At 33.4% G+C, this 43,751-nt stretch carries 32 protein-coding genes and 1 pseudogene; 25 read left to right on the top strand and 8 right to left on the bottom strand.

The window, feature by feature from the left end; translation table 11 throughout:
• Positions 1–188 precede the first annotated feature (188 nt).
• Both CD128_RS10040 and CD128_RS10035 read left to right on the top strand, forming a co-directional pair.
• Complete coding sequence (locus CD128_RS10040) at positions 189–1,379, top strand: ornithine--oxo-acid transaminase (protein ID WP_103329776.1); 1,191 nt, start codon at positions 189–191, stop codon at positions 1,377–1,379.
• A gap of 108 nt (positions 1,380–1,487) precedes the next feature.
• Positions 1,488–2,732 carry a Glu/Leu/Phe/Val family dehydrogenase gene (locus CD128_RS10035; protein ID WP_103329775.1) on the top strand — a complete coding sequence of 415 codons (1,245 nt, stop codon included), beginning with the start codon at positions 1,488–1,490 and terminating at the stop codon, positions 2,730–2,732.
• Between the two features lie 348 nt (positions 2,733–3,080).
• Here CD128_RS10035 and CD128_RS10030 read toward each other — a convergent pair whose 3' ends face one another.
• The 3 genes from CD128_RS10030 to CD128_RS10020 all read right to left on the bottom strand — a co-directional run bounded on the left by CD128_RS10030 (position 3,081) and on the right by CD128_RS10020 (position 6,856).
• Complete coding sequence (locus tag CD128_RS10030) at positions 3,081–4,028, bottom strand: glycerophosphodiester phosphodiesterase (RefSeq protein ID WP_462803924.1); 948 nt, start codon at positions 4,026–4,028, stop codon at positions 3,081–3,083.
• Positions 4,029–4,278: 250 nt separating this feature from the next.
• Positions 4,279–5,661, bottom strand: a complete 1,383-nt coding sequence (gene argH, locus CD128_RS10025) for an argininosuccinate lyase (protein ID WP_103329773.1) — start codon at positions 5,659–5,661, stop codon at positions 4,279–4,281.
• Positions 5,654–6,856, bottom strand: a complete 1,203-nt coding sequence (locus CD128_RS10020) for an argininosuccinate synthase (protein ID WP_103329772.1) — start codon at positions 6,854–6,856, stop codon at positions 5,654–5,656. Before CD128_RS10020 ends, argH begins: the two co-directional genes overlap by 8 nt.
• A 326-nt stretch (positions 6,857–7,182) precedes the next feature.
• On the opposite strand from CD128_RS10020, the gene CD128_RS10015 reads away from it, so the two are divergent.
• From CD128_RS10015 to CD128_RS09980, 8 genes are all read left to right on the top strand, one after another.
• The gene (locus CD128_RS10015) at positions 7,183–8,514 is read left to right on the top strand and encodes a glucose-6-phosphate isomerase (protein WP_103329771.1); all 1,332 of its coding nucleotides are present in this window, start codon (positions 7,183–7,185) and stop codon (positions 8,512–8,514) included.
• Between the two features lie 236 nt (positions 8,515–8,750).
• Positions 8,751–9,326, top strand: coding sequence for a TVP38/TMEM64 family protein (locus CD128_RS10010; RefSeq protein ID WP_231917300.1), 576 nt, complete (start codon positions 8,751–8,753; stop codon positions 9,324–9,326).
• 4 nt (positions 9,327–9,330) lie between these two features.
• The gene (lepB, locus tag CD128_RS10005; RefSeq protein WP_103329769.1) at positions 9,331–9,855 is read left to right on the top strand and encodes a signal peptidase I; all 525 of its coding nucleotides are present in this window, start codon (positions 9,331–9,333) and stop codon (positions 9,853–9,855) included.
• Positions 9,856–9,869: 14 nt separating this feature from the next.
• Positions 9,870–10,442 (top strand): signal peptidase I, encoded by a 573-nt coding sequence (gene lepB / locus CD128_RS10000; RefSeq protein WP_103329768.1) that lies wholly within the window; start codon positions 9,870–9,872, stop codon positions 10,440–10,442.
• A 128-nt stretch (positions 10,443–10,570) separates the two neighbouring features.
• On the top strand, positions 10,571–14,059 hold the full coding sequence (gene addB, locus CD128_RS09995; protein ID WP_103329767.1) for a helicase-exonuclease AddAB subunit AddB: 3,489 nt from the start codon (positions 10,571–10,573) through the stop codon (positions 14,057–14,059).
• Positions 14,052–17,729: a helicase-exonuclease AddAB subunit AddA gene (addA, locus tag CD128_RS09990; RefSeq protein ID WP_103329766.1), complete on the top strand. Its 3,678-nt coding sequence runs from the start codon at positions 14,052–14,054 to the stop codon at positions 17,727–17,729. The genes addB and addA overlap by 8 nt, the downstream gene beginning before the upstream one ends.
• Positions 17,730–17,915: 186 nt before the next feature.
• The gene (locus CD128_RS09985; RefSeq protein ID WP_103329765.1) at positions 17,916–18,827 is read left to right on the top strand and encodes a fumarylacetoacetate hydrolase family protein; all 912 of its coding nucleotides are present in this window, start codon (positions 17,916–17,918) and stop codon (positions 18,825–18,827) included.
• Between the two features lie 124 nt (positions 18,828–18,951).
• Positions 18,952–19,353 carry a YisL family protein gene (locus CD128_RS09980; RefSeq protein ID WP_103329764.1) on the top strand — a complete coding sequence of 134 codons (402 nt, stop codon included), beginning with the start codon at positions 18,952–18,954 and terminating at the stop codon, positions 19,351–19,353.
• Positions 19,354–19,434: 81 nt separating this feature from the next.
• Here CD128_RS09980 and CD128_RS09975 read toward each other — a convergent pair whose 3' ends face one another.
• Complete coding sequence (locus CD128_RS09975) at positions 19,435–20,760, bottom strand: CoA-disulfide reductase (RefSeq protein ID WP_103329763.1); 1,326 nt, start codon at positions 20,758–20,760, stop codon at positions 19,435–19,437.
• 86 nt (positions 20,761–20,846) lie between these two features.
• Positions 20,847–21,671, bottom strand: a complete 825-nt coding sequence (locus CD128_RS09970; protein ID WP_103329762.1) for a Cof-type HAD-IIB family hydrolase — start codon at positions 21,669–21,671, stop codon at positions 20,847–20,849.
• Positions 21,672–21,791: 120 nt separating this feature from the next.
• On the opposite strand from CD128_RS09970, the gene CD128_RS09965 reads away from it, so the two are divergent.
• From CD128_RS09965 to clpB, 3 genes are all read left to right on the top strand, one after another.
• A complete protein-coding gene (locus CD128_RS09965; protein ID WP_011276244.1) occupies positions 21,792–22,100 on the top strand; it encodes a metal-sulfur cluster assembly factor in 309 nt (102 codons plus the stop codon).
• Between the two features lie 494 nt (positions 22,101–22,594).
• Positions 22,595–24,421, top strand: coding sequence for an acyltransferase family protein (locus CD128_RS09960; RefSeq protein ID WP_103329761.1), 1,827 nt, complete (start codon positions 22,595–22,597; stop codon positions 24,419–24,421).
• Positions 24,422–24,748: 327 nt separating this feature from the next.
• Positions 24,749–27,358, top strand: a complete 2,610-nt coding sequence (gene clpB / locus CD128_RS09955) for an ATP-dependent chaperone ClpB (protein ID WP_103329760.1) — start codon at positions 24,749–24,751, stop codon at positions 27,356–27,358.
• A 224-nt stretch (positions 27,359–27,582) separates the two neighbouring features.
• On the opposite strand, the gene CD128_RS09950 is transcribed toward clpB, so the two are convergent.
• Complete coding sequence (locus CD128_RS09950; RefSeq protein WP_103329759.1) at positions 27,583–27,783, bottom strand: YjzD family protein; 201 nt, start codon at positions 27,781–27,783, stop codon at positions 27,583–27,585.
• A gap of 234 nt (positions 27,784–28,017) precedes the next feature.
• Here CD128_RS09950 and CD128_RS09945 point away from each other — a divergent pair, with 234 nt between their 5' ends.
• Positions 28,018–28,959: a beta-ketoacyl-ACP synthase III gene (locus CD128_RS09945; RefSeq protein ID WP_103329758.1), complete on the top strand. Its 942-nt coding sequence runs from the start codon at positions 28,018–28,020 to the stop codon at positions 28,957–28,959.
• Positions 28,960–28,972: 13 nt separating this feature from the next.
• A complete protein-coding gene (gene fabF / locus CD128_RS09940) occupies positions 28,973–30,217 on the top strand; it encodes a beta-ketoacyl-ACP synthase II (RefSeq protein ID WP_103329757.1) in 1,245 nt (414 codons plus the stop codon).
• 78 nt (positions 30,218–30,295) lie between these two features.
• Here fabF and CD128_RS09935 read toward each other — a convergent pair whose 3' ends face one another.
• Positions 30,296–30,673, bottom strand: a complete 378-nt coding sequence (locus tag CD128_RS09935; protein WP_103329756.1) for a DUF3899 domain-containing protein — start codon at positions 30,671–30,673, stop codon at positions 30,296–30,298.
• 247 nt (positions 30,674–30,920) lie between these two features.
• On the opposite strand from CD128_RS09935, the pseudogene opp3b reads away from it, so the two are divergent.
• From opp3b to opp4C, 10 genes and pseudogenes are all read left to right on the top strand, one after another.
• Positions 30,921–31,846: pseudogene (opp3b, locus tag CD128_RS09930) on the top strand (oligopeptide ABC transporter permease).
• Entirely contained in the window at positions 31,846–32,913 is a 1,068-nt protein-coding gene (gene opp3C / locus CD128_RS09925; protein ID WP_103329754.1) for an oligopeptide ABC transporter permease, read from the top strand. Before opp3b ends, opp3C begins: the two are co-directional and overlap by 1 nt.
• A gap of 17 nt (positions 32,914–32,930) precedes the next feature.
• On the top strand, positions 32,931–34,013 hold the full coding sequence (locus CD128_RS09920) for an ABC transporter ATP-binding protein (protein WP_103329753.1): 1,083 nt from the start codon (positions 32,931–32,933) through the stop codon (positions 34,011–34,013).
• Positions 34,003–34,950, top strand: coding sequence for an ABC transporter ATP-binding protein (locus tag CD128_RS09915; protein ID WP_103329752.1), 948 nt, complete (start codon positions 34,003–34,005; stop codon positions 34,948–34,950). Before CD128_RS09920 ends, CD128_RS09915 begins: the two co-directional genes overlap by 11 nt.
• 27 nt (positions 34,951–34,977) lie before the next feature.
• Positions 34,978–36,648 carry a peptide ABC transporter substrate-binding protein gene (locus CD128_RS09910; protein ID WP_103329751.1) on the top strand — a complete coding sequence of 557 codons (1,671 nt, stop codon included), beginning with the start codon at positions 34,978–34,980 and terminating at the stop codon, positions 36,646–36,648.
• A gap of 180 nt (positions 36,649–36,828) precedes the next feature.
• Positions 36,829–38,541, top strand: a complete 1,713-nt coding sequence (gene opp4A / locus CD128_RS09905) for an oligopeptide ABC transporter substrate-binding protein (protein WP_103329750.1) — start codon at positions 36,829–36,831, stop codon at positions 38,539–38,541.
• A 46-nt stretch (positions 38,542–38,587) separates the two neighbouring features.
• Positions 38,588–39,559 carry an ABC transporter ATP-binding protein gene (locus CD128_RS09900; RefSeq protein ID WP_103329749.1) on the top strand — a complete coding sequence of 324 codons (972 nt, stop codon included), beginning with the start codon at positions 38,588–38,590 and terminating at the stop codon, positions 39,557–39,559.
• Between the two features lie 13 nt (positions 39,560–39,572).
• The gene (locus tag CD128_RS09895; protein ID WP_103329748.1) at positions 39,573–40,547 is read left to right on the top strand and encodes an ABC transporter ATP-binding protein; all 975 of its coding nucleotides are present in this window, start codon (positions 39,573–39,575) and stop codon (positions 40,545–40,547) included.
• Positions 40,544–41,506, top strand: coding sequence for an oligopeptide ABC transporter permease (gene opp4B, locus CD128_RS09890; RefSeq protein ID WP_103329747.1), 963 nt, complete (start codon positions 40,544–40,546; stop codon positions 41,504–41,506). The genes CD128_RS09895 and opp4B overlap by 4 nt, the downstream gene beginning before the upstream one ends.
• 21 nt (positions 41,507–41,527) lie before the next feature.
• Positions 41,528–42,439 carry an oligopeptide ABC transporter permease gene (gene opp4C, locus CD128_RS09885; protein WP_103329746.1) on the top strand — a complete coding sequence of 304 codons (912 nt, stop codon included), beginning with the start codon at positions 41,528–41,530 and terminating at the stop codon, positions 42,437–42,439.
• Between the two features lie 61 nt (positions 42,440–42,500).
• Here opp4C and trpS read toward each other — a convergent pair whose 3' ends face one another.
• On the bottom strand, positions 42,501–43,490 hold the full coding sequence (gene trpS / locus CD128_RS09880; protein WP_103329745.1) for a tryptophan--tRNA ligase: 990 nt from the start codon (positions 43,488–43,490) through the stop codon (positions 42,501–42,503).
• Positions 43,491–43,751 lie beyond the last annotated feature (261 nt).

Below are 43,751 nucleotides of genomic sequence, written 5' to 3'. Positions count from 1 at the left end.
TTGTAAAAATACAATGTAATATGTCATTATATCTGTAAGGGCTTTCACAACATGTGTACTTCTTTAAAAAAGTAGACTAATTCTATTTTCATTTTTCAAAAAAGGAGAAGTATGCCTATGTATTAAACATGAAAGCCGCTCACGTATGGCCATTAGTTTTAATATAATTTAAGCAAAGGGGAGATATTATGACTAAGTCAGAACAAATCATTGAATTAACAAACCACTTTGGAGCACATAACTACGTGCCACTACCAATCGTCGTAGCAGAAGCAGAAGGCATTTGGGTTACTGATCCAGAAGGTAATAAATATATGGATATGTTATCAGCTTATTCAGCTGTTAACCAAGGACATCGTCATCCTAAAATTATCCAAGCATTAAAAGATCAAGCAGACAGAGTCACTTTAGTATCACGTGCGTTCCACAGTGATAATTTAGGTGCATGGTATGAAAAGATTTGTAAATTAGCTGGTAAAGACAAAGCATTACCAATGAATACAGGTGCAGAAGCGGTTGAAACAGCATTGAAAGCTGCACGTCGTTGGGCTTATGATGTGAAAGATATTGAACCAAATAAAGCTGAAATTATTGCCTTTAATGGTAACTTCCATGGTCGTACTATGGCGCCAGTATCATTATCTTCTGAAGCAGAATATCAACGTGGATATGGTCCACTATTAGATGGTTTCCGCAAAGTTGATTTCGGGGATGTTGATCAACTAAAAGAAGCAATTAATGATAACACAGCAGCTATCTTAGTAGAGCCTATTCAAGGGGAAGCGGGAATTAATATTCCACCTGAAGGTTATCTTAAAGAAATTAGAGATTTATGTGATGAACACAACATCTTATTTATCGCTGATGAAATTCAAGCTGGCTTAGGCCGTTCAGGTAAATTATTTGCAACAGATTGGGATAATGTTAAGCCTGATGTTTATATCTTAGGAAAAGCACTTGGCGGTGGCGTGTTACCAATTTCAGTTGTATTAGCTGACAAAGAAGTGTTAGATGTGTTCACACCAGGTTCACATGGTTCAACATTTGGTGGTAACCCATTAGCATGTGCCGTATCAATTGCTGCATTAGATGTTATTATCGACGAAGATTTACCTGGTCGTTCAAATGAATTAGGCGAATACTTCAAATCAGAATTACAAAAAATTGAACACCCAGCAATTAAAGAAGTTCGTGGACGTGGCCTCTTTATTGGTGTTGAATTGCATGAAAGCGCTAGACCTTTCTGTGAAGCATTAAAAGAAAAAGGTTTACTATGTAAAGAAACACATGATACAGTGATTCGATTTGCGCCACCATTAGTAATTTCTAAAGAAGAATTAGATGACGCATTAGACAGAATTAGAAGTGTTTTTGAATAAGTTCAAAAAGTTGTAACATTCATTTTGAAAACCCTTTAAAAAGCAATCACTTATGTTACAATAAGTATGAAAGCGAAATCATTTGTTAAAAAAGAGGCGAAAGTGAACATGACTGAGAATAATAATTTAGTGACTTCTACACAAAGTATTATTAAAGAAGCATTACACAAATTGGGATTTGACGATGGTATGTACGAACTAATCAAAGAACCATTACGATTCTTACAAGTTCGCATCCCAGTGCGTATGGATGATGGTACAGTTAAAACATTTACAGGTTACCGTGCGCAACATAACGATGCAGTAGGTCCTACAAAAGGTGGGGTACGTTTCCACCCAGACGTAGACGAAGATGATGTAAAAGCATTATCAATGTGGATGACTTTAAAATGCGGTATTGTTAATTTACCTTACGGCGGTGGTAAAGGCGGTATCGTTTGTGACCCACGTCAAATGAGTATTCATGAGGTTGAACGCTTATCACGTGGTTATGTACGTGCAATTTCTCAATTCGTAGGTCCAACAAAAGATATTCCAGCACCAGACGTATTTACTAACTCTCAAATTATGGCTTGGATGATGGATGAATACAGTGCATTAGATAAATTTAACTCTCCTGGTTTCATCACAGGTAAACCAATCGTATTAGGTGGTTCACAAGGTCGTGACCGTTCAACTGCATTAGGTGTTGTAATCGCAATTGAACAAGCTGCTAAACGTAGAGGAATTGATGTTAAAGATGCACGCGTAGTTATCCAAGGTTTCGGTAACGCAGGTAGTTTCTTAGCTAAGTTCTTATATGATATGGGAGCAAAAGTTGTAGGTATTTCTGATGCATACGGTGCATTACATGATCCAGAAGGTTTAGATATTGATTACTTATTAGATCGTCGTGATAGCTTTGGTACAGTTACAAACTTATTCGATAATACAATTTCTAATAAAGAATTATTTGAATTAGATTGTGATATCTTAGTACCAGCAGCGATTTCTAACCAAATTACTGAAAAAAATGCACACGATATTAAAGCAGATATCGTAGTTGAAGCAGCAAATGGTCCAACTACACCTGAAGCTACACGTATTTTAACTGAACGTGGCATTTTATTAGTACCAGACGTTCTAGCAAGTGCTGGTGGTGTAACAGTATCTTACTTCGAATGGGTACAAAATAACCAAGGTTACTATTGGACAGAAGAAGAAGTTAATGAAAAATTACGTGAAAAATTAGTAACTGCTTTCGATACAATTTATGAATTAGCTCAAAACAGAAAAATTGATATGAGATTAGCAGCTTACATCGTAGGTATTAAACGTACTGCAGAAGCAGCACGCTACCGTGGTTGGGCATAAGCTTATACAAAATAAACTTTCAAACGCTATAGCTTGTTATAAAATAGAAACAAGTTATAGCGTTGTTTAGTTGATGTTTGGATTTTTACTTTCGCAAGTGTTAATTTATTAATCGCTCATCATGTAAGAAATATTATTTTATATTTATGCTACTTTCTGATTCTCTTCATGTTTCATCTTTGAATAGATGAGTTATTTTATAACAAAAGTTTATGTAAAATTCTTGGAAAAGTAATGAGTTAAGACCATACTATCATTCTAAATAAAACACTAGTTATGTGACTACAGGTCAAATGTAGTGATAATAACTAGTGTTTTAATTTTATAATCTTCGAACTAAATTAAATTTTATTGTTGAGCTGAGACTGCTTTATATTGATCTGCATAGTTAGTGAATACACCGTCTACACCGTATTGATTAAGTCGTTTCATATCAGCAACCTCATTAACTGTGAAAGGATGGATAATGAAGCCTAAATCTTTTAGATGAGTTGTATTTTGCGCAGTTAAATCACTATATTCAGGACCAACACCGATTGCGTATGAACGGATGCGTTGTAAATCCGCTTCACTTTGTTGAGGTAATTCATTTTTATCTAATAATCGAATTAATGGAACGCTAGGTGCTAAATGATGCATTTTTTGTAAGCTTGCTTCTGAAAATGACTGTACTAACACATGGCCATTATTTAAAGCATCTGAAGTTAACATATTATGACGTTTTAAGGTATCGAGTAATTGCTCTTCCATTCCAGGATAGACATCTGGTGTCTTAGTTTCGATATAATAATTCGCATTAGTACCATAACGTGATAAAATTTCATCTAATGTTGGTACTTTAGCATTGCTATATTTAGCATTCGCATATTGAGGGTTTGCTTGATTAAACCAAGAACCAGCATCAAGTTGTTTTAACTCGGCTAAAGTATAGTCTTCAACTCGACCAGTTTCATTTGTAGTGCGGTCTACCGTTTCATCATGCATAGCTACTAAATGACCATCTTTAGTACGTTGTAAATCAATTTCGATATAAGATGCACCTAATTGGTTATGGCTTTTATCATAAGAATAAAATGTATGTTCTGGAGCATAGCCACTTGCGCCACGATGGGCAATTGTACTAAATCGTTCGCCTGTTAAGTTTGTAGTCCATTTAGGATTATCCGTGCGATAGTGCGTATTAACGGGAACTTGTTGAGTTTGATTATTTGGGTTTGCTTGAGAATTATTTGCAGATGTTGTTGAAGAGAGAGGGCCCGTACCTGCACCGCTTGCTTCAACTGGCGTATGTAAAATAGTGAGCCCTAAGCTAGCGACAGTTAAACTTGAGGTTATTGCTTTTTTTGTTGCTTTCAAAAAAATCCATCCTTTCAAATTTAAAGTACATCTCAAATTTAGCAAAGCCCTATTTTGAAAGGAAGTCTCTTAGCGAAAGCTTATCGTAACTCTTAAAATTTTAAAAATTACTCAATATAATTAACGTAAAATATAGAAAAATCCCCCTATACATACGTATTAGCGTATGGTAGGGGGAGGCTGATTTGAATTATTTCACTTTTAAAATATCTTCGGCTACTTTTAATTGCTGACGTACTGCATCTTGACCAGTAGACCCATAGCTTTTTCTACGATTGAGACAACGTTCTGGTTTTAAATAATCATAAACATCAGTATCGATAGCCTCATTTAATTCTTTATAACGCTCAAGTGATACGTCGAGTAAATATATACCTTGTTGAATACATTCGAAGACAATTTTTCCTACAATTTCATGTGCTTTTCTAAACGGTACTTGTTTTTCTACTAAATAGTCCGCAAGTTCTGTCGCATTAGAGAAATCTTGATGTACTGTTTCATTTAAACGATCAGTATTGACTGTTAATGTATTAAGCATGCCTTCAAAGATACGTAGCGATCCTTTTACTGTACGCACTGAATCGAATAAACCTTCTTTATCCTCTTGCAAGTCTTTGTTGTAAGCAAGTGGTAAGCCTTTTAATGTAATAAGCATACTCATTAAATGACCGGTAGTACGTCCAACTTTACCACGAATCAGTTCTGCCATATCTGGGTTCTTTTTCTGAGGCATAATAGATGACCCAGTAGAAAAAGCATCTGCCAGTGTAATAAATTTCGCTTCATCGGTAGACCAGAAAATAATTTCTTCCGCAAAACGTGATAAATGTACCATTGTTAATGAAATATTATGCAATGTTTCTACTATATAATCACGATCACTTACAGCATCTAAGCTATTTTCATAAATATATTCAAAGCCGAGCAACTTTTGAGTTTCATGTCTATCAATAGGGTGAGTAGTTCCACTTAAAGCGGCTGCTCCTAATGGTGAAATATCAATACGCTTCATACTATCAGTGAAACGTGAATCATCACGTTCAAGCATCCAGAAATAAGTCATAATATGATGTGCAAACGAAATAGGTTGGGCGCGTTGTAAGTGCGTATAACCGGGCATAATTGTATCTACATGTGATTGCGCAAGTGTTAAAATTGATGATTGGAATGAACGAATAAGCGCTTGGATTTCTTGAACTTCTTTTTTAACGTATAAGTGTAAGTCAGTAGCTACTTGGTCATTTCTACTACGACCCGTATGCAATCGTCCGCCAGCATCACCAATTCTTTGAATCAATTCATGTTCAATATTTAAATGTATATCTTCAAGTGACTTTTTAAATTCTAATTTATGGTGATGGAAGTCATGTTGAATATCTTTTAGGCCTTCGATGATAGCTTCTTTATCTTCATTAGAAATAATATGTTGATTCGCTAACATTGTTGCATGAGCAATACTACCTTGAATATCTTCATCTAATAATGCCTGGTCAAAGTCTATTGAAGCGTTAAATTCATCAACCCATTCTTCAGGTTGCTGTTGAAAACGTCCGCCCCACGCTTTATTACTCATTACTATAACCTCCATGTAAGTAAGCATTTACTTGAGTAGGTAAGCCATAAATATCAATAAATCCTACCGCTGCAGATTGATTAAAGGCATCTTCTTTTGTATAAGTTGCTAATTTTTCATCATATAAAGTGTAAGGCGATTTTCTTCCATTAACAATCGCATTACCTTTAAATAATTTCACTCTTACGTCACCTTCAACGTATTTTTGAGTACTATCGATAAATTGTTTTAAACTATCTGTTAAAGGTGAGAACCATAATCCGTTGTATGTTTGTTCTGCAAATTGTTTTTCAATAACAGGTTTGAAGTGAGCGACATCTTTAGTTAAGGTAAGTGTTTCAAGTGCTTTATGCGCTTTTATAATAACTTCAGCACCTGGTGTTTCGTATACTTCACGAGATTTAATACCTACTAAACGATTCTCAACATGGTCAATACGTCCGATACCATGTTTGCCGGCAATGTCATTTAATTTAAGAATTAATTGGTCTAAGTCATAATCTTGATGGTCGAGTTGAACTGGAATACCATTCTTAAATGATAAAATAATTTCTTCAGGTGTGTCAGGTGCATCTTCTAATTCAGCTGTTAAATCATAGGCATCTTTAGGAGGTGCTGCATAAGGGTCCTCTAAAATTCCACATTCATTTGCGCGACCCCACAAGTTTTGGTCGATTGAATAAGGAGAATCATGATTAATGCTAACTGGAATACCGTGCTTAATCGCATAATCGATTTCCTCTTCACGGCTCCATCCCCATTCTCTCACTGGTGCGAATGATTTAAGATTAGGATTTAACGCCTTAATTGCTACTTCAAAACGCACTTGGTCATTTCCTTTACCTGTACAACCATGGGCAATGCCGATTGATTGCGTTTTTTCAGCAATTTCAACTAATTTTTTAGCTATAAGGGGACGAGATAATGCAGAAACGAGTGGGTAACTATTTTCATACATTAAATTTCCTTTAATCGCATAACTCACAAAGTCATCACTAAATTCTTTTGTTGCATCAATAATGTGACATTCAATAGCCCCCATATCTAAAGCTTTTGAATGTACTAAATCTAAATCTTTACCTTCACCGACATCTAAACATACGGCTACTACATCATAGCCTTTATCTATTAGCCATTTGACTGCAACGCTTGTATCTAATCCGCCTGAATATGCTAGAACAATTTTATTTTTCATATACTCACCTCATAATTTTTCTGAAAATTAATATAACTTCATACTAACAGAAGTACAATGAAAATAAAACCATTTTTTTACATAATTATACATAAAAATGGATTAAGTATTGAACTTTAAGTATGTTTGAAGCTTTTAAATTAAAGACTTTTGAGGATTTTTTTAAAATAATAACAAATAAGAAATATTCATTTTATTTTTTAGCGAAAAGTGACTAAATATTGACTAATATGACAGATATTTGTGAATTGACAGTCTTGTTAATTGAATAGGGGAGTTAAAGTTAGTAGAATTAAATTAATAAGGAAATCAGGAGGCTTTTTTTAATGACTCATATTCAATTAGACTATGGTAAAACTTTAGAATTTTTCGGACAACATGAATTAGATCAACAAAAAGATATCGTGAAAACGATTCATAAAACTATCCATGAAGGAACTGGCGCTGGTAATGATTTTTTAGGTTGGGTAAATTTACCTGAAGATTATGATAAAAAAGAATTTTCAAGAATCGTAGAAGCTGCTAAACGTATTAAATCAAATTCAGATGTATTAGTAGTGATTGGTATTGGTGGTTCATATTTAGGTGCACGTGCGGCAATTGAAATGTTAACTCCAGCTTTCCGCAATAATACGGAATTTCCAGAAATTGTCTTTGTAGGTAATCACTTATCTTCAAGCTACACACAAGAATTAGTAGACTATTTAGCTGATAAAGATTTCTCAGTTAATGTTATTTCTAAATCTGGTACTACAACTGAACCGGCTGTAGCGTTTAGATTATTTAAAAAATTAGTCGAAGATAAATATGGTAAAGAAGAAGCGAAACAACGTATCTTCGCTACGACTGACAAAGCGAAAGGTGCATTAAAACAATTAGCAGACAATGAAGGATATGAAACATTTGTTGTGCCTGATGACGTAGGTGGCCGTTATTCTGTATTAACTGCAGTAGGTTTATTACCAATTGCAGCGGCTGGTATCAATATCGAATCAATTATGATTGGTGCTAACAAAGCACGTAAAGAATTATCATCTGATAATTTAGATGAAAATATTGCTTATCAATATGCTACAATTCGTAACATTCTTTATAGCAAAGGCTATACTACTGAAATGTTAATTAACTATGAGCCTTCTATGCAATATTTCAATGAATGGTGGAAACAATTATACGGTGAATCTGAAGGTAAAGATTTCAAAGGTATCTATCCATCAAGTGCAAATTACACTACTGACTTACATTCTTTAGGTCAATATGTACAAGAAGGTCGTCGTTTCTTATTCGAAACAGTTGTAAAAGTGAACCATCCTAAACACGACATTACTATTGAAGAAGATAGTGATGATTTAGATGGTTTAAACTACTTAGCTGGTAAAACAATTGATGAAGTGAATACTAAAGCATTTGAAGGTACTTTATTAGCACATACTGATGGAGGCGTTCCAAATGTAGTAGTTAATATTCCTCAATTAGATGAAGAAACATTTGGTTATGTCGTATACTTCTTCGAATTAGCTTGCGCTATGAGTGGTTATCAATTAGGCGTAAATCCATTTAACCAACCAGGTGTAGAAGCATATAAACAAAACATGTTTGCTCTACTTGGTAAACCTGGATATGAAGACAAGAAAAAAGAATTAGAAGATCGTTTATAGAAGTTAAATTCAACTACAATTTAATACACCTAATGTAGTTAAAGTCGATATGGTGCTATTTCCATATCGACTTTTTTCTGCCATGCTATTATATTTAAATCTAAGGGATGAGTTGAGGCTACTACCTGTGACTGATTTATTGTGATAAAGGTAGATTTCTAGCATAATATATGTAAAATATTTCGTGTATAATAGCGTTACAGAATGTAATTAATATTAAGGAAGGATTCGATGCGATAGTGTTCCATCAAATTGAGCAATGGTTTAATATACTACAAGAATTAGGTTATTTCGCAGGCTTCATCATACTCTATTTGAGAGCTATTGTACCTGTACTTCCGTTAACATTATACGTTATTATGAATGTTCATGCGTACGGTTTTCTAATAGGAACGGTGATTAGTTGGTTAGGTATTGTTTCAGGAACTTACACTGTTTTTTATATTTGCAGAAAATTTGTTAACGCTCATTTTATGCAAAAGATTAGAGCAAAAAAATCGGTAAAGAAATTAACACATTTCATTGATAGACAAGGTATTGTTCCTATTTTTATTTTAATGTGTTTTCCGTTTACGCCAAATACGCTTGTCAATTTCGTAGCAAGCTTATCACATATTAAAGCAAAATATTACTTTTTGATATTACTTTTTTCTAAATTAATATCTATCACTTTTTTAGCAGTGATGGGAAAAGAAGTTACAACATTTTTAACACATCCAATACGTGCAATTGCTCTAATTATAGTCACAGTGGCACTATGGTTTATTGGAAAAAGAGTGGAAAAACATTTTATGGGTGCTGACGAGGAGTGATGATGTGCGAAAGATATTGAAATGGATTGTGCCTTTAATATTTGCCTTCATATTTGTATTGTTTATTCAAACCTTTATTGTTAGAGGAGCAGTAGTAACCAATGATGAAATGGCACCGGTACTTAATAAAAATGATCGTCTCATCGTTAATAAAACGAAAGTGATATTTAATTTATTAGATGACGGTGATATCGTCATGTATCGTCAGAATCATCAACTTCATTTTAGTCGTATTATTGGAAAAGCGGGCGAATCAATCGAAGTAAGAGATGGCAAATTATATCGAGACGATAGACAAGTGAATAAAAATTATGCTAAAAATAGAGATATTAATAATTTAGCATTACGCGATTTGAATAATTTTAATGGAGATATCATTCCACCTAATTCGTATGTTGTATTAAACGATAACAGTGATAAAAAAACCGATTCAAGAACTTATGGCTTAATCAAGGACAAAGATATTGTTGGCGATGTAAGTTTGAAGTATTATCCATTTAAAGAATTTACCTATCGGTTTAACAAGTAGATGAGGTGTTATATTTGAAAAAAGAAATAATCGAATGGATTGTCGCTATAGCGGTAGGTCTATTACTTGTGTGGGTAATGGTCAACTTTGTCGCTAAATCATATACTATTAAAGGCGACTCAATGGATCCAACTCTAAAAGATGGTCAACACGTGATGGTGAATATTCTTGGATATAAAGTTGGAGATGTGAAAAAAGGGAATGTCATTGTATTCCATGCCAATAAAAAAGATGATTATGTAAAACGTGTAATTGGCGTCCCTGGAGATAACGTTATATATAAAGATGATAAGCTTTATGTCAATGGTAAAAAAGTGGACGAACCTTATTTAGATTATAATGAGAAACGTAAACAAGGCGAATATATTACAGGATCATTTGAAACAAAAGATTTAACAAATGCGAATCCAAATTCTAATGTTATTCCTAAAGATAAATACTTAGTACTTGGGGATAACCGAGAAGTAAGTAAAGATAGTCGTGCATTTGGTTTAATAGACAAAAATCAAATTGTTGGTAAAGTTTCATTTAGATTTTGGCCTTTAAACGACCTTAAATTTAATTTTAATCCAGAAAATAATAGGTAAATTTGGAGTGGGGTAGAATTCAACACAATGAATTCCATCCCACTTTTTTATATTTTATAAATGAAGTTATAAATTGTTTTAGGGAACGTATGTTCTATGTTAAAATAACATTAAAGGAGTGGGGATTAATGGAATTGAATGCTTATATTGGCAGAGCAGGTACTGGTAAATCACATCAAATGATTAATAATATTAAAAGTCAAATGAAACAAGATCCACTAGGTGATCCAATTATTTTAATCGCACCTACACAAAGTACGTTTCAATTAGAACAATCATTTGTTAACGATAAAGAACTAAATGGAAGTTTAAGAACAGAAGTTTTACACTTTGAACGATTGAGTTATAGAATTTTTCAAGAAGTTGGGGGCTTAACAGAGGAACGCTTAACTCAAGCTGGAACAGAGATGATGATTTATAACCTTGTTCAACAACATAAATCAGAGCTTAAACTATATACATCTCAAGTGAACTATTATGGTTTTAGTGAGAAATTGAGTGAACAAATCCAAGACTTTAAAAAATATTCAGTTACACCTGAACATTTGGATTTATTTCTACAAGAGAATGACCTTCAAACAAGAACACGTCACAAATTAGAAGATATTGCGCTCATATATCATTATTTTGAGGAACGTTTACAAGGTGAATTTATTACTTCTGAAGATAGTTTGAATCATTTTATTCAAATTATGCCTCAATCTGAGTGGCTTAAACGCGCAGAAATATATATAGATGGTTTCTATAACTTTTCAACACTTGAGTACCAAATTATTAAGGCACTCGTACAAAATGCTAAAAAAGTGACAGTTCTTCTTACAACTGATGGCAATGAAGATCCTTTTAGCTTATTTAGAAAGCCATCCGAAGTTCTAACGCATTTAAAAGAAATTGCCAATGATTTACATATTGAGTTAAACGAAATTTATTTCAAGAAACAATATCGCTTTAACAATCAAGATTTACTTCAACTTGAACAACAATTTGACGCGTTACAAATTAACCCAATTACTTATCAAGGTCATATCAATATTCTAGAGTCTTCTAGTATGCGTGAAGAGGTTAATGAAATAGCGCGACAAATTATTAAAGATACACGTGATAAACACTTCAGATATCAAGATATTGCTATTTTATATCGTGATGAAGCCTATGCATATTTATTTGATTCCGTATTACCTCAGTACGACATTCCATTTAATATTGATGTGAAGAAATCAATGACGCATCATCCAATTATGGAAATGGTGCGATCATTACTCGAAGTTATTCAAACCAATTGGAATATTAGTCCAATGATGCGTTTATTTAAGACAAATATTTTATCTAATCATTTTAAAAATAGTGATTATTTAATTGATTTACTAGAAAATTTTGTTGTTGAACGTGGCATCTATGGTAAACGTTGGTTAGATGAAAAGTTATTTAGCATTGATAATTTTACAAAAATGGGACGCAAAGAACATAAATTAACAGAAGAAGAGCGAGCAACATTTGAACAAGTGGTTCAACTAAAAAATGACATGATTAATAAAATAATGCGTTTTGAACAAGCAATGAATGATGCACATCATGTTAAAGGATTTGCGACCGCTTTCTATGAAACGATGGAGTCATTCGATATACCTAAATATTTGATGGCTCACCGTGACCAATTAGATGTAGATGGTTACCATGAAGCAGCTGAAGAGATCGACCAAATTTGGAATGGTTTAATTCAAATACTAGATGACTTAGTCATTGTCTTTGATGAGGAAGAAATGACATTAAAACGCTTTTTAGAAGTATTCGACATTGGTTTAGAACAGTTAGAATTTTTAATGATACCTCAAACATTGGACCAAGTGAGTATTGGTACGATGGATTTAGCTAAAGTTGATAATAAAAAACATATTTATATGGTAGGCATGAACGATGGTGCGATACCTCAACCAGTTTCTTCTTCTAGTTTAATTACAGATGAGGAAAAGAAAGTATTTGAGGAACAAACACGTGTGGAATTAAGTCCTACTTCTGACATTTTACAAATGGACGAAGCTTTTGTTTGTTATATTGCTATGACACGTGCTTGTGAACAGGTAACATTTTCATATAGTTTAATGGGTGTGCAAGGAGACGAAAAAGAAAAAAGTCCATTCTTGAACCAAATTCAAGCATTATATAATGGTCTTGAAGTAACTAACATCCATTATGAACATAACGCGCATCCATTAACGCTTATGGAACACCCTCACCAAACTAAAATTACATTATTTGAAGCGCTTAAAGCATGGTTAGAAGATGAGATGGTCGCAGAAGTATGGTTAGATGCGTACCAAGTTATGCGGGATAATGACGATTTAAACGACGGGCTAAATTATTTATTAACTGCATTAACGTATGATAATAAAACGGTACAATTAGATGAAAATTTAGCGACATCATTGTATGGTAAGGCTATTAATGCTAGTGTGTCTCGTTTCGAAGGGTATAATGATTGCCCGTTCCAACATTATGCCAATTATGGATTACGTCTAAATGAACGTACGAAGTATAAATTAGAAACGTTTGATTTAGGTAACATTTTCCATACCGCTTTAAAATATATTTCGGATAAAATTAATGGCGATTTTAAACATCTTGATAATCAAAGAATTCATGCGTTAACACTTGAAGCTTTAGAAAATGTATTACCAAACATCCAATTCAATTTAATGGATTCAAATGCATATTATCGTTATGTCTCTAAACGTATTGGCGTAATTGTAGAAAGTACATTAAAAGCGTTACGTTACCAAAATGAACATACTAAATTCAGACCACAACGTTTTGAAACAGGGTTCCGAAAAACACCACGAGATGAAGAAGAATTAATAGCTCAACCTCTAATTACGAAACAAGGTATTCCGGTGAATATTCGTGGTCAAATAGACCGTATTGATACGTATACGACAAACAACAAAAGTTTTATCAATATTATAGATTATAAGTCTTCTAATTATAGTGCTAACTTGAATTTGAAGAAAGTATACTATGGTAAGCAAATGCAGATGATGACTTATATGGATATCGCTTTACAAAATGCGCAACGTTTAGGTTTGAGTGAAGAAGTTAAGCCTGGTGGATTGTTGTACTTCCATGTTCATGATGAACGGCTTAAATTTAAACGTTGGGGAGAAATGGTTGATGATGCTCTAAAAGAAGAAGCATTAGATAAAGCGTTCCTTCAAGAATATAAATTACGAGGCTTAGTTAACAGTGATGCAGATGTTGTAGATGCTATGGATATTCGTTTAGATACGACACCTAAATCTGACATTGTACCGATTACACTGAAAAAAGACGGCGGTTTTAATGCCAAAGGAAGCAGTGTAGCAGATGAAACAACGATTCATAAATTCATCAAACATAACAAAGATAACTTTATTGAAACTGCTTCAAATATTATGGATGGGCATACTGAGGTGGCGCCATTAAAATTTGATAATCAATTACCATGTCAATTTTGTAGTTTTCAGTCCGTTTGTCACGTCGATAGTATTATTGATAGTAAACACTATCGTCACGTTGATGAATCTATTGATCCAATACAAGCGATCCAAGAAGTGGAGTTAGAAAGTGGGGATAACGATGAATAATATACCTGTTAAGCCACAAGATGCTCAGTGGACAGATGCCCAGTGGGAAAGTATATATGCTAGTGGGCAAGATATTTTAGTAGCAGCTGCTGCCGGTTCAGGTAAAACAGCAGTATTAGTTGAACGTATTATTCAAAAAATTCTTAGAGATAGCATAGATGTTGATAAATTACTTGTCGTTACTTTTACTAATTTAAGTGCGAGAGAGATGAAACATCGAGTTGAACAACGCATTCAACAAGCCTCTTTACAAGAACCTGATAATGAACATCTTAAAAATCAACGCATTAAGATTCATCAAGCCCAAATTTCAACACTGCATAGTTTTTGTTTAAAGATTATTCAACAACATTATGATGTGATTGATTTAGATCCAAACTTTAGAACGATTAGTGATGTTGAAAATGTTCTACTATTAGAACAATCTATTGATGAAGTGTTAGAAAAACATTATGAAGACCCAGATAGTGCATTTCTTACATTAGTTGAACAATTGTCTAGTGACCGTAATGATGACCAATTTAGAGATATATTAAAACGATTTTATAATTTTAGTATCGCAAATCCTTCGCCTTTTGCATGGCTAGATTCATTAACGGAGTTATATGACAATGAAGAATTGCAACAAGAGTATATTGCAGAACTTAATAGATTAGCGTTGATTTATATTAGAGCTGCCTATGACTCATTATTAGAAGCGGATAATAATTTTTCTATTAGCATTGGAACAGAAAAACATCTTGATGTAATGAAATTAGAAAAAGCAAAATGCGCCAAAATGATGGAAGGTAGCGTTGTTAATCGTGAGATGATTATCAACTATACACCAGAGAAGTTGCCTCAAATTTCTAAAAAACTTAAAACTGAAAATGAAGAGGAGGGTATTGACCCTCAAACTTTAGTAGACGCTAAAGGATTTTATGATGAGTATAAAAAAATACTCGATAAAGTTAAAAATGAATATTTAATGCGTTCTGTAGAAGAATTAAAAGCAGATATGAATAAGTTAGGGCCTCGTATTCATTATTTAATTCAAATAGTTAAAGATATTATTAGTGATTTTGCTGAGAAGAAACGAAGTCGTAATGTTTTAGACTTTGCTGATTATGAACACTTTGCATTGCAAATATTAACTGATGAACAAGGAAATCCGTCAAATGTTGCTAAAGACTACCGTCAACAATTTGAAGAAATTTTAATTGATGAATATCAGGATACAAACCAAGTGCAAGAAGCGATTATTTCAACTATTAAACGTGGCGACGAATCAAACGGTAATTTGTTTATGGTAGGGGACGTTAAACAATCTATTTATAAATTTAGACAGGCAGATCCTACATTATTTATGAATAAATATAATCGTTTTGACAAAGTTGGGAATCAAACAGGGTTACGTATCGATTTGTCCAAAAATTTCCGTTCGCGTAAAGAAGTCTTATCAACAACAAACTATTTATTTGACCATATGATGGATGAAGAAGTGGGCGAAATTAATTATGATGCTGATGCACGATTGTATTTTGGTGCTACAAAGTATTCAGATAAATCCATGCCACTGGAATTGCATGCGCTTATTCAATCTAGTAGCGAAGATAATGATTTAGAGAAATCTGAACAAGAAGCGCAGTATATTGTCAAACAAGTAGAAGATATCATTGAGAACAAACTTGTCTATGACATAAAAACGGAGTCATATCGTCAAGCTACATTTAAAGATATTGTTATTTTGGAGCGTGGATTAAGTAATGCTCGTAACCTGCAACAAGCGTTTAAAGATCACAATATTCCGTTTCACGTTAAAAGCAAAGAAGGTTATTTTGAACAAACAGAAGTGCGACTCGTTCTATCATTTTTAAGAACGGTGGACAATCCACTACAAGATATCTATTTAGTGGGCTTAATGCGTTCAGTCATTTATCAATTTACAGAAGATGAACTAGCACAAATTCGAGTTATAAGTCCTTACGATGATTATTTCTATCAATCTATCATGCATTATCTTCAAGACGATAATGCGCAACCAGCATTAAAAGAAAAATTACAACGCTTCTTAGATGACTTGTCACAATATCAAGACTATAGTCAAGAACACCCTGTGTATCAACTTATCGATAAATTTTATAATGACCATTATGTTATCCAGTACTTCAGTGGTTTAGTAGGTGGAAAAGGCAGACGCGCAAACTTATACGGCTTATTTAATAAAGCGATTGAATTTGAAAATTCAAGTTTCAGAGGACTATATCAATTTATTCGATTTGTTGATGAACTTATTGAACGTAATAAAGACTTTGGTGAGGAAAACGTAATTGGACCTAATGACAACGTGGTAAGAATGATGACAGTCCATAGTAGTAAGGGGCTAGAATTCCCATTTGTTATCTATTCAGGGCTCTCAAAACAATTTAATAAAGGCGATATACGCCATCCTTTAGTACTTAACCAAAAGTTTGGTTTAGGTATGGATTACTATGATTTAGAAGAAAATATTGCGTTTCCTTCTTTATCTTCAGTAGTGATTAAATCCATGATTGAGAAAGAATTAATTTCTGAAGAAATGCGCTTAATTTACGTAGCATTAACACGTGCAAAAGAGCAATTGATATTAATTGGAACCGTTGATAAAGAAGAAACATTAGCCAAATTTGAACGCTTACCAATTGCTAAAAATCATATTGCGTTACATGAACGCTTGTCTGCTACTAGACCGTTCGATTTAATTTACGGCATTTTAGCGAAACATCAATCAACATCATTAGTACCTGAACTACAATTTGAAACATCTATCGATAATTTAGATGAAAGTTTATATCCTTCAGTAGATATTAAAACTGTTTATTTCGATGACCTTACTTTTTATAGTGAAGCTCAAAACAATGAACATAGAACGGTAGAAGATATTGAAACAAGTGGCTCTAATGATGAGGATTTAAAACAACAAATCAATGAGCAACTATCATTTAAGTATCCTTATATTAATGACACGAGAAAGCCATCTAAACAATCTGTTTCTGAGTTGAAACGACAACTTGAAACTGAGGAGAGTGGCACAAGTTATGAAAGAGTTAGACAATATCGTATTGGTGTAGCAACTTACGAACGACCTCATTTCTTGAGACAGAATAAAAAACGTAAATCGAATGAAATAGGTACGTTAATGCATACAGTTATGCAGCATTTACCATTTAAAGAGAATCGATTAACAGAAACTGAATTAAATGAGTATATTGATAGTCTGGTAGATAAACATATTATCGAAGCAGATGCGAAGCAAGATATTCAATACGAAGAAATTATGAGATTTATAAGAAGTGACTTATATATGAAGATTGCTCAAGCAGATAAAGTGTTTAGAGAATTACCTTTCGTAGTGAACCAAGCTAAAGTTGATGAAATGCCAGAGGATGACGAAGATGTGTCTATTATTCAAGGTATGATTGACTTAATTTATTTAAAAGACGGCCAATATTATTTCGTTGATTATAAAACAGATGCATTTAACAAACGTAGAGGAATGACAGAAGCGGAAATAGGACAGCAACTACGTGAGAAATATAAAATCCAAATGAAATATTATCAAAATACTTTAGAAACGATACTTGGTGAGAAAGTCTCAGGCTCACTTTATTTCTTCCAATATGAAGAAATAAGCGTGCATGAAGATGAATAAAAAGCTAAATATTAAATGTTTTAAAGCGTTCTAAAATATATATCTTAATGGTTGAATTTGTTCATGTTACTTTTAAAAATGAATTAAATATCCTAAATTTCTAAAATTTCAGACAGATATATTTGTGATTTAATTATGTTTAAAGTTATAATATGAACTAAGATATAGATGAGGAGTTGATAATGAATGAAATTCTTATCATTCAAGCATAATGACGCTGAATCATATGGCGTTAAAGTTAAGCGTGAAGACGCAGTTTGGGATTTAAAACAAGTTTTCGCTGAATTTGGTGAAGATGACTTCCATCCGAAAACATTGTTAGAAGGTTTACAACAAAACCAAACGTTAGATTTCCAAGAGCAAGTACGTAAAGCTGTGGTTGCTGCTGAAGAAAGTGGCAAAGCAGATGATTATAAAATTGCGTATAACGATATTGAATTCTTACCTCCAGTTACGCCTCCAAACAATGTAATTGCATTTGGACGTAACTATCAAGATCATGCAAGTGAATTAAATCATGAAGTAGAGCGCTTATATGTATTTACGAAAGCCGCTTCATCATTAACTGGTGACGAAGCAACAATTCCAAATCATAAAGATATCACAGACCAATTAGACTATGAAGGCGAACTTGGTATTGTTATTGGTAAAGCCGGAGAAAAAATTCCAAAAGCTTTAGCACTTGATTATATTTACGGTTATACAATCATTAATGACATTACTGACCGTACAGCACAACAAGCACAAGACCAAGCATTCTTATCTAAAAGTTTAACTGGTGGTTGCCCAATGGGACCTTACATCGTAACTAAAGATGAACTTCCAACACCAGAAAATGTTAATATCGTTACTAAAGTTAACAATGAAATTCGTCAAGATGGTAATACAAGCCAAATGATTAATAAAATTGATGATTTAATCGAAGAAATTTCAAAATATGTTGCTTTACATCCAGGTGATATTATTGCTACTGGTACGCCAGCTGGTGTAGGCGCAGGTTTACAACCACCTCAATTCCTACAACCTGGAGATGAAGTTAAAGTTACAATCGATAATATCGGTACTTTAACAACTTATATTGCTAAAGATAGCGAATAACTTATTATTCTATAATCACTGAAAGGTCGCCGTTATGGTGGCCTTTTTTAATTATAAGAATATTAACAATATATGTTATGATATTAAGGTGAAAGTAATAATAAGTATGGGGGAGGAATTTGTCTTGTTACATATGCATATTGTAAGTTGGGTTCTAACAATTGTGTTATATGTTATTGCATTTTTACATATTTCTAAAAAGCAAGGCCCTACGCCAATGTTTAAACCATTACAAATGGCATTAAGAGTATTTATGTTATTAACATTGTTCTCAGGCTTCTGGCTTTTAATTCAAGAGTTCATGGCAGCGAGTCATGGCGGTGGCGGCAATCATATGTTGCTAACGTTAAAAATGCTTTGTGGCCTTGGTGTCGTAGCTTTAATAGAAGTTTCGATTGCTAAAAGAAAAAAAGGCGAAGCAAGTCATGGTTTATTCTGGTCAACAATCGTGCTAATCATTATTACAATGGCATTAGGCATTATTTTACCATGGGGTCCTTTAACTAAAATGTTTGGTTTAGGATAAAATTTAAATGAATAATATAAAAACTCGAAGTCACTTGATCGTCCTTAATAGGAGGGCTATCTCATGACTTCGAGTTTTTATTTATTTAATATCGCGAGCTTGATAACCAATCATATTGATTAAATCTTTAGGATGACTATATGGTGGGGCATAAGCTACTTCAAATTCTGCCAGTTGATCTACAGTGACGCCTGTCATCATCGCCATAGATAATACATCTATACGTTTATCTGCACCTTTTTTACCTACGGCAGCTGCACGCAATAATTGTCTATTTTCTTTATTAAAATAGACGCGTAAGTGTAAATCGCTATTCCCTGGGTAATAACCAGCATGAGCGCCACTTTTTAATTCAACTATTTCATAGTTAAAGTTATCTAATTCTGAAGGTTTTACGCCAACACTAGCGAAAGTATAGTCAAAGAATTTCACAATATTAGAGCCAAGATACCCTTTAAACATTACTTCGCGATTACCAACGAGTTGTTCTGCAATAATGCTTGCGCCACGATGAGCACCCCATGCTAAAGGCACTTGTGCTGACAAATCTACATGTCGATAGTGAGATGTGATTGCATCACCTAAGGCATAAATATTAGAAATATTTGTTTCAAATTTGTCATTCACTGGAATAAATCCATTATCGTCTAACTCAATATTTGATGAGTTCAAGAACTTAGTATTAGGGTGGGTGCCTACGCCTTCGATAATTAAATCATAATCTTCTTTTCTACCAGATTTGAATGTTACCGTTTTACCTTCAATTGTTTCAATTTCTTCATTTAAATGATAAGAAATGTTGTTTGCCTCAAGTTCATCAAAAATTGGTTGGTTCATATCTTGATCCATTAATTTGTTTACCTTTTCAGAGCGATGAATCAATGTCACATTTAATCCACGATGATGCAAATTCTCTACAACTTCTAAAGAAATATAACCTGCGCCTACAACTAAGGCTTTCTTAACTTGATGTTGTTCAATATAGTCATCAATGGCGTCAGTATCTTCCATGTTACGCAATGTGAATGTCATGTCATTGTCGAATCCTAATCGATTTGCGCTCGCACCAGGACTTAAAATTAATTTGTCATATGATTCTTCAAATGTTTCTCCAGTTTGATGATTTAATACACGCACAGTTTGCGCTTTATCATCTATACTAACTACTTCGTGATACGTTTTCACTGTAATATTTTTCTTGTCTTTAAACTTTTCAGGCGTAAGAGGTAAGACATCCTTACGCTCAGTTATAACGTTACCGATGTAGTAAGGCAGACCACAATTGGCGAAACTCATATCGCGGTCCTTTTCAAAAATAATAATGTCACTGTCTTCATCTAGTCGACGAATCTGGCTAGCGCACGTTGCACCACCCGCTACAGCACCGACCACAATTATCTTAGTCATATATATATAATCCTCCATTATTTATATCATAAAAAGAGTGAGGCAAAATTTAATGATTAAATTCTGTCTCACTTATTATCGACAATTTATCCTTGGTAAGGAATATTTAGGCCAAAGAAATCATTGAGATAACGTCCAATCCCATCTTCATTATTAGACTGCGTAATATGGTTAGCAATATGTTTTAATTCATCTAAACCGTTATCCATAGCAATACCATATTTAGCATACTTAATCATTTCAATATCATTATCTTCATCACCGAAAGCGATAATGCGAGATGGGTCGATATTTAAATAGTCCTTCACATGATCGATACCACGTGCTTTACTAATACCACGTTTCACGATTTCAATAACAGGAAATGGTGCGCCCCAACGACGGTGTTCAATATTCTCAGCATAGAAGCGAGTCAACATTTGTTTGATACGTGGAATATTGACTTCTTCCGCTTCAACTAAAATAGAAGTAGGCGGTTCATCTAATTCTTCTAATAAATTACCTGTTTGGATTTTAGGGTTTCCCATTGAAAAGCCTTCAAACAAACGTGGGTCAGGATTATTAATGAAGACATGATCTCGAACTTCAGCGATAATATTTGTCACATTTGCTTTCTGAAGTGCTTCAATCATGTTACGAGATAAATCAACATCTAGCACTTCATGTGTCGTTTCAAAATCATCAGCTTTAGGATGATGGACATAGGCACCGTTAAAATTAACAATAGGCGTATCCATATTAAGTTCATGATAGTAAATTTGACTCGCGCGATAAGGACGGCCAGTTGCAATCATAATACGATGTCCTTGCTTCTTCAATGTTGTCAAAACTTGTTTTGTATATGAACTAATTTCTTTATTATCATTTAATAACGTTCCATCTAAGTCTAAACAAATTAAATAAGGTTCCATAAATATCTCCTTGAGTAACATATCATCAAATTTCTTGTTTAGTAGTATCATAGCATTTTATTGGCGTTTTGTCGGATATTTGATATATTAAGGGAAAGATAATATTGAGAGGTGATACTAATGGAAGAAGCATTAAAAGATAGTATCCTTGGTGCACTTGAAATGGTAATTGACCCTGAATTAGGGATTGATATCGTTAATTTAGGTTTAGTATACAAAGTGAATGTTGATGATGACGGTCTATGCACAGTCGAAATGACATTAACATCAATGGGTTGTCCACTCGGACCACAAATTATTGAACAAATTAAAACTGTATTAGCTGAAATTCCTGAAATTCAAGATACAGAAGTGAATATCGTTTGGAATCCACCATGGAATAAAGATATGATGTCTAGATACGCTAAGATTGCCTTAGGCGTAGGCTAGATTTGGTGAAGAAGCAATAGTACACATTATCGTTGTACTATTGTTTTTTGTTTTCTTGAAAAGGCAGTACCAAATAGCAAACAAATGAATAAAATAAATATCAGTTTCAAAAAGAAACAAAATCAACGAAATGACATTATTGTAATATAAATTGAATTTGTTTATAGGGTATACTACAATACATAGGACTTATATCATAAGTGATACATAGGGAAAGTTATATTTAGTAATTTTTTAAAAGACACATATTTATTATGTAGTAGACTAGTCGAGAAATTGAATTAAAGGACATACAGTATTATATCGTGCATTAAAGTTCAGGCACCTCAGTATAAAACACGACAATCATACACATTAATATTTAAAAAGTTTAGAATAACTCATATTCGCTTATGTTGATGATCATCGGCTTACGTTTTATCCTAACTTGCAGTGCTTTTAAATGTAATGAATTTATATGAAATTTATTATTTTATAGGGAAAGAATGTGAACAATGAAACTAGAGTTAAACAAAAGTAAGCATCGTAAGACTAAAATGCGCTACATGCCTGGGTTAGATGGTTTAAGAGCAATAGCTGTTATTGGCATTATTATTTACCATCTAAATCGACAATGGCTTAAAGGTGGCTTTTTAGGTGTAGATACATTCTTTGTAATTTCTGGTTACTTGATAACAAGTTTACTATTAAAAGAATACGAAGAAACTGGCATTATTAATCTCAGACAATTTTGGACACGACGTATTAAACGTTTACTCCCAGCTGTTTTAGCACTTTTACTTGTGGTTGGGTTAGCCACATTAATATTTGAACCACAACAAATTGTTCGCGTGAAACATGATATGTTAGCTGCACTATTTTATGTTTCAAACTGGTGGTATATTGCGAAAGATGTAAACTACTTCGAACAATTTTCATTTATGCCACTTAAACACCTATGGTCTCTAGCTATTGAAGAACAATTTTATTTATTTTTCCCATTTGTGTTAGTCATTTTATTATTGACGATTAAAAAGTATAGAAATGTTACATTGATATTTTGGATTGTATCGCTAATTTCATTATTAGCAATGGTAATTATTTCACAACCAAACGTAGGATATTCTCGCGTTTACTTTGGTACGGATACGCGTTTACAAACGTTGTTACTTGGTGTGATATTGGCGTTTATGTGGCCACCTTTTAAATTAAAAGCGAATCCGCCAGCAGTGCTGCAACGCTCAATTGACGGTGTAGGTATCGCCGGGTTGGTCATGCTAATCATATTATTCTTTACAGTAAGCGATAACAGCTCATGGATATATAATGGAGGGTTCTACCTCATTTCAGGCATGACATTATTTATTATTGCGAGCGTGGTTCATCCAACTACGGTATTAGCAAAGGTACTTAGTCATCCTGTACTTGTCTACATTGGTAAACGCTCTTATAGTCTTTATTTATGGCACTTTGCAGTTATTAGTTTCGTACATATTCATTATACGGATGGGCAAATTCCAGCTTATGTCTATATCATTGATATTATCTTAACTGTTTTATTTGCTGAATTGTCTTATCGCTATGTAGAAACGCCGTTTAGAAGAGAAGGGCTTAAAGCTTTCTCATTCAATCGTTTGCGACGACCTAAATTCATTAGAACCATCGTTACAGCGATTTTAACGATTCCATTATTATTAATATTTGCTGGTGCTTTTGATCGTTTCGGAAAAGATGAAATAGCGAATAAAGCGAATTCATTTAATACGAATGAAACAGACAAATATTTAGTGAGAATGATGCCAGGAGAAAATATTAAAATTGACGGCTCATCAAGTAAGAGTAAGAAAAAAGACCAAGTTTATACAAATATTAGTCCATTATTAATTGGTGACTCTGTAATGGTAGACATTGGAGAGGCATTTAAATCTCAAGTTCCAAAAGCTACGATTGACGGTAAAGTTGGACGTCATTTACAAGAGGCATTAACTGTGTCTAATAGTTACACCAATTATAATAAACCTTCAGATCAAGTTGTTTTAGAACTTGGTACCAATGGTGATTTTACTAAAGAAGAGTTAGATCAATTAATTAGTAAATTTGGTAAAGCACAAATTTACTTAGTTAATACACGTGTACCAAGAGATTGGCAAGACAACGTTAACAAACAACTCGCTGATGCAGCTAAAACACATAAGAATGTTACATTAGTCGATTGGTATAAACGTTCTGAAGGCCATTCAGAATACTTTGCTTCAGACGGCGTTCACTTAGAAAACAGTGGTGTTGAAGCATTATCTGATGAAATTCTTAAAGCGATTAAGAAAAATACTAAAAATGAATAAAGATGGCAGACCAGTTCAGTGAAATGACTCATTGAACTGGTTTAATTTATGTCTTTATTTGATAAGTCAAAGTTTGACTTTTAAACTGGGGAGATGAGAAATTTGATGTTTATCTATGGGCATAATGTGATAAAACATGATGTGTAAGATATTAATGAAAACGCATGAGACCAGTAGTGGCGCGCATTTTTCAAAAAATAAAAAAGCTGAGTATAACTGTTGCTTAATAGTCAAAGAAGGTCTATAATGTAATTAAGGTCAAAGAAAGTCAAAGTCAAAATAAAGTATTTGATCTTGCTCTTATTAAATAAGTAGGGGTGAATAAATTTGGATATTAATCAAATGACATATGCAATTCAAGGCGCATTAAAAAAAGCGGTTGAATTGAGTAAAGAAAATGAATTACAAAATATTGAAATTGAAGCTATACTAAAAGGAACTTTAGAAGAAACTGATAGCTTATTTAAAAGCATATTAGAACGCGCAAATATAGATACTGATGAATTAAATCAAGCGTATACAAATAAATTAAAAAATTATCCTTCAGTGCAAGGAGATAATATTCAATATGGACAATATATTGGTTCAAAAGCTAATGAATTATTAAATAAAGCCGAATCGTATATGAAAGAATATGAAGATGAATATATCTCAATGGAACACATTCTACGTGCTGCAATGGATATTGATGACACAACTAAACAATTTGTAGGTAATAAAGAAGAAGTAGTAAAAGAGATTATTACAAAAGTAAGAGGGGGAAATCATGTGACTTCACAAAATCCAGAAGTAAATTATGAAGCTTTAGAGAAATATGGTCGTGACTTAGTAGAAGAAGTGCGACAAGGTAAAATGGACCCTGTCATTGGTAGAGATGAAGAAATTCGTAACACAATTCGAATCTTAAGCCGTAAAACAAAAAATAACCCTGTATTAATCGGTGAACCTGGGGTAGGTAAAACTGCGATTGTTGAAGGTTTAGCACAACGTATTGTACGTAAAGATGTACCTGAATCTTTATTAGATAAAACAATCTTTGAATTAGATTTAAGTGCCTTAGTTGCTGGTGCGAAATTCAGAGGTGAATTCGAAGAACGTCTTAAAGCAGTACTTAAAGAAGTGAAAGAATCTGATGGACGTATCATCTTATTTATCGACGAAATTCACATGTTAGTTGGCGCTGGTAAAACAGACGGCGCAATGGATGCCGGCAACATGTTGAAACCAATGTTAGCACGTGGTGAATTACATTGTATCGGTGCTACTACTTTAAATGAATACAGAGAATATATTGAAAAAGACTCTGCATTAGAACGTCGTTTCCAAAAAGTAGGCGTTAGCGAACCAGATGTTGAAGATACTATTTCAATCTTACGTGGTTTGAAAGAACGTTACGAAGTGTATCATGGTGTACGAATTCAAGACCGTGCTTTAGTAGCAGCAGCAGAATTATCAGATCGTTACATTACAGATAGATTCTTACCGGACAAAGCTATCGACTTAGTCGACCAAGCTTGTGCGACGATTCGTACTGAAATGGGTTCTAATCCAACTGAATTAGACCAAGTGAACCGTCGTGTAATGCAATTAGAAATCGAAGAAAGTGCATTGAAAAATGAATCTGACAATGCAAGTAAACTTCGTTTAGAAGAGTTACAAGAAGAACTTTCTAATGAAAAAGAAAAACAAGCAACTTTACAATCTCGCGTAGAACAAGAAAAAGAAAAAATTGCAAAAGTACAAGAAAAACGTGCTGAATTAGACCGTAGCCGTCAAGCTTTAGAAGATGCTCAAACTGAAAGCAACTATGAAAAAGCAGCTGAATTACAATACGGCACAATTCCTCAATTAGAAAAAGAATTAAAAGAATTTGAAGAAGCATACCAAGACGAACAAGGCGACAGTGAACGCATGATTCGTGAAGTTGTTTCTGACGAAGAAATTGGCGACATTGTTAGTCAATGGACTGGTATTCCAGTATCTAAATTAGTTGAAACTGAAAGAGAAAAATTATTAAGCTTAAGTGATATCTTACACGAACGCGTAGTAGGTCAAGATAAAGCGGTAGACTTAGTATCTGACGCTGTAGTTAGAGCACGTGCAGGTATTAAAGATCCTAATAGACCAATTGGTAGCTTCTTATTCTTAGGACCAACTGGTGTAGGTAAAACTGAATTAGCTAAATCACTTGCTGCTTCATTATTCGATTCTGAAAAACACATGATTAGAATTGATATGAGTGAGTATATGGAGAAACACTCTGTTTCTAGATTAATTGGTGCCCCTCCAGGCTATGTAGGTCATGATGAAGGTGGCCAATTAACTGAAGCGGTTAGACGTAATCCTTATTCAGTTATCTTACTTGATGAAGTTGAAAAAGCGCATAGTGATGTATTCAACGTGTTACTTCAAATCTTAGACGAAGGTCGTTTAACTGACTCTAAAGGACGTAGCGTTGACTTTAAAAACACTATCATTATTATGACTAGTAACATTGGTTCACAAGTATTACTTGAAAACGTTAAAGATAGTGGTGTAATTACTGAAGACACTGAAAAAGCTGTAATGGATAGCTTACATGCCTTCTTTAAACCTGAAATCTTAAACCGTATGGATGACATCGTGTTATTCAAACCATTATCTATTAACGATATGAGTATGATTGTTGATAAAATTTTAACTCAATTAAATATTCGTTTAATGGATCAACGTCTTTCTATAGAGGTTTCTGATGACGCTAAAAAATGGTTGGGTGAAGAAGCGTACGAACCACAATTTGGTGCAAGACCATTGAAACGTTTTGTACAACGTCAAATTGAAACACCATTAGCACGTATGATGATTAGAGAAAGTTTACCAGAAGGTACTGTGGTTAATGTTGGTTTAGATGATAATCAAGAATTAACTTTTGATGTAAAAAAACCTGAAAATGAATAATTAGGGGAAACCTAGGAAGTGTGAGGAGCACTTTCTAGGTTTTTTGTTTTTTATAGGGATTCAGAGTAGTTCTGCATATTGTTGGGTTCGCTTGCCCTAGGCATAGCTTAAGTCAATGGTTAGAAAGGGTAAGCAATTTAGTCATATATTTAATATAAAAAATACGGTTGATAGAACGTTAAAAGTTTCATCAACCGTATTTTTGAACTATTTAATAAGTGTTATTAAATATGTCTGTTACCTTTACGGGCAAAATCGTTTGGTTTAATCATAGCGCCTAAGATAGCAATCATAATTGTAATGAATACTGCTATAATGACTGGTGCAATAAAGTTTAAAGAGCCTCCGCCGTTTAAACTGTTTAACACGAAGTTAACCATTTGCGTTAAGATTAATGCCCAGATAAATGTGATGAGGTGTTTCATACAAATGACCTCCAAAATTTATATACTTTTATTTTAATGTAAAGCGAATTGTTTGTATAGTGGTAGTAGGGTAAGTGTTAGAATTTGTTCTAAAATTCATGACGTGCTGTGTGTTATATTAATTTTCCTAAAAAGAAAAGAAAGACTAAAAAAGTGTAACTACTTGAGTTGAGAAGAAAAAATGTGTTAAATTAATACCTGGTATTAAAAAATGAAGTAAGAAGGTGTACGTTCATGAACGTAGGTATAAAAGGTTTCGGTGCTTATGCACCTGATAAAGTAGTAGATAACGCCTATTTCGAAGGATTTCTAGATACATCAGATGAGTGGATTTCAAAAATGACTGGTATCAAAGAAAGACGTTGGGCGAGCGAAGACCAAGATACGTCTGACTTAGCTTATGAAGCGAGTAAAAAAGCGATTGCGGATGCAGGCATCGAACCTACTGATATAGATATGATTATTGTTGCGACTGCAACGGGAGATATGCCATTCCCATCAGTAGCAAATATGTTACAAGAAAAATTAGGTACAGGTAAAGTGCCGACAATGGACCAATTGGCTGCATGTTCAGGCTTTATGTATTCAATGATTACGGCTAAACAATATATTCAATCAGGAGACTATAAAAATATCTTGGTTGTCGGTGCAGATAAATTATCTAAGATTACGGATTTAACAGACCGTTCTACAGCAGTATTATTCGGTGATGGCGCTGGTGCCGTTGTCATCGGTGAAGTTTCTGAAGGACGAGGTATCATCAGTTATGAAATGGGATCTGATGGTTCAGGTGGAAAATACTTATACTTAAACAAAGATACTGGTAAACTAGTAATGAACGGACGTGAAGTGTTCAAATTCGCAGTGAGAATTATGGGCAATGCGTCTACACGTGTAGTAGAAAAAGCTGGTTTACAATCTGATGACATTGATATGTTTATTCCTCATCAAGCGAACATCAGAATTATGGAATCAGCACGCGAAAGATTGGGTATAGAAAGAGAAAAAATGAGTGTTTCTGTTAATCGATTTGGTAACACTTCTGCAGCTTCAATACCTTTAAGTATTCAACAAGAATTAGAAAATGGAAGAATTAAAGACGACGATACTTTAGTATTAGTAGGTTTCGGTGGTGGCCTAACTTGGGGCGCTATGGTTATCAAATGGGGTAAATAGGAGGATATAATGTATGACTGAGAATAAAAGAGTTGTGATTACAGGCATGGGTGCATTATCACCTATCGGAAACGATGCCCATTCAACTTGGGAGAATGCTTTAAAAGGTGTTAATGGTATTGATACAATTACACGCGTTGACACTGAAGATTATAATGTTCATTTAGCAGGTGAACTTAAAGACTTTAATATTGAAGACCATATGGAGAAGAAAGAAGCACGCCGTATGGATCGTTTTACACAATATGCAGTAGTAGCTGCGCGTCAAGCAGTGGAAGATGCGAAGTTAACAATCAATGAGGACAATGCTAATCGTATTGGTGTTTGGATCGGTTCAGGTATCGGTGGTATGGAAACATTTGAGGTGGCACATACGACTTTACAAAAGAAAGGTCCAAGAAGAGTAAGTCCTTTCTTCGTACCAATGCTTATTCCTGATATGGCAACTGGCCAAGTGTCGATTGATTTAGGTGCAAAAGGACCAAATGGTTCTACTGTTACTGCATGTGCAACAGGTACGAACTCAATTGGTGAAGCATTTAAAATCATCCAACGTGGTGATGCTGATGCAATGATTACAGGTGGTACAGAAGCGCCTATTACTCATATGGCATTAGCTGGATTTAGCGCGAGTCGTGCTTTATCAACAAATGATGATAAAGAAACAGCTTGCCGTCCTTTCCAAGAAGGCCGTGACGGTTTCGTAATGGGTGAAGGTGCTGGTATCTTAGTTATTGAATCATTAGAATCAGCTCAAGCTCGTGGTGCAGAAATTTACGCTGAAATTGTAGGTTATGGTTCAACAGGTGATGCATATCATATCACTGCACCAGCTCCAGAAGGTGAAGGCGGTTCTCGCGCAATGCAAGCTGCGTTAGATGATGCAGGCATTGAAGCGAAAGACGTTCAATATTTAAATGCCCATGGTACAAGTACACCAGTAGGCGACATGTATGAAATTCAAGCAATTAAGAACACGTTTGGCGATGCTGCGAAAGACTTGAAAGTAAGTTCAACTAAGTCTATGACTGGTCACTTATTAGGTGCTACAGGTGGAATTGAAGCCATCTTCTCAGCATTATCTATTCGCGACTCTAAAATTGCGCCAACAATTCATGCTAATACGCCAGATCCAGAATGTGACTTAGACATCGTTCCTAATGAAGCGCAAGACTTAGATATTACTTACGCTATGAGTAATAGTCTTGGCTTTGGTGGACACAATGCCGTATTAGTATTTAAGAAATTTGAAGCGTAAATACTTTATTTTTGAAAATGAGGGACCATGAACGACTCAATGAGTGTTCATGGTCTTTTTTAATGTGTGGAAAGCCATTTATAAAGTTAAGGGAATAATTATTGTAAGAATAAAGTAAGCAACATTACTTATTAAAGCTGGCCCTACCCATGTAGAAATATAATAGGTCTCTCTTTTGGCTTGTTGAGGATTGAAAAAATCATCATGTTCCATCGTTTTCTTTTTAGCGCGTGAAGAAAGTTGATAACGAATTCTTCTAAACCCATAACTCGTCGCATCAAAAATACCTTCTTGAACAAGCAAAATGAGAAAAATAATTATAAATATAATAAGAGATATGTAAAACAATGAATTGATATATGAGATAAATGAATGATTAGTAAAAATAAGCCACAGTATCACAGATAAAATGGGAGTAATTAGCAACCATATTATCCAGTTCTTTAAGTTCCTCATAGCAATGCCTCCAGTTGACGATTTAATTTATTTTAACTTACTCCATAAATAATATAAATATAGAATTTTAAAAATAATTTTAATAAAACATATGTGTTTATTAAAGATTACAAAAAAATACTCTTTTATTAATAAATTGTAAAATAATATTGCAATTGTATGAAAGTAGTATATATAATGTTATTAAATATTTCTGAAAATTTTGAAGGGAATGTTAATTTTGAAAATTTAAAAAGGGGGATGCATGATGACTAGGTATGTTTTGAAACGTTTAGGTTATATGTTTTTATCGTTGTTCATTATTATTACAATCACATTTTTTTAATGAAATTAATGCCTGGTTCACCGTTTAACGATGCGAAATTAAGTGCTGAACAAAAGAATATACTTAATGAAAAGTATGGTTTAAATGATCCAGTAGCAGTGCAATATCTTCATTATTTGAAAAATGTTGTGACAGGGGACTTTGGGTATTCATTCCAATATCATAATCAACCGGTATGGGAGCTTATTAGACCGAGATTGATTCCTTCAATGGAAATGGGTATGACAGCTATGGTTATTGGGGTTATTTTAGGCTTAATCCTAGGTGTAGCTGCAGCAACTAAACAAAATACTTGGGTGGACTACACTACAACTGTCATTTCAGTAATTGCTGTATCAGTACCTTCATTCGTATTAGCAGTACTTTTACAATATGTGTTTGCGGTACGTTTACGTTGGTTCCCAGTAGCAGGTTGGGAAGGATTTTCAACAGCAGTCTTACCTTCATTAGCATTATCTGCAGGGGTAATGGCCACAGTAGCAAGGTACATTCGAGCGGAAATGATAGAAGTATTAAGTTCAGATTACATATTACTAGCAAGAGCAAAAGGGAACTCTTCTATGAAAGTGTTATTTGGGCACGCATTGAGAAATGCATTAATTCCAATTATCACTATTCTAGTACCAATGTTAGCAGGGATACTAACAGGTACTTTAACAATTGAGAATATCTTTGGTGTGCCAGGTTTAGGGGACCAATTCGTTAGATCGATTACAACAAATGATTTCTCAGTAATTATGGCTACAACGTTATTATTCAGTACGCTGTTTATAGTATCTATCTTTATTGTCGATATCTTATATGGCGTAATTGACCCACGTATCCGTGTTCAAGGAGGTAAAAAATAATGGCAGATAAAAATTTTGAAAAAACGTTTGATGATCATTCAAATGCAGCTATGACTCATACCTCTGAAGGTGCGGTATCAACTGGTTTTGTATTAAGAGAGCTAGATTTAAATAAAGAACCGGAAATGCAACGTGAAAGTAGAAACTTCTGGCAAGACGCGTGGACACAACTTAAAAGAAATAAATTAGCCTTAATAGGGATGATTGGCCTCATTCTTATTATACTAATGGCACTTGTTGGTCCAATGATGAGTAAACATGATTATGCAGAACAAAACGTTCAATATCGTAATTTACCGGCAAAGATACCTGTATTAGATAAAATTCACTTTTTACCTTTTGATGGTACAGGAAGTGATGGGAAAAATGTCTATAGAGAAGTAGGCGCTAAAGATAATTATTGGTTTGGTACTGACCAACTAGGACGTGATTTATGGTCTAGAACATGGAAAGGTGCTCAAATTTCATTAATCATCGGTGTAGTCGCTGCGTTATTAGACATCTTTATTGGGGTAGTGTACGGTGCTATATCTGGTTTCTTTGGAGGACGAGTAGATAATATCATGCAACGTATTTTAGAAATCATTGCTTCAATTCCAAACTTAATCGTAGTAATTTTATTCGTTCTTATCTTTGAACCTTCAATCTGGACAATTATTCTAGCCATGTCTATTACAGGATGGTTAGGAATGAGTAGGGTTGTTCGTGGTGAATTCTTAAAATTAAAAAACCAAGAATTTGTTATGGCATCAAGAACGTTAGGTGCATCAAAATTCAACCTAATTTTCAAACATATTCTACCTAATACATTAGGGGCTATTGTAGTAACATCAATGTTTACTGTCCCAAGTGCAATTTTCTTTGAAGCGTTCTTAAGCTTCATTGGAATAGGTGTTCCTGCGCCAAAAACGTCACTTGGTTCATTAGTTAATGATGGACGTGCAATGTTATTAATTCACCCACATGAATTATTTATTCCAGCAACAATTTTAAGTTTATTAATCTTATTTTTCTATCTATTTAGTGATGGTTTACGCGATGCATTTGACCCTAAAATGCGTAAATAATAAAGGAGGCACACGTTATGTCAGAAAGAATATTAGAAGTCAACGACTTGCATGTTTCCTTTGACATTACTGCAGGGGAAGTGCAAGCGGTTAGAGGTGTAGATTTTTATTTAAACAGAGGGGAAACATTAGCTATTGTAGGTGAATCAGGTTCGGGTAAGTCTGTAACTACAAAAGCAATTACTAAACTTTTCCAAGGAGATGCGGGTCGTATTAAAAAAGGTTCGATTGATTTTCTTGGAGAAGATTTAGCAAGTAAATCTGAGAAAGAATTAATTAAATTACGCGGAAAAGATATCTCAATGATATTCCAAGATCCAATGACATCACTCAATCCAACAATGCAAATTGGAAAGCAAGTCATGGAACCTTTAATTAAACATCGTAATTATAGTAAAGCGGAAGCGAAAAAACGAGCATTGGAAATTTTAAATTTAGTTGGATTACCAAATGCTGAAAAACGTTTCAAAGCATATCCACACCAATTCTCAGGTGGTCAAAGACAAAGAATCGTTATCGCAACAGCTTTAGCATGTGAACCTAAAGTGTTAATTGCAGATGAACCAACAACAGCATTGGACGTAACAATGCAGGCTCAGATTTTAGATTTAATGAAAGATTTGCAGAAAAAGATTGATACTTCAATCATCTTTATTACACATGACTTAGGTGTAGTAGCGAATATTGCTGATAGAGTAGCAGTAATGTATGGGGGGCAAATGATTGAAACAGGGGATGTAGACGAAATCTTCTATGATCCTAAACATCCATATACTTGGGGGCTCCTATCATCTATGCCAGATTTAACAACAAGTAATGAAACAGAATTAATCGCAATTCCAGGTACGCCACCTGATTTATTACATCCACCTAAAGGAGATGCTTTTGCAAGAAGGAGTCAGTATGCATTAGACATTGATTTCAAAGAAGAAGCGCCTTGGTTTAAAGTATCACCGACTCACTTTGTAAAATCATGGTTATTAGATGAACGTGCGCCTAAAGTAGAACCGCCTGAAATGGTTAAAAAGAAACTACGTTATATGCCAAATAATTATGACAAACCACGTCAAGTAGAAAGGGTGTCGTTCAATGAAGAATAATAAAGAGACTTTATTACAAATAAAAAATTTAAAGCAATACTTTAACGAAGGTAAGCGCAACGAAGTTAGAGCCATTGAAGACATTTCTTTCGACATCTACAAAGGGGAAACATTAGGATTAGTGGGAGAATCTGGATGTGGTAAATCAACAACAGGGAAAGCAATTATTAAGTTGAATGACATTACTAGTGGGGAAATCTTATACGATGGCCAAGATATTCAAAAGATTTCAAAACGTAAAGATTTATTAAAATTTAATAAAAAAATTCAGATGATATTCCAAGATCCTTATGCTTCATTAAACCCTAGACTTAAAGTAATGGATATTGTCGCAGAAGGTATTGATATTCACAAATTGGCAAGTAGTAAAAAAGATCGTAAGCGTCGTGTTTATGACTTACTTGAAACGGTAGGTTTAAGTAAAGAACATGCGAATAGATATCCTCACGAATTTTCTGGTGGACAACGCCAACGTATCGGTATTGCGCGTGCGTTAGCAGTGGAACCTGAATTTATTATTGCGGATGAGCCCATTTCAGCTCTAGACGTCTCTATCCAAGCTCAAGTAGTTAATTTAATGTTGAAACTACAAAGAGAAAGAGGCATTACATTTTTATTTATTGCCCATGATTTATCAATGGTTAAATATATTTCTGACCGTATTGCAGTAATGCATTTTGGGAAAATTGTCGAATTGGGTTCAGCCGACGAAATCTATTATCATCCATTACATGATTATACGAAATCATTGTTATCAGCGATTCCTCAACCTGACCCAGATAGTGAAAGAACGCGTAAACGTGTAGCGTATCAACAAGAAGATGAAACAAAAAATTCAGAGCGAAGACTTCAAGAAATAAGACCAGATCATTATGTATTTGTAACTGATGAAGAGGCAGCTCAATTAAAACAAGAACATCAAGCGCAAAGCGTTTAAAAATCGGGGAAGGAGGATGAATTTACTATGAAAAAAATTAACTTTAAAGTGATATTAGGATTAATCATTATGATGCTCATTTTAAGTGCATGTAGTAAAAGTGGGGGATTATACGATGATAAAGGACAAACTTATCGAATAGCTACATCTTCAGATATTAATACACTTGATTCAACATTAGCTACTGATACTGTGTCATTTACAATTTATAATCAAGTTTTTGAAGGTTTATATACGCTCAATAGTAAAGATGAAGCGGTACCAGGTGTAGCTAAAGGTGAACCTAAAAAAACAAATGGTGGCAAAACTTGGACAATTAAATTGCGTAAAGACGCAAAATGGTCTAATGGTGATCCTGTTACTGCACATGATTTCGTATTTGCATGGCGTAAAGCAGTAGACCCGGCAACAGGTTCTGAATATGCTTACATAATGTATGATATTAAAAATGCTGAAGATATTAACTTAAATAAACATGGTAAAAAACCTAAAGACTTAGGGGTTAAAGCTTTAGATGATTATACCTTACAAATTGACTTAACGAAGCCAATCCCTTATTTCCAACAAATGTTAGCGTTTGGTACATTCATGCCACAGAATGAAAAGATAGTTAAGAAATACGGAAAATCTTATGGTACTACTGCTGATAAAACAGTTTATAACGGTCCATTTAAAATAAAGAAATGGGCAGTGGAAGATAAAATTATGCTAACTAAAAATAATGATTATTGGGATAAAAAATCCGTTAAATTAGATAGAGTTAATTATAAAATACTGAAAGATAGTCAAGCAGGTGCTTCTTTATATGAAACAGGTTCAGTAGATGTTGCAGGTATTACATCAGAACAAGTAGATAAATATAAAGATAGTCCTGCACTATTTAAACGTCTGTTAGCATCTACATTCTTTTTAAAGATGAATGAAAAACAGCAACCAGAATTTAAAAATAAAGACATGAGATATGCGATAGCACAAGCAGTTAATAAAAAAGATTACGTAAATGAAGTGCTTGGCACGGGAGCTAAACCTTTCGATGGATTTACAGCTAAAAAGACAGCTAAAACGCCGGATGGAAAAGATTATGCAGGTACTGTAAAATCTCCGTTAAAATATAATCCTAAAGAAGCAAAAGAACACTTAGAAAAAGCTAAAAAAGCTTTAGGTAAAGATAAATTTACGTTTACTTTAAATACAGAAGATACACCAGACTCTAAAATCTCTGCGGAATTTATTAAATCTCAAATTGAAAAAAACCTACCAGGAGTAACGGTTAAAGTTAAACAATTGCCGTTTAAACAACGACTTCAAGCAGAACTAACAATGAACTATTCTATGTCATTATCAGGTTGGGGTCCAGACTATCCAGATCCTATTACATTTTTAGATACTATGACTACAGATAATGCTCAAAACAATACTGGATGGGGCAGTAAAGAGTATGATAACTTATTGAAAAAAGCTAATGGCGAATTACTACAAAATCCTAAAGAACGTTTTGCAACAATGCGCGAAGCAGAAGAATTATTCTTAAATGACGCACCCGTAGCACCAATTTATCAAAAAGGTGGAGCTTCTCTAAAAAACCCACAAGTTAAAGGTATTGAATACCACCAAATCGGTGGCGATTATTCATTAAAACATGCTTATATCGATAAATCCATTGACCGTGAAACTGGTAAGAAAAAAGACGAAAATTAAATAATTTTAACATTAGCCTTGAATACAAAATGTATTCAAGGTTTTTCATATTTACATCATTAATATTTGCGAATTTATAAATATATAGTTTTCTGAAAATTCTATAAAATAAGTTGTCTTTTTAAATTTTAGTAGTAAAATGAAACAAACATCATAGAATCTACAGGAGGATTGATATTAGTGAAAGTCATTGGTAAGTACCTAGTTCTTTTATTAGTAGCAGTATTAGTATTAAGTGGATGTGGAAAAGGAAAACAAGATGAAGGTTCAAAGGATGTCTCTAAAACTGAAACGTCTAATCATAAAGGTGGAGAATTAAACGTTGGTTTAAATGCTGCACCTTCAGGCACATTATCATCAGTATTGAGTTCAGATGCTTCAGATTCATCAGTTGAAAGTTATTACAATGAATCATTAATTAAACTGGACAAAAATATGAAACCTAAACCATTTATTGCTTCATGGAAAGATATAGATCCAGGTAAGAAGATTAAATTTACAATTAAAAAAGGCATTAAATGGCAAGATGGTAATGAATTGAAAATTGATGACTGGATTTATACTTTAAATGTTTTAGCAGATAAAGATTATCAAGGTAGTTATTTCCCTATCGTTGAAAATATCGAAGGTGCTAAAGAAAAACATGAAGGTCAAGCGGATACAATTAGTGGATTGAAAAAATTAGATGATTATTCTATGGAAGTTACTTTTAAAGATAAAAAAGTGAATTATCTTGAAGGCTTCTTCGCTGGACCATTATTAAGTAAAAAATATTTAAGCGATGTAGCAGTTAAAGACTTAGCGAAATCAGATAAAATCAGAAAACATCCAATTGGTATTGGGCCTTATAAAGTGACAAAAGTAGTTCAAGGCGAAGCAGTACAATTAGAGAAATTTAATGATTATTGGCAAGGTAAACCTGGTTTAGACAAAATAAATTTAAAAGTAATTGATCAAACACAAATTGTAAAAGCTATGAAAAATGGCGAAATTGATATGACTGATTCTACTACAGGTAGTATTGCTAAAGAAGCTAAAAAATCTGGAGAAGGTAAACTTAAAGTTTTATCAACACCTGGTACTGATTATTCAGTAATTGGTTTCGTTTCTCATGATTATGATAAAGAAAAAAATAAAACTGGCGCTGAACGTCCTAAATATAAAGAAAAAGAACTTAGACAAGCAATGTTATATGCAATTGATAGAAAAAAATGGATTAAAGCATTTTACCAAGGTTATGGTAAAGAATTAAATAGCTTTGTCCCATCTATTCATTGGATTGCTGCCGATCAAAAAGATTTAAATAACTATAGTTATGATCCTGAAAAAGCTAAAAAAATGTTAGATAAATTAGGATATAAAGATAGAAATGGCGATGGCTTCAGAGAAGACCCTAATGGTAAACCATTTGAAATTAATTTAAAACATTATTCTGGTTCAAACCCTACATTCGAACCTAGAACTGCAGCGATTAAAGATTTCTGGGAAAAAGTAGGATTAAAAACTAATGTGAAAATGGTTGAGTTTGGTAAATATAATGATGACTTAGCTAGTGCTTCTAAAGATATGGAAGTTTATTTCAGAACATGGACTGGTGGTTCTGACCCAGACCCTTCTGATTTATACCATACTGATAGACCACAAAATGAAATGCGTACAACAGATAAAACTTCAGATAAGTTATTAGATGAGGCGTTAGATTTCAATAAAGTTGGAAATAACGATAAAAAACGTAAACAAATCTATGTAGAATGGCAAAAACATACTAATGACGTTCTTCCAGCATTACCAATTGTTCAATTGGATACTATTACAGTAGTCAATGATAAAGTGAGAAATGTTGATATCTCAATAGGCTCAGATATGGATTTATATAAAATAACTAAAGAATAAAAGATGAACCTCGACTTTAGTCGAGGTTTATTGATTGGAGCAAATTATGGATAGCTATTTATTAGAAATAAAAGATTTAGAAACATCAATTAAGATTGAAAACGAGTGGTATCCTACAATTGATCAAATTTCTTTTAAATTAAAAAGTAATGAAATACTAGGAATTGTAGGAGAATCAGGGTGTGGTAAATCAATTTTAAACAAATCAATAGTTAAACTCTTACCTGAAAAAATATCTAAAATAACACAAGGGCAAATCATTTTTAATGGCAAAAAATTACAAGATGCTAGTGAAAGTGAGTATCGAAAAATTCGTGGCAAAGATATTGGCATGGTTTTTCAAGAGCCTATGACAGCCTTAAACCCTGTATTTAAAATAAAAAATCAATTGATTGAGCCTATTATCTTACACTTAAACAAAAGTAAAAAAGAGGCTTACGATTTAGCTAAAGAACTGTTGCAACAAGTAGGTATAGCTCGAGTAGATGAGGTATTGAATAGTTATCCTCATCAACTTTCTGGAGGAATGCGTCAAAGAGTCATGATTGCAATAGCAATTTCTTGTAATCCGAAGTTGTTAATTGCTGATGAACCTACGACAGCTTTAGATGTGACGATACAGGCACAAATTTTGGATTTATTAAAAAAATTACAACAAAAAAATAATATGTCGATTATTTTGGTGACTCATGATTTGAGTGTTGTATCGGAATTTTGCGATAAAGTCATTGTTATGTATGCTGGGCAAATTGTTGAATATGGAGAATTACATCAAATTTTAAATCATCCTCAACATCCTTATACACAGAAACTATTACGTACAATACCGAGACTAAATGAGGATGTAGAGTACCTTGAAGTGATTGATGGTATGGTGCCCGGTATAACTCAATTTAATAAAAATCAATGTCGTTTTACTAACAGATGTGCAGTGAGAATGGAAATATGTAAACAACAAGAACCAAGACTTTTAAGTAAAGATGGTAGCCAAGTGCGCTGTCATTTATTTGATGAATAGAAGAGAATAAAATATGGATAACATCTTAGAAATACAGAATTTAAAAACCTATTATCCTATTAAATCTGGACTTTTTAAACCTACTCAATATGTAAAAGCAGTAGATGATATTTCTTTTACAATTAAAGAAGGGCAAACATTTGGTTTAGTAGGAGAATCAGGATGTGGTAAGTCTACACTTGGCAAGTCTATCGTACGCTTAGAGAATATAACATCTGGTGAAATTAAAATAAATGATATAAATATTACACAATTAAAAGGTAAACAATTAAGAGAAGCTCGTAAAAATTTTCAAATGATTTTTCAAGATCCATATGCTTCCTTAAATCCAATGCAAATGGTTGGGGATATAATAGGAGAACCATTACAAAATTTCCATATGGCTGATAAAAAGAAACTAAAAGATGAAGTAATGTACTTATTAAAATGTGTAGGTATGAGTGAAGATACTTATTATAAGTATGCGCACCAATTTTCAGGAGGGCAAAGACAAAGAATAGGTATAGCTAGAGCATTAGCGATAAGACCTAAACTTATTGTAGCGGATGAGCCTGTTAGTGCCTTAGATGTATCAGTCCAATCTCAAGTGCTAAATCTTATGAAAGATCTTCAGAAAGAGTTTAACTTAAGCTATTTATTTATCGCTCATGATTTAAGCGTAGTTAAACACATTAGTGATGTTATTGGAGTGATGTACTTAGGTCATATGGTAGAAATAGCAGATAGTACTGAATTGTATAAGAATCCTCAACATCCATATACTAAAGCGCTAATCTCTTCTATTCCTCAGTTTAATAAAGCAAAGGTAGAAAGAATTATGTTGGAAGGTGAATTACCTTCTCCAAGTAATCCTCCAAAAGGATGTCCGTTCCACACTAGATGTCCAATTGCACAAGCAAAATGTCGAGAGGAAAGACCAAAATTAGAAGAAATTAAGCCTAATCATCATGTTGCTTGCTTCTTTACTGAAAGGGTGAATATCAAATGATAAAACTTATATTAAAAAGATTTCTGTTAATGATTCCATTACTGTTTTTAATATCGATTGTGGTATTTAGCTTGGCGATTATTCAGCCTGGTGATCCTTTCAGTGGACAATATAATCCTCATGTTAAACAAGAAGCAATTGAAGCTCAAAAAGAAAAGTTAGGTCTTAATGATTCTATACCAACTCAGTATGTGAGATGGATAGGCAATGTAGCACATGGTAATTTAGGTGAATCTATTAAATATAAACGTCCAGTAATTGATTTAATTAGCGAACGCTTACCCAACACAATATTGCTTGGTGCCGTATCTTTAATCATCACTTATATATTATCTTTCGCATTAGGAATTATCTCAGGTAGATACGCGTACTCAATAGGAGATTATACGATACAAGTATTCAACTATGTCATGTTAGCGATACCTTCATTTATTGCGGGGGTTTTTGCTATTTACATATTCGCCTTCCAAATTCCAATATTTCCTTTTCAAGGTTCGGTAAATATTAATCTTCAAGAAGGTACTTTTGCTTATTATATGAGTAAGCTTTATCATACTTTATTGCCTGCACTAACTTTAGGGTTATTATCAACAGCAGGGTACATTCAATATTTGAGAAATGACATTATAGATAATGCAAATAAAGACTATGTTTTAACTGCTAAAGCAAAAGGTCTAACAATGAATAAAATTTATAATAAACACATTTTACGTAACTCATTAATTCCAATTATTACTTTTTTAGGAGCAGATATTGTAAGCATTTTAGGTGGTGCAGTAATTACTGAAACTATTTTTTCATTTAATGGTATTGGTAAATTATTTTTAGAATCTGTGACTGGTCAAGATTATCCATTAATGATGGCATTAACGTTGTTCTTTTCATTTTTGGGCTTATTCGGAAATCTTATATCTGATATAACATATAGTTTTGTCGATCCTAGAATTCGTAGTAATTAAAATGAGAAGGGGTAAAATCATATGAAGAAAAAACAACAGAATAATTTAAAAGCAGTAAAAAAATCGTCTTCTCCTACTCGGATTGCTTTACAAAAGTTTGTTAAAAATAAAATTGCTATGGCTTCATTAATCTTTTTAATCTTAGTAGCCATTATTTCTATAATTGCACCGTTGTTAGCGCCATTACCAATTAATCAACAAGATTTATTAAATATTAAAGGTGATATGACTTCGCAAAACCTGTTAGGAACAGATTCTGGTGGTAGAGATAACTTTAGTAGATTACTTTATGCTGGAAGGGTTTCACTTACAATTGGACTGGTTTCCACTATTGGAATGTTAGTTATAGGTATAGCAATTGGTGTAATATCAGGATATTTTGGAGGATTACTTGATACATTATTAATGAGGATTACTGAATTTGTAATGCTATTTCCATTTTTAATTTTTGCTATCGTTTTAAATGCAGCGTTAGGTGATAAAATTAAAAATCCTTACGGCTCAGCTATTATATTAGTGGGGGTTATTATAGTTTTAAGTTGGGGAGGTATTGCCAGATTAGTTCGAGGAAAAGTCATGCAAGAAAAAGAAAATGAATACTTTTTAGCCGCGAAATCTATAGGTACACCTACTTACAAAATTATTTTAAAACATTTGTTACCTAATATTTTGAGCGTGGTCATTGTACAAGCCACTTTAACTTTTGCTGGAATGATAGTAGTAGAATCTGGTTTGAGTTTCTTAGGTTTTGGGATTAGTAAATCAATTCCTTCATGGGGGAACATGTTAAGTGATGCACAAGAAGGAGACATCATCAGTTCTAAACCATGGATATGGATGCCACCTGCACTAATGATTATGTTTACGATATTAAGCATAAACTTTGTTGGTGAAGGACTTAAAGATGCGTTCAACCCTAAAGGTAGAAGATAATTAATAAATAAGTACAAAAATGAGACAAGATATTATAACCTTGTCTCATTTTTATGTGCTATTATCTTTTACGACCTAATCCCATAGCGCGTTCCATTTTTTTCAATGTTTTGAATGAAGCTTTTTGAGCTTTATCGCGACCATGGTCTAAGATGTCATCTAATTTATCTGAGTTATAAAATTCATTATATTTTTCTTGGAAATCAACTAAGAAATCTTTCACTACTTCTGATAAATCAGTTTTAAATTTACCGTAGCCTTCATTTTCATATTTAGCTTCTAAATCTTTAATAGGTTCATTTGTTAAACTTGAATAAATAGTTAATAAGTTTGAAATACCCGGTTTATTGTCACGATCAAATTTAATGATGCCATCTGAATCAGTTACAGCACTTTTAATTTTTTTAGCAGCTACATTCGGTTCATCTAATAATGAGATAAAGTTTTTTTGGTTATCATCACTTTTACTCATTTTTTTAGTAGGGTCTTGTAAACTCATTACGCGTCCGCCGACTTTAGGCATACGAATTTCGGGTTTAACTAATACATCGTTATAACGACTATTAAAACGTTCTACTAAATTACGTGTTAATTCCATATGTTGTTTTTGGTCTTCTCCGACTGGCACAATATTTGTATTATAAATCACTATATCTGCTGCCATTAATGGAGGATATGTTAATAGGCCTGCTGGGATGCCATCTGTACGTTTTTGAGCTTTATCTTTATATTGAGTCATACGTTCAAGTTCACCAACGCTTGAAATCGTAGTGAGCATCCAACCAGCTTGAACATGCGCAGGGACTTCAGATTGAATAAATAATGTTGATTTCTCTGGATCTATGCCTGACGCTAAATAAATTGCTGCAAGTTGACGTATTTGTTTACGTAACTTGATTTTATCTTGTGGTACTGTAATCGCGTGTTGATCCACAATACAGAAGAAACAATCATAATCATCTTGGACATCTGCAAATTGTTTTAATGCGCCAATATAGTTACCGATTGTAGGGATACCACTTGGTTGAATTCCTGAAAATAATGTCTCCATATTTGATGCCTACTTTCTTTTAATAATTCATATTATCTAAATTATAACAGTATTTCTTTAAAATGTAAGATATGTTAACATATAAGTACACACTGATTTTTCAAGAGGTCTATAAAGAATTTTTAGAAAATTTAAGATTTCTCTGAAAAATTAGGATTTTCTCATTTAATTTTAATGTTAGATGGTTATAATAACTGTGTAAGGTTAAGAGAATAAAGAAATTAAATATTCTTAATCAATAAATTTTAAAATAATGAATAT

Source organism: Staphylococcus croceilyticus, from assembly GCF_002902575.1.
Classification (GTDB): Bacteria; Bacillota; Bacilli; order Staphylococcales; family Staphylococcaceae; genus Staphylococcus; species Staphylococcus croceilyticus.
This window is presented reverse-complemented; position numbering and strand designations above follow the sequence as displayed.

Bases quoted from the DNA above. Each gene is read 5' to 3' on its own strand.
- CD128_RS09960 (WP_103329761.1), top strand. From the start codon at position 22,595: ATGAAACTAGAGTTAAACAAAAGTAAGCATCGTAAGACTAAAATGCGC.
- fabF (WP_103329757.1), top strand. From the start codon at position 28,973: ATGACTGAGAATAAAAGAGTTGTGATTACAGGCATGGGTGCATTATCA.
- CD128_RS09935 (WP_103329756.1), bottom strand. From the start codon at position 30,673: ATGAGGAACTTAAAGAACTGGATAATATGGTTGCTAATTACTCCCATT.
- opp4B (WP_103329747.1), top strand. From the start codon at position 40,544: ATGATAAAACTTATATTAAAAAGATTTCTGTTAATGATTCCATTACTG.
- opp3C (WP_103329754.1), top strand. From the start codon at position 31,846: ATGGCAGATAAAAATTTTGAAAAAACGTTTGATGATCATTCAAATGCA.
- CD128_RS09920 (WP_103329753.1), top strand. From the start codon at position 32,931: ATGTCAGAAAGAATATTAGAAGTCAACGACTTGCATGTTTCCTTTGAC.
- CD128_RS09895 (WP_103329748.1), top strand. From the start codon at position 39,573: ATGGATAACATCTTAGAAATACAGAATTTAAAAACCTATTATCCTATT.
- opp4C (WP_103329746.1), top strand. From the start codon at position 41,528: ATGAAGAAAAAACAACAGAATAATTTAAAAGCAGTAAAAAAATCGTCT.
- addA (WP_103329766.1), top strand. From the start codon at position 14,052: ATGAATAATATACCTGTTAAGCCACAAGATGCTCAGTGGACAGATGCC.
- CD128_RS09900 (WP_103329749.1), top strand. From the start codon at position 38,588: ATGGATAGCTATTTATTAGAAATAAAAGATTTAGAAACATCAATTAAG.
- CD128_RS09985 (WP_103329765.1), top strand. From the start codon at position 17,916: ATGAAATTCTTATCATTCAAGCATAATGACGCTGAATCATATGGCGTT.
- CD128_RS09975 (WP_103329763.1), bottom strand. From the start codon at position 20,760: ATGACTAAGATAATTGTGGTCGGTGCTGTAGCGGGTGGTGCAACGTGC.
- CD128_RS09950 (WP_103329759.1), bottom strand. From the start codon at position 27,783: ATGAAACACCTCATCACATTTATCTGGGCATTAATCTTAACGCAAATG.
- CD128_RS09945 (WP_103329758.1), top strand. From the start codon at position 28,018: ATGAACGTAGGTATAAAAGGTTTCGGTGCTTATGCACCTGATAAAGTA.
- CD128_RS09910 (WP_103329751.1), top strand. From the start codon at position 34,978: ATGAAAAAAATTAACTTTAAAGTGATATTAGGATTAATCATTATGATG.
- CD128_RS10035 (WP_103329775.1), top strand. From the start codon at position 1,488: ATGACTGAGAATAATAATTTAGTGACTTCTACACAAAGTATTATTAAA.
- CD128_RS10020 (WP_103329772.1), bottom strand. From the start codon at position 6,856: ATGAAAAATAAAATTGTTCTAGCATATTCAGGCGGATTAGATACAAGC.
- argH (WP_103329773.1), bottom strand. From the start codon at position 5,661: ATGAGTAATAAAGCGTGGGGCGGACGTTTTCAACAGCAACCTGAAGAA.
- CD128_RS10040 (WP_103329776.1), top strand. From the start codon at position 189: ATGACTAAGTCAGAACAAATCATTGAATTAACAAACCACTTTGGAGCA.
- CD128_RS09915 (WP_103329752.1), top strand. From the start codon at position 34,003: ATGAAGAATAATAAAGAGACTTTATTACAAATAAAAAATTTAAAGCAA.
- addB (WP_103329767.1), top strand. From the start codon at position 10,571: ATGGAATTGAATGCTTATATTGGCAGAGCAGGTACTGGTAAATCACAT.
- trpS (WP_103329745.1), bottom strand. From the start codon at position 43,490: ATGGAGACATTATTTTCAGGAATTCAACCAAGTGGTATCCCTACAATC.
- CD128_RS10015 (WP_103329771.1), top strand. From the start codon at position 7,183: ATGACTCATATTCAATTAGACTATGGTAAAACTTTAGAATTTTTCGGA.
- CD128_RS09965 (WP_011276244.1), top strand. From the start codon at position 21,792: ATGGAAGAAGCATTAAAAGATAGTATCCTTGGTGCACTTGAAATGGTA.
- CD128_RS09970 (WP_103329762.1), bottom strand. From the start codon at position 21,671: ATGGAACCTTATTTAATTTGTTTAGACTTAGATGGAACGTTATTAAAT.